We start from the raw sequence: 48,523 nt of genomic DNA, 5'->3' as shown, positions 1-48,523 counted from the left end.
CGCAGCGCTAGAACAACAAGGTTCCGGCATGGACTTGATACCTGGGCGGCGGTGCTGTACCCGTAGGGCTGCCGACGTGAGCGAGGGGAACAAACCCCCACCTCACAAACCGCCAGCGCAGGGACTAGCAGGACCCACCTATGGAGCTGGCGCCAGTTCTCCGAGGGATCAGAGGCCCTCGCCGGAGGCGCCTGCCTTACCCAGCTTTTGACTTTGCCTGGCTCTTGATGAGCCGCCGTTGACGGTTGGTGACAGTTTCCTTACTGTGTTCGACTGCGATCGTTCCCGTTTATTCATAGCGGAATTTGTTGGAGCGTGCCCATGCCACTCATCGCAAGACGACGCACCCCGCACACCCCGCACACCCCGCCCACGGCGCCCACCGCGCCCACTCCACCCACTCCACCCACCCCGCTGACCCCGCTGACCGCGCTGACCGCCATCCTCAGCCTGCTTCTCACCCTGCTTCTCAGCATCCTGACCGTCGCCGCTCCCACGGCGCACGCAGCCACGACCACCTCCATCAGCGTTGACGGCACCAAAACCGGCCTGACCTTCGACGGCGTGGGGGCGATCAGCGGCGGCGGAGGCAACTCGCGGCTGCTGATCGACTATCCCGAACCCCAGCGGAGCCAACTACTCGACTACCTGTTCAAGCCCGGCTACGGCGCCTCGCTCCAGATGCTGAAGATCGAGATCGGCGGCGACACCAACTCCACCGACGGCGCCGAGGCCAGCATCGAGCACAGCCGCGGCGCGGTGGACTGCAACCAGGGCTACGAATGGTGGCTCGCCGCGCAGGCCAAGGCCCGCAACCCCACCATCAAGCTCTACGGGCTGGCCTGGGGCGCCCCGGGCTGGATCAGCGGCGGCTTCTGGTCCACCGACACCGTGAACTACCTGATGGACTGGTTCGGCTGCGCGAAGCAGCACAACCTCACCATCGACTACCTCGGCGGCTGGAACGAGCGCGGCTACGACAAGGGCTGGTACGAAAGCCTGAAAAGCGCCCTGACCGCACATGGCTACGCGACCAAGGTCGTCGCCGCCGACAGCGACTGGAGCGTCGCGGACGCCATGGTCTCGGACTCGACCTTCAAGAACTCCGTCGACATCGTCGGCGTCCACTACCCGTGCGGCTACCTCGGCAGCTTCACCTCATGTCCGAGCACTGCGAACGCGCAGAGCCTCGGCAAACCGTTGTGGGCCAGCGAGAACGGCTCCGAGGACGCCAACGACGGCGCGATACCCGTGGCCCGCGCGATCAACCGGGACTACCTCGACGGAAAGATGACCTCGTACATCAACTGGCCGGTCATCGCCGCGCTGTACCCGAACCTTTACTACGGCACCGACGGCATGTCGATCGCGGCGCAGCCCTGGTCCGGCGCCTACTCCATCGGCAAGACCACCTGGGTGACCGCCCACACCACCCAGTTCACGCAGCCCGGCTGGCACTACATCGACAGCGCGAGCGGCTACCTCGGCGGCAACCGCTCCAACGGCAGCTACGTCACCCTGAAGTCGACGAACAACTCCGACTACAGCACCGTCGTGGAGACCGTCGACGCCACCGCCGCCCAGACGCTGTCGGTCCACGTCACCGGCGGACTCTCCACCGGCACCGTGCACGTGTGGCAGACGAACCTGAACTCCGGCAACTCCGCGGACTACTTCGTGCACTCCAGCGACGTCACCCCGTCCAGCGGCTCCTACACGCTGACCTTGCAGCCCGGATACGTCTACACCCTCACCACCACGACCGGCCAGGGTAAGGGCACTGCGACATCCCCGGCGTCGTCGCCCCTCGCACTGCCCTACTCGGACAACTTCGAGACCGCCGCGGCCAGCACCTCGCCGAAGTACTTCGCCGACATGAACGGCGCCTTCGAGACCGTCGCCTGCGGCGGCGGCCGCACCGGCACCTGCCTGCGCCAGATGGCGCCGACCACACCGATCCGCTGGACCGGCGAGTCGAACCCGATGCCCTACACCATCATGGGCGACCTGAGCTGGGGCAACTACACCGTCGCGGCGGACGCGCTGCTGGAGCAGTCCGGAAGCGTGGAACTGCTGGGCCGGGTCAACCAGCAGGGCCGCAACAACAACGGCCTCAACGCCTACCACTTCCGCGTCTCGGACAGCGGAGCCTGGTCGATCCAGCGCAGCGACACGTCGTGGAACTTCACGACCCTGGCCAGCGGCACGGTCTCCGGACTCGGCCTGAACACCTGGCACCGCCTCGCATTCCAGATGCAGGGCTCGACGTTGACAGCCTCGATCGACGGCAAAACCGTCGGCAGCGCCACCGACACGACGTTCACCAACGGCCAAGCCGGCCTGGCCGTGACCGGCTATCAGACCGATGAGTTCGACAACTTCGCGCTGACCGCCGGCAACGGCTCCGGCACCCACCTCGGCGCCGTCACCTCCGGCGTCGCGGGCAAATGCCTGGACGACAACGCCGGATCCACCGTCGACGGCACCCACATACAGCTCTGGGACTGCAACAACACGGCCGCGCAGACCTGGTACTGGGCCAACGGCCAGGTCCAGCTGGGCGGACCGGCGGGCAAGTGCCTGGACGTCACCGGCAACGGCACGGCCAACGGCACCCTGGTCGAGCTGTGGGAATGCAACGGCGGCACGAACCAGCAGTGGATCGCGCAGTCCGACGGGTCGTTGAAGGGCGCACAGTCCGGACGCTGCCTGGACGATCCAGCCTTCGCCACCACGAACGGCACCCAGCTGGAGATCTGGGACTGCAACGGCGGCGGCAACCAGAAGTGGACAATGCCATAATCCCCGAATGAGACGAAGGACATGGGGGATAGCAGCAGCCTGCGTCGTCGTCCTGGCCGCAGCCGGGACGACGGCGCTGCTGGTGGCGTCCGGAGACGATGGCGGGGACTACAAGGCACTGCCGACATGCGAGAAGCTCGGATCGGCGCTGCCGGGCAAGCCGACACTGACCGTCGGGGAGAACGTGACCAGCACGGAGCCGGTCCGCGGCATGCTGCCGGCGTTCACGAACATCGAATGCAAGGCCGACACCACGCAGGTCCGGGTGGACCTGTATCAGGCCAGCAACATGGACCTCAAATCCGGTCGGTCCTACCAGGACAAGGCTGTCCACGACGGCTCGTGGCGGGCCAACGAGATGTTCACTCAACAGACGCCGCAGTTCGACGAGCTGAAGCCGGGCGTGCGGTACGGCTCGATCAGCTACACCGACTCGACGTGCACAGTGATCACGGTGAAGCGCAACGCGACGGTGATGGTGACGGTGCCCAACCCGGCAGCCACCGGGAAGCATTCGCTCGAAGAATGGAAAGCCGCGTGCCGCACCATCGCGGAGAATCAGGTGCCGAAGGTAGTGGACGCGGCGCTCGGGTGAGCTGAGCCCCCCGCAGCGAATCCGCCTACTGCTATACCCGCTACCGCGAAGGCGCCACCAGCCCGGCTTCATAAGCGGTGATGACCAACTGAACCCGGTCCCGAGCCCCGAGCTTCGTGAACAGCCGCGCCACATGCGCCTTCGCGGTGGCCGCACTGATGTAGAGCTCCTCGGCGATCTCGCTGTTCGACATACCGCGGCCGACCAACGTGAGCACCTCACGCTCACGTTCGGTCACGCCGCTCAGCAGCGAGTTGTCCACGCCCCGCACCCGGGCCGGCTCCGGCCGCACCGCGAACTCGGCGATCAGCTTGCGGGTGACGCTCGGCGCGATGAGCGCGTCGCCGGAGGCCACGACCCGGACCGCGTCCATGATCGAGTCCAGCGCCATGTCCTTCACCAGGAACCCGCTGGCCCCGGCGCGCAGCGCCGAGTAGACGTACTCGTCGTCGTCGAACGTGGTGAGCATGACGACCCGCGTGGGCCCGCCCGCGTCGGTGATCAGGCGGGTGGCCTCGATCCCGTCCATCTCCGGCATCCGGATGTCCATGACCGCGACGTCCGGCCGGTGCTGGGCGACCAGCTTCACAGCCTCGGCGCCGGTGCCGGCCTCGCCGATCACCTGGATGTCGGGCGCGTCGTTGATGAGGACGCGGAGCCCGGAGCGGATCAGCGGCTGGTCGTCGGCAAGGATCACCCGGATCGGGGCCGGACCGCCCTCCGGGCCGCCTTCCGGGCCGCCTTCCGGGCCGGGACCGCTGATCGGGCTGCCGCTCTGGCCACTCTGGCCACTCTGGCCGCTCTGGCCGCCGCTCGGAGTGCTGGTCACTGGGTCACCGCCGGGTTCGGGTCGAGTGCCGTAGGCGCCGCATCCGCGCCGGGCACGGGTTCGTCGGCAGCGCCGCCGCCGCTGTCGCTCTTGCTGTCGCTCTCGCTGTCCGTGTTACTGCCGCCATCGCCATCAGTATCAGAGTTCTTGCTCGCGAGCGCCCCGCCGAACGTGGTCCCGAACCCACCGGGCACCGGCAGCTTCGCCCGAACCAGGAACCCGCCGCCGGGCCGCGGCCCGGCGCTGAACTCCCCGTGCACCAAACTGACCCGCTCACGCATCCCGACCAGCCCGAACCCGGTGCCCCCGGACCCGAGCACACCGTGCCCGTCGTCGGACACCGTGATCGTGACCGCGCCCTCACCGTAGTCCACAGCCACCCGGCAGGTGCGGGCGCCGGAGTGCCGCACCACGTTGGTCACCGACTCCTGGACGATCCGATACGCCGCCAGATCCACCTCGCCGGGCAGCGGCCGGGACAGTCCGCTGGTCTCCACGATCGCCAGCACCCCGGCGTGCTTGGTGGAGGCCACCAGCTTGCCCAGGTCGGCCAGCCCCGGCGTGGGCTCGGTGGGCGCGCCCGCGACGTCGCGCTGCCGCAGCGCGGTCAGCGTGCGCCGCAGCTGCGACAACGTGTCCCGACTGGTCTCCTCGATCGCCTGCAACGCCTTGCGCGCCTCACCGGGCTGAGTGGCGATGACCCGGTTGCCCATGCCCGCCTGGATGGCGATGATGCCGATGCTGTGCGCGATCATGTCGTGCAACTCCCGGGCGATGCGCAGCCGCTCGTCCGCCACCGCCTGCGCGGCGGCGTCGGCCCGCTGCCGCGCGGCGCCGGCCCGGCGCTCCCGGATCGAGTTGCCGACCAGCCAGGCGACGGTCGTCAGCAGCGAGATGACCACCGCGTGCGTGGGAAGCAGCGACGTGGCGCCCCACGGGAAGCCCGCGACCCCGCTGAGCGCGCCCGCCAGAACCACCGCCGCGGCCGTCAACGAAGTGCGGCGCGGCCAGTGCAGGGCGATGTTCAGCACGACCGCGTCGGCCATGATGAACAGGGCGTACCGCGCGTCGCCGGCGGCGTCCACCGCGCTCAGCGACAGCTCCGACAACCCCAGGCAGACGGCGACGGCCAGCGGCCGACGGCGCAGCATCGGCAGCAGGAGGATGGTCAGCAGCGTCGGGACCAGCCGCTCCCAGTTGTCGGCATGGTAGGTGCGCACGTACTCGCCGGCGCCCGGCGGGAACGCCAACCGGCCGGTTCCCTCATTCATCAGGCCCACCGGAAAGACCTGGTAGTCGGTGAACGGCCGCTGTCTCGGCAGGTTCACCGCGACCAGTACCGCGTACATGGCCACGAGGAAGCCGTCCACCCACCAGCGGCTGCGAGGTGCTTTCTCCACGGCATGATCGTAGACACCGCCCGGCGGCCCCGGCATCGGCTCGGAGGCTTACATCCCCGGGCCAACCTCGGCGTTCGCCATTGCGGCTCGCCGGCCGATGCTTGACTACGCCCCGCGTCGGCAGTGTGGTCCCCGTGATCGAGCTGACTGAACTGACGAAACGCTACGGCGACAAAACAGCCGTGGACCACCTGACTGTCACTGTGCGTTCCGGCACGGTCACGGGCTTCCTGGGTCCCAACGGCTCGGGGAAGTCCACCACACTGCGGATGATCCTGGGCCTGAACGCCCCGGCCTCCGGCGCCGTCACCATCGACGGCCGCCCGTTCGCCGCCCTGCCGCGCGGCCTGCGCCACGTCGGCGCGCTGCTGGACGCCCAGGACATCCACGGCGGCCGCTCGGCCGTCGCCCACTTGAAGTCGCTCGCTGTGTCGAACCGGATCCCGCTGCGCCGGGTCGGCGAGGTGTTGGAGGAGGTCGGCCTCGCCGAGGCCGGCCGCAAGCGGATCGGCGGCTACTCGCTGGGCATGAAACAGCGGCTGGGCATCGCCGGCGCCCTGCTCGGCGATCCGCCGGTGCTGCTGTTCGACGAGCCGCTGAACGGGCTGGACCCGGAAGGCGTGCGCTGGGTCCGGGAGATGCTACAGCGGCTGGCCCGGGAGGGCCGGACGGTCTTCGTCTCCAGCCACCTGATGTCGGAGATGGAGCACACCGCCGAACGCCTGGTGGTGATCGGCCGCGGCAAGCTGATCGCGGACGAGACGGTGGTCGACTTCGCCCGCCGCGGTTCACAGGCCACGGTCCTGGTCCGCGCCCCGGAGGCGGACGCCCTGACCGCGGTCCTGACCGCCGACGGGGCGTCGGTGGGCCCGGCCGCCGACGGCGGACTCAGCGTCGTGGGCCTGACCGCGGCCCGGATCGGCGAGCTGGCCTGGCACAACAACATCATGCTGGCCGAGCTGGCCACGCAGAACGCCTCCCTGGAGAAGGCGTTCATGGAACTGACCGCCGACGCCGTCGAGTACGCCGCAGGAGAGACCCGATGAGTGCCCTGACATCCACGACCTCGACGAACCCGGTCTATGCCCGGGTCCCGAGCGAGCCCCGTCCGCGGTTCCGCGACCTGTGCCGGATGGAATGGATCAAGGTGGCGTCGCTGCGCTCCACCTGGCTGGTGCTGCTCGCCGCAGCGCTGGCCACCGTGTTCATCAACCTCAACGGCGTGCACTCGGACTTGCAGTACCTCGACCGCGACCTGGCGCATCCGGTGCAGACCATGCCGGACGGGCACGTCTGGCACTTCGTCTACGACCCGCTGCGGCGTGCGCTCAGCGAGATCGCGGTGCAGCTGATGATGCTGGGCGGCGCGGCGATCGGCGCGCTGACGATGTTCGGCGAGTTCTCCACCGGCCAGATCCGCACGACCTTCGCCGCCGTTCCGCGCCGCGACGGCGTCGTCGCGGCGAAGATCACGGTGCTGTGCGCGATCACCACCACGCTGGCGCTGGTCGTGACGCTGATCTCGTTCCTGGGCGGGCAGGCGATGGTGGCCGACCGGCACGTGGGGCTGTCGATCACCGACCCCGACGCGCAGATCGCGATCGCGGCGTACACGCTGGTGGTGCCGGTGAGCGCGCTGATCGGGATGCTGTTCGGCGCGCTGATCCGCAACGCCACGGCCTCGATCGTCGGCGTGGTCGCGTTCCTGTTCCTGATCCCGGCGTTCTTCGGCGGCGACAAGTACCGGTGGGTTGCCGAGATCCGGCACCTGTTCCCGGGCAATGCGGAGTCGAACCTGGCGGAGTGGCCGCACAATCCGTACATGGACCCCGGCAAATGGCCGACCAGCCACCTGCATTCGTGGTTGGTGCTGGCGGGGTGGGTTGTGGTGTCGATCGGCGCGGCGTTGTTCGTGGTGAAGAAGCGGGACGCGTGAGGGAGAGGTTGTCGAATCAGTAGTCTGCGGCGGTGTAGAGCTGTGCGGGTGAGCCGAGGTCGGGCTCGTCGCGCAGCTCTATTTCTATGTTCTGCGATGGGTCTCGGCCGTCTTTGTCGTGATCGTGCGCCGGTTCTACGTCCAGGACGACGAGGTCGTTCTCGCCTTCGTGCCACAGGGGTGCGGGCGCATAGAGCGTGACTTGGGGCCCGCGGCTCCAGAGTCGGCCGAGCAGGAATCCGTTGAGCCAGACCAGGCAGCGGGCCGCGGAGGGGACGGCGAGGAAGGCGTCGGCGGGTTCGGGGAGGGTGACGGTGGCGCGGTGGAAGGCTGGACCTGCATCTGTTTCGGAGGTTCGCACCGCTCCGGGATTCGTCTCGCCGTCCAGCCCCGACAAGTCGTCCAGGGGCAGCACCCGGTGTTCCCATCCGAACTGGAACTGGTGGTCGAGCCGCACGCCCCCGATCAGGCCCTTGCGATCGGCAAGGTGCGGGCCGTAGTTGACCCGTCCGAGCGGCTCGACCAGGATCTCCAGGTCCAGTCCCGCGTCCGGGACCCGGAGTTCGAGGGACTGCTGCGGCTGGTCGCGCTCCAGCACGCCGAGCAGCCGTCCGCCGGCGAAGACCTGCGCGAGGTCGCGGACGCCTTCGATCCGCAGCGTGTGGGTCCGCGCGGGACCGTCGACGCGGCGGCGGTAGTGGACCAGCCCGAAGTTGTGGCCGAGGCGCTCGATCGATTCCGGCGCGGGATGGCGGACCGGGGGCGTGGCCAGGACATCGAGGCGGTCGCGCAGGGCCGCGATCCGCGTGGCCGTCACGGTCTGCGGGGCGACGCGCGGCAGCGGCGCGGGCAATTCGACGTCGGGCAGCTCCACGTATTTAGCCAGCACCTCGCGGAACGCGTGGAACTTGGGCCGCAGCTCACCGGCCTCGCCGACCGGGGCGTCGTAGTCGTAGCTGGTAATCGTGGGCTGATACCCCGGGTCGCCGCTCAGGACGCCTGTATGGTTCGCGCCGGCCCAGAACCCGAAGTTGGTCCCGCCATGGCCCATGTAGAAGTTGACCGACCCGCCGTCGGCGAGGATCTCGTCCAGCGACGCGGCGGCATCCTCGGTACCGCGCACATGATGCGGCTCCCCGAAGTGGTCGAACCAGCCGTTCCAGAACTCCATGCACATCACGGGATCGCCCGGCCGCCTCCGCCGCAGCTTCGCGAAGCCCTCCGCCGCCCGCGCCCCGAAGTTCACCGTCGCGAGCACCCCCGGCACCGTGCCCCCGGCGAGCATCAGATCCTCGGGCCCGTCGGACGTGAACAGCAACGAATCAATGCCCCGGTTGATCAGACCCTTGCGAAGGTGTTCGAGATACCCCGCGTCATCACCGAAGCTCCCGTACTCGTTCTCGATCTGCACCGCCACAACCGGCCCACCCCGCGAAGCCTGCAACTCGGCCACCACCGGAATCAGCTGATCGAACCACTGATCCACCGCCGCCAAATACCCACTGTCGACAGTCCGCAGCCGCACCTCCCCGTCCGCCAACAACCACGCCGGCAACCCCCCGAAGTCCCACTCCGCGCAGATATAAGGCCCCGGCCGCACGATGACGTCCAACCCCACCTCATCCGCCAACCGCACAAACCCCCCGACATCCCGCCACCCGTCAAACCGCGCCACCCCAGGCACCACCTGATGAAAATTCCAAGCGACATACACCTCCACCGCATTGCACCCCATAGCCCGCACCCGCACCAACCGGTCCCGCCACAACCCCGGATGCACCCGAAAGTAATGAACCGCCGCCGAAACAACCCGATGCTCCCGACCGCCCCGCAGAAACCTGCCGCCGTCGACCGTCAGTACCCGCTGGTCTGCCACCTTGCGATGATCGGGGCGGGGGAGGGGGCGGGGCCATGGATCTTGGTGAGGGGTTCTTGGATATTTGTGAGGCTCAGCCTGTGTTCACCGCGGTGTGGATGCCGTAGCGCCACGCTTCCTTGTAGCGGAACATCATGCGCGCGCTCATCGCGTTGACGACCTTGTATTCGAGCCCTGTGACCCGCCCCACCCAGAACGGGAACTTGCCGATCAGGTAGAACGCCGAGGCCATCGGCATCATGTTCGCGGTGATGTCGACCGACTGCCGGTTCGTGAACCCGGCGTCGCCGAGCATCTCGTCCAGGACACCGTGGTAGAGCATCAGCCATGCCGGCATGGCGGCCTCGTCACAGACCCGCTGCATCGCCGCGTTCGCCTCGGCGGAGACCTGATCGTCGGGCGTCCGCGAGTACTCGAACATCACCAGCTTGCCGCCGGGCTTGAGCACCCGCCCGAACTCCGCGAGCGCCGCCTTCGGATCGGCCGAGTGCACGAACGTCTCCATGGTGTAGAGACCGTCGAACGAGTCGTCGGGAAACGGCAGGTGATGGTAGTCGCCGACGCGAAAGTGCGTACGCCCCGACAACCGGGCCTTCCCCGACCGCCGAGCAGCCTCCGCGATGTTGAAGTCGAGAATGTCGACGCCCGTGACGTCCAACCCGTGCCGAACAGCCATGGCCCGCGCGACATTGCCGACACCGCACCCGGCATCCAGAACCCTCGCCCCGGCCCCCAACCCGAGCTCCCGCCCGAGCCGGTCCTCCATCTGCCGCATCGCCGCGGCGAAAGCCCACCGCGTCTGACCCGGCTCGTAGTACCCGAAGTGCTTGGTCCCGCCAAGGATGTAGCGGTAACCGATCCGCGATTCACCACGGTCGTAGTAGCGCCAGATCTTCTGCAGATTGACGTCTTCGGGTGCCAGAGACAACGCGCCTGCTCCATTCGAGGTCTGATTTCACTGTAACAAGAACCCGACGACGGATCCGACAACGGCCGCGACGTACTGGACGACGAGCGCGGTGCCGTAGGGCAGCCCTGGTGCCGCCGCCAGGATGTTCAAGATGGCCGTTCGACGGTGGCGGACAATTGCATATACCGTGAACTGCGTTCCGGCGCCGACCAGCAAGCCCAACGCCAACAGGCGTGGATACATGTGTGGCGGGGACGTTCTGAGTCGCGGGTGATCCGGCAATCTCGGAGGAGTGATCGCGAACGCGGCGAGAGTTGGGAAGGCATAACCCTCGGAAAGCATGCGGATTTCGATGATGCGTGCCGGATCGTTCCAGCGCAGCCTCAGCTCGCGTGACGAACGCAGCCGGAGGATGAGGATCGGTGGCACCGCCAACCGGCAGGAGGCGTTGGTCGACAGTATCAGGGCTCAGATGCAGACCAGCGGAAACCATCCTGGTCAGCGCGGCCGCGGCGGCCACCATCGGCGGCGGCGCCTGCCAGCGGTGCCGGATCGCCGCGGCGATCACCGCTACCAGGTGGTCGCGGTTGTGGCAGGGCTCCAGCAGGTCGTCGAGGGTGTCGGCCTTCAGGAGTGCGAACTTCCACGACAGGACCGCGGCGGCGAACATTCCGCCGTTGATGGTGCCGATCAGCAGGAGCAGCCAGGCGTGGTCGGGGTGGTAGGACGTGGTGCCCGACGCGGTCAGCAGCAGGATCGAGACGATCGCCGGGCCGTAGGACGGGCCGAGCCAGCGGAGCCAGGTCTGCCAGTGCCGGATGGCTATGTCGTGCACCGGGGATCGGCCGCGGGGCAGCCAGACCGTGTAGACCTCGCGGAATCCCCGCTGCCAGGCGGTGGTGAAACCGTGCCATGGCGGGGCCGGGTTCGGCGCCGCGACGCGGGCTCCCGGGACTTGGCTGGTCACGCGTCCCCCTGGAACAAGCCGGCGGGTGGGGCGGCGTCGAGCACGGGGCGCAGGTGTATCAGGGTTCGTAGTGTGCCGTGAAGCAGAGTCCTGATCACGCTAGCTGCGGAGTCGCGACGCGTCAACGCGGCTCAAATCCGCAGCTCGGCCCAGCTGTTGACCCGGCTCTCGGTCCGGCTCTCGACCCCACTCCTCACCCCGCCAAAGAACCCCGCCGGAACATCGTCGGCGACAACCCCACCCGCTGCGTGAACAGCCGCGTGAAGTACGCCGGGTCGTCGTACCCGACCGCTCTCGCGATCTGTACGACGCTCTGGTCCGTCGCCGCCAGTAGGTCCTTCGCCTTCGACAGGCGTACTCGCAGGATGTACTCCTTCGGTGTCGATCCCGTCGCCAGGCGGACTTCCTCGCGTAGTTGTGCCACTGTCAGGCCCAGGCGTGTTGCGTGGTCTTGGAGGGCTACTGGGTCCATCGCGTGTTCTGTCAGGGTTCGTACTGCGCGGGATTCGCGCAGGCCCGGGCCGTTGTCGCGGACGGCGGTGATGAGGCGGTGGATCTGAATGCCGGCGGAGACTTCGTGGTGGGGGCCGGCGGTGCGGACGATGGTGAGGAGTTCGCGGAAGAGTTCGCGGACGGGGCGGGCGTCGCTGAGGGGGACGACGGGGGAGGTGCGGGAGAGGAAGTCGAGGCTTTCGTAGCCGGGGGCGGCGGGGCCGTCGAACAGGGCCCAGGTGATGGTCCAGCCGCCGGCGTCGGGTTGGTAGGAGTGGACCAGGCCGGGGAACAGCCAGAAGGCTGCCGGGGCGCGGATCGGCAGGCGGGTGCGGGGGCGGTCGCCCCATTCGATCCAGCCGGAGCCGCGGGTCACGAGGTGCAGGGCGTAGCAGTTCAGGACGCGGGCGTCCCAGCGGATGCCGTGTTCGGCGATGGTGTGCCAGCCCGCGCCGTAGATGGCCAGGCCCAGGCGGCGGTGCTCCTCGGCCGGGGTCATGTAGACCGCGTACTCCGACAGCGGCGGCTGCCAGGGTTCCTCCCCGGCGGTCGCCGCCTCGTCGTCCCGGGGCGCGGTCACGCGCCCTATGCTCGTCGGGCGCGCAACCTGCCGTCAATCCATGATTAACCAGCGGATTCCCGCGCCGCGTCGGCTGCGCCGGCCGCGCCGGCAGCATCGGCCGCGCCGCCGCCACCCGCGCCAACGCCACCACCCCCGCCCGCGCCACCACCCGCCAGCAGCTCCGCCACCACAGCCGGCACCGCCTCCCCGATCGGCGTCCGGATCACCTCGGACGCGAGGTGGTCGTACGGCGTCTCCTCGTTGTTGACGATCACCAGGTCCGCCCCGTGATCCACGGCCACCGCGCACATCGACGCGGCCGGTTCCACGCGCAGCGAGGAGCCGATGGCCAGGAACACCGCGCTGTTCTCGGCGACCTGCACCGCCTGCCACACCGTGCGCTGGTCCAGCTGCTGCCCGAACATGATCGTCGCGGCCTTCAGGATCCCGCCGCAGACCGGGCAGGCCGGGTCCGGCTCGCCGTTCGCGACCCGCTCCAGCGCCACCTCCATCGTGGTGTGGTACGTGCACTGCACGCACACCACGTCGAACATGTTCCCGTGGATCTCGATCACCTTCCGCGGCGACGATCCGCCCCGCTGGTGCAGCCGGTCGATGTTCTGCGTGATGATCCGCACCGCGCGGCCGCCGTGCTCCAGCGCGGCCAGCGCCTTGTGCGCGGCGTTCGGCTCGGCCTGCCACGCCGGGTTGTCCCGCCGCGCCAGCCACGACTTCTGCCGCAGCTCCGGATCGGCCAGGTAGTTCGGGTACGTGAACAGCAGCTCGGCCATCGGGTCGTTGGTCCACACGCCCTTCGCCCCGCGGAAGTCGGGGATCCCGGAGTCGGTCGAGTAGGTGTCGTAGTAACGGTGTAGAGTTGATCTCGAACATAGGTTCGAGATGCATCGGGAGGCGACGCTATAAACACGCAGGTGAAGAGTCCAGCGGCTTACGTCCGAATCTCGCAGGACTCCGAAGGGAAGCGGCTTGGCGTTCAGCGCCAACGTCAGGACCTTAAGGAGTTGGCGAAGTCGCTTGGGTGGGGTGAGCCTGAGTTCTACGAAGACAACGACCGCAGTGCGAGCAAGGTCAACGGCAAGCGGCCGGAGTATGACCGCATGCTTGTAGACGTTGAGGCTGGTAGGCGTGACGGCATCTTGGTCTACACCGTGGACCGTCTGACGCGCCGCGCTATGCAGCTTGAGACGTTTATCGGCTGGCTTGAGGCAGGACACGAGCAGATCCGTGTTCCTGTCGAGACGATCGAGCACGACGACTTCCGGACCTCTAACGGGCGCATGGTGCTTCGCATCAAGGGCGCCCTTGCCCAGCAAGAGGCGGAACGCATGTCGGAACGCATCCGGCGTTCGCAGCAACAGCGTGTTGAGAGCGGTCAGCGCATCACCGGTAGTCGCTTCAGGCCGTTCGGATTCACGCATCCAGTAGCGATGGAGCCAATCCCCGAGGAACAGGACGAGATCCGAGGATGGTACCGGGCCATCCTCCGTGGTGAGTCTATTCGCTCTATCGTGCGTGGCCTCAAGGCGCGCCGGGTGCCTACTGTCTCCGGAGCGGCTTGGACTCAGCGTGTGGTCAAAGACTGCCTCATGAACTATCGGAACGTCGGAAAACAGGAGTACACCTACACCGATCCGACTACGAAAGCTGAGATCACTGAGCTATTCGCGGCGGAGTGGGAACCGATAGTGGATGAGGCGACGTTCGACGCAGTGCGAGCCACGCTGTCCGGCAATCCGGGAACGGGGGAGAGCCGTCCGCGCTGCTACCTCTTGGTTGGGCTCATGATCTGCGGGATGTGCGGCACGCGGCTCTATGTGACCAGTACGGGCAAGAGAAAGCCTGACGGCACGCTCGCGCATGAGGCGCGATGCTTCGTGGAAAAGGGTGGATGCGGGAAGCTTGCGCGACGGTACGAACCACTTGAACAGTACGTGGTCGCGGAGCACCTGAGGATTGCTGAGGCTGGACGACAGCTCGTGCTGACCACGCCCGGCCTCAAGGAAGCAATGGAAGCAAAGCACCGTGCAGCGCTGGCGGCGGCTAACCCTGCACAGGACCGTGCGGAAAAGCTTCAGGTAAAGATGGACGAGGCGAAAGCCGAGTACGAAAACGGTGGCATGGAGGCAGAGGACTTCTATCCGATGCTCCGAGACCTGCGGGCCAGACTGAACGATGCCCGAAAAGAGGCTGCTGAGATCGCGGAGTCTGTCGCATCCATGCCTAGCCCAGATACCTTGCTGGTCCAGCCGTCTGTGATCTGGGACCAAGCAACGTTCGACCAGCGTCTAGCAGGACTGGCAACGTCGTTCGAAACGATTGCCGTTCACCGGTCGAACACTATGGGCGCCAAGTTCGACACTACGTCGGTCGTGCCTGTGCGTCGCAAGGCACAAGAGCCCAAAGTGATCGCCACCATGCTTGGCTTGTAGGGCTTAGCTAGATACCGCTGCAACAAGGAAGCCCCCGCCTTCGGGCGGGGGCTTCTAGGTGTCTGCGGGGCCGTTCTAGGCGGTCCTGCGTGCCCGCTGCGACTTAGCTATAGCGGCCTTCCGGAGGCGTCATAGTCAGTGAGAGCCGCCTCGACCTCTTCCTGAAACTGAGCATTAGGCTCCACGTCAAGGTGCCGGTAAAGAGTGGCGCGGGAGAGCCCAAGCGTCTTGGCGATGGCGGTGACAGACTCGCCCTTGGCGCGCCGGGCGCGCGCAATCGTCAGCTTGTCCTCATCAATGACGGTAGGCCGTCCGCCGGTCCGGCCCTGTGCCTTGGCGGCGGCAAGACCCGCCTGCGTACGATCCACAATCATGTCTCGCTCAAGCTCAGCGAAGGCAACCATCATCGTGAAGAAGAACTTGCCCTCACCTCGGGGGGAGTATGAGCCGGCCAGGGTGCCGGTGAGGATCCGCAGGCTGATCCCGCGTTCGTGAAGCGCCTCAGCAATGGTGAGAACGTCCTTGGTGGACCGTCCAAGACGGTCCAGCTTCCACACCACCAGAGTGTCACCCTCGCGCATGTACTCAAGGGCGGCTGTCAGGCCCTCCCGGTCCGCGTTCTTGCCGGACGCCTTGTCCTCGAACGTCTTGGAGCAACCAGCTTCGCTCAGCGCGTCGCGCTGCAACTGCGCGTCCTGGTTGCTGGTGGAGACGCGGGCATAGCCGATGAGGTGTCCGGGGTTCTTCGTCATGACCCAATCGTCTCATAACCCGTCTCAAAACATCAAGGGGTTCGGGCACCTTCTGAGACGGCTTTTGCGACAGAGTGAATCGGACATGGCGGGGCATCGGCCCCGCGTCGAGGGTCGTCTCACAAACCTTCGTTTGTTGGACGGTCCGCGACCTGACGAAACCCCCTCGTGGCCCGTCGGTCGCGGTCGCTAGACTTCCTCGCTCACGCGTTCGAGATCATCGCGAGGAGGTACAGGGGTGGGGATCGCATCGGCTGATGTGCTGGCGCTGGCGCGCGCTGTGACTCGTAAGGGCGGTGAAGCCCGGTACCTGTCGGGGGACAACTCCGTTACCTACGAATGGGCCACGGTCGAGGATGCGGCCATGTCTGGCCGGGCGTTCCTGGTGGATCCGAAAGACACCCTGTTGGCAGTGGACGTTGACCTAGACGCGGTGTCGTTCACTGCGGAGTACGTCACGGAGTGGCTTGAGGCTCACGGGTTCGGCAGCTCTATCGTCCGCGTCGCGTCTGGCCGCGTAACCAAAGATGGCGAACCTCATGAACACGTGTGGGTATCCGTGCCCAAGGGGCAGCGGGAGCAACTGAGAGACGGGCTGATTGACCATGCAGGTATCCCGAAAAGCCAAGTCCGGGTCAATCAGAAGATGCGTCCGCCGCTGTCTCCTCACCGGTCGGGTCTTGAGCCCTATCTGATTGCCCCTGGAAGCGTTGCTGAGGCACTGGAACTTCTTGGGCCACCTGATGTGGCCGGGGAGTTGTCAGACTACGTGTGGGGCCTTGTGGTCCACGGGGACACCGCCGGTAAGCGGCGGGGTCGCAGCGGAACCCTGTTCTCGATCGCTCTCGGGTTCCAGCGCAAGCGCCGTGACTTTGCCGAGTTCCGGCAGATGATGCTGAACCCGGCGCACAAGGGTGCCGCCAAGCTGCACGAAGACCTCATACCGAATCGAGGGATGGCGGCAGCCGAAACTGAGCTGCGGAACACGTGGGGGAACGCGGGCAGGGAAACCGACAAGACACCTGACTTCACTAAGGAGACGGCACGGGAGCGCATCGCGGAGATGATGCGGGACGCGGCGCTATTAACGCCGTGGCGTGGCCACACCGGCTTTGACCTTCAGGTGCTCATCGGGCTCTGTGCGTTCGCCTATGAACGCGGCCACTCCGTTCAGGCGCCGTCCCTGCGAACGCTGGCACAGTGGGCAAATGCCGGGAAGCCTGCGGCCGTGTCGAAGGCTCTGAAGCGGCTTGAGACCGCTGGATGGATAAGGGAGCTTTCCCCGGACGGAAAGACGAAGAGGTATCGACTGTTGTTGGACACGTATCCCCGTGACAACGGGGCTACATCTATAGACTGTCCCCCAGTAAGGTCTATGGATGTGGCTCTAATGTCACACCCGGCCTTCAGGGCCGTGTCTGGTCTTGGTTTCACGGCCGGTAGGTCGTGGATGATGCTTCAGGTCTTTGGCCCGCTGTCACGGGCCGGACTGGCTTCTCATCTTGGGTGTTCCGAGCGCACGGCCCGCCGCGCCCTTGAGGTTTTGGAGACTGAGAGTCTTGCCGTTCAACTCTCGGACGGCTGGGTGCCGTCCGGAGACATTGAAGATCTAGACCGTATAGCCGCTGAGCGCGGCGTATTCAAGATCCTTGACCGACAGGAAGAGGTCATAGCCGCTGAGCGGCGTAGGCAAGCCGACTGGGAAACTACGCTGGCCAAGCATGAATACACCCCTGCCGTCGATGCGGCAGGGGACCACTAGAACTCTCCGGCTCCACTTGTAGACCCCGCGCCTTTTGGCGCACCCGCGTGCCTGCGAAATTCGGCTCTGTTTTTCATCATGGGTAACCGGCCAGTGGCCGGCTGGGTCTGGGTCTGTGGTTGAGGAGGGTCCGTAAAGCGTGGGCTCTAGAGCGGGCTGACACTTCGTGCACCCCGCCTCAACACCTGCATGCATCGCTGTCATCCGGCGCAGTCGCCGTAATCGGTAACTAGGCGAGACGCCAACTTGGCCAATCGGGCCGCTAACGCATGACGTTCCGCCCTAGCAGATGACTGTTAAGAGCCCTGGGGGTATAGGGGGGGTAAAAGTCTAATGTCCGTTTTGCTCAAGACCCGCGCAGGCTCATGAATACGGCCGCAGGTTAGGCCGGTTTTTGGCACAAGCGTAGTGTTGTGCTCGTATTACCCTGTGTGGTCGCACGTTCGACTCAATAATGAGTAGCGCTGTCGGTAACTTCCACTATGATGGTTTACGTAGGCAGTGAAGTCGCATCGTCGACTGTCACACTCCGGCGAAGTGGCCCGCCATCCCCGTATTTGCGCCCCTCTCGGCAGGGGCTTCTTTGTGTTGGGACGGTGCCTTACCTTGACTTCTGTCTGCCCTGTTGCTCTCACTGATGCATCCCGAGTCACTATCGGTGCGGGCGGTTCACAATGGCCGTTGATAAGTCTTCCCGATAGTGGCGGCACCCCTGCCGACAAGATCGTCGAGATTCTTGCCTGCATTGGAGATGCTGACCGCGCTGCACTCGCGGTCTACTGCAACGCCCTGTCTGGTTACACGGACGCGCTCGCCGTACTGTCTTGCCCGCCCACCGCATTGGGACTCGCGGTCTGAGGCGGGAGTCAACGAGAAAGCCCCCACCGAGGTTGGTGGGGGCCGTGGTGTCTTCACTGGCGGCGCTTGCCATCAGTTGCTTGTGAGTCGCTTAGCAGCGTCCTCTGCCTCAAGCTGAAGCACGCGTGTGGCGAACTTGACTTCGCTGTGCCACGTGATAGCGCGAGCGGCTGTGACGTCCGCTGTGACTGGCCCGGGAGGAGTATCGCCTTCAATCTCCCGCAACTTGTGCTGTACATCCTGCATCTGGCGTCGTAGGAGCGACAACACGCTGTTGTGGTACCAAGTCGGGGCACTCATAGGCTCATCCTTGCATCTCTCGATGACAGGCAGCCGTCAGGCTGTGTTCAGCTTGGCAAGGTAATTCCTGCCGGTCCGATCAGTGGTTCCCAGCATCCCCGCGAGGGATGCCCCGGTGATGGGCTTTCCTTCGGCCTTCAGTCGCTCCGTAGCGGCCTTTACCCGGTTCAGCTTGTCGCCTTCAGGGAGGGTGTTCCAAGGGCTCTTAGCGGCCGTCTCCGGGCTGTTCGGGGTGTCATCTACAGCGGCTGTCTCCACAGCCTCAGTCGGTAGGGTTATTGCCTCGCCAGTCTCGGCGAGGAACCGCACGGCAAGGTGAACGGAAAGAGCCATCACGACAGGTGGAATCGCGGAAACCGCGATCACCACGGGCCACCCCACCGTGAGGACATGGAACGCGTCTAGGTGCTCGATGCCGTTGCCGACCACAGAGAGGGACACGGCCACGGAAGCGTTGATGCCGGAGCGCTTCCGGTCCTCCGCCCCTTCTGCCAGCACCAGCCATGACACGGTTGAGATCAACGCGTAGACGTCGATGGAGACAGGCAGCAAAGCGGCAAGTTCAGGGTTCCAACCTGCGGAGATGCCGAGCCGGCGGAGCGCCGAGAACGAGAGAACACCGGCCGCCAGGATGACGACTCCGATACCGGAAAGCACCAGGGCACGAGCGATACGCTTGGGGGACACTGCGGACTCCTAGCCGAGTCTGAGGTGTAGGCCCCTGGCGAGAGTTGGCGCTCTTTCCGGGGGCCGTTGGTGTTTCCGGCAAGGTAGCGGAAACACAGGGCTCTGCGCTATCGGCGCGCGCCGTACAAGTGTCTAGCAGGCGAGTCTAGAAGCCTTGGTCTTCGGCATGGTCGCTCATATCGATGCCGTAGCCGAACACTCGTAGCTCTCCGAACGATGTGAAGAACCCGAACCATGCGGACCGTGCCCGCCACTCCAGCACTGCCTGATGGACTCGCGGCGGTTTCCGGATGATGAGTTGCGTACCAATGCGTGCGTGTGCGGCGAACGTGCGGAAGGCGGTCTGTAGATCGTCGCGCGAATACAGTGTTGCCATGGCCGGACCGACACACAGGATGACGTCGTAGACGTCCCCGAGCCGGACCGTAATCAGGTCGATGTCGTCCGCATCTAGGTCAAGAAAGGACGTCGCGTCCGGGCACCGGGCAGAGAGAATCTGTTCGATCAGTTCTTGGTCGGAAGGTTCCAACTCGATCACGTTAGGTCCCGCAGGATGCTGCGTGCCACGGTGGCGGCCCGCTCCCATGCAAGGAATGACGGCAGCCCTTTGCGGCGATACCAGAGGTGATAGAGGATTGACCACTTCCCTGAAGGGCTGTTTAGCAGGCCCGGGAACTCTTGCAACAGACGATCAGAGACGTCGGGTACACCAAGCGAGGTGCAGTACAGACCCGCGACAGTAAAGCCCCGGGGCTGGCGACCCCAAAAGTCCCAGTCGAGAATGTGTAGGTCAGGGCCGGTAATGTTGGCCCAGTGTGGATCTTCGTGCTCAGTGGCCCAGTCAGTTGGCTCTGGAATCTCCCTGCCATAGAACCTGCGAAGGAACGGAACGTCATCGAGTACGTGAGCCGTGTCCCGTAGCGTCGGCGTGTCCGCCAGGTTCTTTACAGCATCGCTCAGTGCAGACCACCAGGTGTCCGAGAGTGCGGGCACAGTCTTGAGGTGAAGGGACGGACTGATCACAGTTGCCGGGACGAACGACAGTACTTCGGCACGAACGATATTCGGGGCGTCGAACCATTGTGTGGAGTCGATTACGACCGGTTTTGGAACACCATGGACAGCAGTGGATTCCACATACCCCAGTCGGCGGGGCGTCCAAGTCAGCAGATGCGCGCGGCGCACCCGCAGCCAGTAATTGTCTTCGTCTCGGCGGGCTTTGGATCCTACCGAGAAGAACGACCGAACGGGTGGTCCGGTGAGGACAAGTCCAAGGCGCTGTGCAGCCTCGTGAAGGTCTGACTCTGATGCCTCGGCCATGTCCTCATCCAGCATCCGGGGTTCCTAACGTGGTAGATCAGGCTTCTGGCTGGCACGGATAGGCGTCGGGCTTGCACTCGGCACCGGGTTCGCACGGATCGGCGGCTACGCGCTTCGGAATGATGGCCCTGGCCTGCTCCATCGCTGTTCCTGCCACGATATCGGCGAGAGGCTGGGTCCTGGCGTTTCCGACACCCATCCATGACGACATGATGCATGGGGTGACCGTGCCGTCTGGGCCAATGGCGGCTCGTCCGTTGCCACAGTGGCCGCACAGCTCGTTCACGTCGCATGCGGCGTGGTCGCCCTGGCCGCGTCCGAAGGCGCGTACCTTGTCGAGGCCGATGCGGTCAGACCGGACCCCGAGCGCTTCCAACTCGGCGCGTGCCTCCCGAACTCGCTGTGTCGGGTACTTCTGCACGATGCCCACTCGCAGGGGAATCCTGAGGGCAATGGCCTGGATGATGTTGGCGCGGGTCTTGCGGTGGCTGTCACGTTCGGTGATTCGGTTGTGTTCCTCAGGGTCGTCCGAGTAGTAGGACGTCGCCAGCGACACGTGCGGATGCTTGAACAGGTCCCACCACTGGGCACGGATGTTGACCATGTTGGTGTAGATCTCGACTTTCAGGCCGATCATCACGGCGTGCGCGAGCACCTGCGGGAATCCGGCGTACATGGTGGGTTCGCCGCCGATGAGCTGAACCACGGTGACACCGGACTCTTTTGCCTGGTCCAACACGCTCATCCAGTTGGCCGGCTGCATCAGCCCAGACGACGAGCCCAGCAGCGTCAGCAGTTCCCTGTCCCCACCGGGGCCGGACTCGTTGTAGCAGTGGCCGCATTTGAGCTGGCAGTCTCGTGTCAGGTCAAGCCACAGGAAATGAATGTCTGCCTGAACCCCGGCCGTCACCTGCCCTTTTTTCGGCGCGCATGTGAACGGCTGGCATGACCAGATCTCGCCCGGGTCGCAGTTCATCTGCGGAATGCATGGGTTCTCTGCCTGATGGCCCGTAGCGGCGGCGGGGCTGCCGGGCGAACACTCGATGTCCGGCACGCAGTTCTTTCCCGGTATGCACTCATCCGGGCCGCACGGATCCACGAGCATGCCCGCACTGCCGGTTACCGGCCCCGAGGTGGTGTATGGCGAGCAAGCCCATGGGTGACATGCCGCTGGCGCGCAGTCGGAGTGTGGGGAGCACGGGTCTGAACCTCGGACCGTGGTCGAGCTGGCCTCAGCCTCAATGGTCACTTGGGTTCCCCTCTTCTTTAGTTTTGGTGCATGGCTGGGTGCCCCGCGACCAGCGGGGTTGGCGGTTTTGGGGGACACGTCCCTACTGGTCGCGGGGGTCTTTACGGCCCGTCGATGCCCGGCACGGGAGGAACCGAAGGGCCAACCTGCGTCCGGGAGTCTCAGAGCCGGACACAGGGGCTTAAGCGGCCTGCGGCTTAGCAGGCCAGACAACAAGCACGGGTTCTTCCTGGTACCTGGTGGGAACGTTGATCCCCTGCCAGTAGATGAGCCAATGAGACCCGTCCACGGGTCGCTCGCAGCGGTCAAACCTGCGGATGGTGCCGCCCATCAACACTTCAGTACCAGGAGTGACCCGCCAGTGCGGGACGCGCTCACTGCCCGGGGGCCAGAGCTTCGACATTGGGCAACTCCTTCCGCGCGAGGTGGACCAGGCTGGCCTCATGAGCCGTGATCTTCGGTCCGGGTGTTTGGACAGTCACCCACCGGTTCATGGACGTGCAGCGGAGCACGTCCCACCACCGGCCATCGATTGCGATCATGTCGCCACTGATCAAGTTCTTCAGCCGAATGCCGTCACCGAGAGGCTGAGCTTTTGGCGGTGGGTATGAGGGCAGAACCGCGAGACGGGAAAGGACTCTCAAGGGAGTGGGGCTACCGGGTGTTGCTGACCCCGGAGAGCCCTCCTGGGAAACCCCTGCGGCCTGCTGACTCTTCATGATTCATTTCTAGCTGTGTCGATTCGAGTACACAGGGGGCATGCCGGGGGGCATCCTTGTTCTGTGACGGTAGGGAGCCAAATCCGCACTCTGCGGCTAGCCCACGGATGGTCAGAGCGCGAGCTAGCGGACCAGCTATGTCGTGTCAGCGGCCACGACACGATCTCTAAGAGGGAAGTTCGGCGATGGGAGTTGGGTAACGTCACCCCTGGCCCCTTCTGGCTGGCACACCTGGCATGCGTCCTGCAAGTGCCCGAGGGTGTGCTGAACGCAAGGCGTGGCGACCTCTTGGCTGTTGCTGGTGCGATCACCCTGGTGCCTGCCGTTGCGTCAGACCTCATTGGCGCGGGGTTTGCGACCGCGCTATGGGACCGTCCTACGCCCGACTATTGGGAGGCGAGAGCCGACGAGTACGGGCATCTCTATATGTCCTTGGGGACTGCTGACGTACAGCGCCAACTAGCCTGCGACCTGATCGCGGTCCAGAGTCAGTTGGCCAACCCGAACGTGTGGGCAACCGCATCAAGGCTCGTCACGCTCTACGGGAAGACGTTCGCTGACGTACCCAGCAAGGCGGCTGACTGGTACCGGACAGCGGTCGCGTCCGCTGACGAGTCTGGAGACCTTCCCGCCCGAGTATGGGCACGTGCTCACTCTGCCCTTACGTTGGCGTATTGGGGAACGTCGCTTGATGAAGCCGACGCCATGGCAGACCAGGCGCTTGAACTGTCGGACCGTTCGACCCTTGGCAGGCTCAATGCGTGTCTGGCTAAGGCGCACATTGCGGCGCTCCGAGACGACAAGACAGCCGCACTCAACTGGCTTGGCCAGGGAACGAACATCTTTGATGTGGTGTCATCGGATGATCCCCTGTCCGACTATGCAATGCCGGAATGGCGCATGGCGACGATCTCCAGCCTGGTTCTGTCTCGCATCGGCGACGAGCGCAGAGCCGCAGAGGTCCAGGACGTCGCCTCTCGTGTCCTGCCGGAGTCGCTTCCTAGGTTCGCCACGCACCTTGAATTGCACCGTGGCCTCTTGCTAGCGAAGACAGGCGACAAGCAGGGAGGCGTGGCCTACGCCCGCGCTGCACTCGACAAGCTTCCTGCTGGACGGCACTCCGCGACGCTGCGCGCCATGATGGGTGAGATCAAGCACGCAACGGTGTAAGGTCCCTGTTCGGAAGACCGTTACTCAGTGCCTCACTCGGTGCTGATGCCCGCGCCGGTCAGGACGCCGATCGGGCCGGTGCGGGTGCGCCAGTCGCTGCTCATGCCACCGAGGGTAGCCAGTGGGCGTCGCAGGAAGCGAAGAAGTTTCGCTGCTTAAGGCGAGCCTTATACGCGCCCTATCCGTCCCCGCTTCTATCCCCTCTGTGATGCCGAGTTCTACCGCCTCAATGATGCCAAGGCAGAGCGACCACCTCGCTCGGCAGCCCCTCCCGCAGAATCGACGCCAGCAGCGGCGCCAGCCCCCACGGCACCACGCTCCCGTCCGCGGCCGCCACCTCCTCGACCGACCACCACCGGTGATCGGAGATCGCCTTCCGCTCAAGTTCGGTGAACCCGCTCATGTCGATGTCGAGGCTGTCGACCCGATGGAAGAAGTAGTCCTCCCGGAACACCCCCTTCTTCCACCCCAGATCGGCATAGCCGCCCGTGGCCGCGACCAGCCCGCCGAGCGCCTCCGGCGCCACCACCAGCCCCGTCTCCTCGCGCAGCTCGCGAGCCGCCGCCGCGTTCAGCTCCTCGCCCTCGTCGATCCCGCCGCCGGGCGTCAGCCACACGAAGCCGCCGGCCTGCCTGCTGCTGTGGAACTTGAACAGCAGCAGGCGGTCCTCCCGGTTCATCAGCAGGATGCGGGCGGTGTGGCGCGCGTAAGGACCCTCAGGCAGCGTCAGCATGACCTCAGGGTAGTCAGCCGCGGTCGGCGCCCGGAGCCCGGAGCCCGGCGCCCTACCCCAGCGCCGCGATCTGCACGGTCAGCGTCCCCACCGGCTGGTACGTCAGCCCCAGCCGCGCCACGTGCTTCCACCGCAGCACGCCGTCGGCGTCGATGAGGAACACCGAGCGCTTCAATCCCAGCCCCGGCAGCGAGATCCCGTACTCCCGGATGACGCGCTTCTCCGGATCGGCCAGCAGCGGCAGCTGCAATCCGTGCCGCCGCGCGAACTTCTCGTGGCTGTCCAACCCCTGCGGGCTGATGCCCCACACCTCCGCGCCGACCCCGGTGAACTTCTCCAGCTCGTTGGAGTACGCGCACATCTGCTTGGTGCACACCGGCGTGTCGTCGCCGGGGTAGAACGCCAGCACGATCGGCTTGCCGCGGTGCTCGGACAGCGTGAACCGGCGCTGCTGCACATCGGCGCCGGACAGCACGACCGCCGGCAGGGTGAAATCGGGAGCCGCCGTGCCGAGCTCGGGGGTGGAGGCCATGATCGGTGCCCTTCGAGTGAGGCCGCAGTTACCTGTCGGTAGACAGGCCGTTGGACAGCATGGCGCATGAGGCTCAAGGCCTAATAGCCTCCAACGCCAGCAACGCCACATGCAAAGCCAAGCACGACTCGACAGAGTCCAGATCCACCGACAGGATCCGCTCGATCCGGTGCAGCCGCTCATAGAACGACGGCCGCGACAGATGCGCCGCGTCGGCCGCCGCCGACTTGTTCCGCCCCGACTCCACATACACCGTCAGCATCCGCACCAGGTCGGTCCCGCGCTCGGCGTCGTACGCCAGCAGCGGCCCGAGCTCCCGCTCCACGAACGTCTGCAACCGCGCGTCGTCCCGCAGCAGGTGCAGCAGCCCGCGCAGCCGGACGTCCACCAGCCGGTGGTACGGCGCCGAACCCGCCGGCTGCCGGACCGCCGCGTCCGCGACCTGCACCGCCTCCAGCAGCGACCGCCGCGCGTCGCGCACCGCGCCGACCGACGTGCCGACCGCGATCACGTACCCGTCGGCCACCGACGGCGACGTCGGCCGCTCCACCAGCCGCCGCACCCGCTCGGCGAAGCCGTCCAGCGCCGCGTCCTCGCGGTCCTGCGGCCCCAGCGCCAGCAGCAGCCCGACGCTGTGCTCGTCGAGCGTGCCGATCAGCGCCGACAGCCGCCGGTCGCGGATCGCCGCGGCCGCCTGGTCGGTCAGCTCGCGCAGCCGGGCCTGGGTCTCCAGCGCCGTCGGGTGCGCCGCGGTGCGCAGCCGCAGCACCAGGCCGACCAGCCGCCGGCCGTCCAGGGTGACGCCGAGCGCCCGGGCCCGCAGCGCCACCTCCGAGGCCGGCTGCCCGTGCGACAGGATCGCGGTCAGCAGCGTCCGGTGGGTCTGCCGCTCCAGCGAGTCGCGGTCCCGCTCCACCAGCCGGTTCAGCGCCAGGGTGGAGGCGGCGCGCTCCAGCAGCATGGACAGCCGCGCCACCGGGGCCGGGTCGTTGCAGATCAGGACCAGCCGGCCCCAGTCGTGGCCGCGGGCGCCGACCACGGTGGTGAGCCAGCCGGAGCGCTCGTCGTGGGAGGTGCGGCCCAGGGTGCGCACCGAGCGGGAGCGGCCCTCCCAGCCGTCGAGCAGGACCGCGGGGTCGGCGCCGGCCTGGGAGTAGGTGAGGACCTGGTGGGCCAGGTTCTCCAGCACCACCGGGCAGCCGGACATCCGGCCGATCTGCTGCACCACCTCGTCCGGGGAGGCGCCCTCCACGGCCAGCTCGGTGAAGGTCTGGTGCACCTCGTCGGAGGCCCGCAGCTCGGCCAGCTGGGCGTCGATGATCAGACCGTGCACCGCCTCGGTGATGGTGACGAAGCGGGTGTCCAGGGCCAGCGTGATCACCGGCAGGCTGTGCTTCTCGGCGGCGGCCAGCAGCGCCTTGGGCAGGCTGCTGTCGGTGTACCGGCGGCCCAGCTCCAGCACCAGGCCGGCGGCGCCGAGCTTGGCCAGGTCGGCGACGAAGTCGGCGAGCCGGTCGCGGTCCTCGGGCCAGGCGATGCCGGTGGACAGCACCAGCTCGCCGCCGCGCAGGATGGTCGCGACGTCCACCAGCTCGGTGACGTGCACCCAGCGCACCACCCGGTCCAGCCCGGCGGCCCCGGCCACCACCCGCGGCCCGCCCTGTTTGACCGGGCCGAGCTGGAGCACGTCGCCGACCGTCGGGTACTGCGTGGCGTACACCGAGGGCGCGGGGGCGGACGCGGCCGGCAACGCCGTGGTAACCGGCGCGGGGCCCGGCGCCGAGGCCGGGGCCGAGGGGTCCGTCGCGTCGTCGTCGGGCCGGTCGGTGCTGCTCACGGTGGCTCCTGGGGCGTACGGGGTCGGGGGTGCGGATCGGGAGATGCGGATCGCGTATGCGGTTCGGACATGCGGTCCGGGCCCCGGATCGGCGTCCGGACCGGCCGCGGCGTGCAAAGTTCTTCACCCATTGTTCTTTGCACAGTGTTCAGAAGGATCGCACTGCCGACGCACCTTGCCAGGTGCGCCCTGACCGGCGCAAGGGATTCGGTGATATCGGTCCGATCCCGCACCGACGAGGGATCGGTCTGTGCAGGTCGGAAGTAGGTCGCGATTTCGTTGCGAGGTTCATTTCCTTCGACGGAATCCCTTGTTTCTCGGCCCAATGTCTGTAACGATCCTCACTCGGACGCGGGTAGCCGTGTGCCGAACCGGAAGTGGCCGGACGATGCGCCGGTGTACCTGGCAGCGGGTCGAGGTTTGCAAGCCGTCAAGGGAGAACGTGGTGCACCAGTACATCGGTGGAGGGCTGAGGACCGGATCGTCAGGAGTCGTGCATCAGGTCACGAATCCGGCGGACGGCAGCGTCGTCACCGATCTCGTGCTCGGTGACGGACACGACGCCGACCAGGCGGTCGCCGCGGCCCGGGCGGCCTACCCCGAATGGAGTAGGGCGGCTCCTGTCGAGCGCTCGGCCGCGCTGCACAAGCTCGCGCAGCTGCTCGACGAGCGCTCCCAGGAGTTCGCCGAGACCGAGTCCCGCCAGACCGGCAAGCCGATCCGCCTGACCACCGGCTTCGACGTGCCGGGCACCGTGGACAACACAGTGTTCTTCGCCGGGGCGGCCCGGCACCTGGAGGGCAAGGCCTCGGCCGAGTACTCCGGCGACCACACCAGCGCGATCCGCCGGGAGCCGATCGGCGTCGTGGCCTCCATCGCGCCGTGGAACTACCCGCTGCAGATGGCCGCCTGGAAGATCCTGCCGGCCGTCGCCGCCGGCAACACGATCGTGCTCAAGCCCGCCGAGATCACGCCGCTGACCGCGCTGATGTTCGCCCGGGCCTGTACCGACGCCGGCCTGCCGGACGGTGTCGTGAACGTCGTCGTCGGCCACGGCCAGGTGGCCGGCGAGGCGCTGATGGCGCATCCGGACGTGCGCATGGTGTCCTTCACCGGCTCCACCCCGGTCGGCAAGCGCGTCATGGAGGTCGCCTCCCGCACCGTGAAGCGCGTGCACCTGGAGCTCGGCGGCAAGGCGCCGTTCGTGGTCTTCGACGACGCCGACCTGGAGGCCGCGATCCACGGCGCCGTGGCCGGCTCGCTGATCAACACCGGCCAGGACTGCACCGCGGCCACCCGCGCCTACGTGCACCGCAGCCGGTTCGAGGAGTTCGTGGCCGGGGTCGCCGACCTGTACGCGAAGGTCAAGCTCGGCGACCCGATGGACCCGGCGACCGACCTGGGCCCGCTGGTCTCCTTCAAGCAGCGCGACAGCGTCGCCGGCTTCGTCGACCGGGCCCGGGCCGGGGGCGCGAAGATCGTGGTCGGCGGCGAGGCCCCCGGCGGCGCGCTGGCGGCCGGCGCCTACTACCGCCCGACCCTGGTCACCGGCGTGGCGCAGGACTCGGAGATCGTGCAGGACGAGGTCTTCGGCCCGGTGCTGACCGCCCTGCCCTTCGACACCGACGACGAGGCGTTCGCCCTCGCCAACGACACCCCCTACGGCCTGGCCGCCTCGGCGTGGACCCGGGACCACTACCGCGCCCTGCGCGCCGTGCGCGAGATCGCCGCCGGCTGCGTCTGGGTCAACGACCACATCCCGATCATCTCCGAGATGCCGCACGGCGGATACAAGGCCTCCGGCTTCGGCAAGGACATGTCCTCGTACTCCTTCGAGGAGTACACGCAGGTCAAGCACACCATGCACGACATCACCGGAGTGGCGCGCAAGCCCTGGCACCGCACGATCTTCGATCTCTGACCCGCAGTACCGCCCCAACCCCCAACCCCACAGGTGATAGGACGGACCCCTCGCATGAACGACATATCCCGCGCTCGCGACGAGTTCCTCGAATCCGCCGACCGGTACCCGGAGGCCTTCCGGCGCCAGCTGGGCGCCGCCTCCCGCCGGGGATTCCTGGCCGCCGGCCTCGGGGTGGGCGCGGCCGGCCTGCTCGGCGCCTGTGCGACCAAGACCAAGAAGGCCTCCGGCTCCACCGACACCGGCAGCGCGGGCAGTGCCGGCAGCTCGGGCTCGGCCGGCGGTTCGGCCACCGGGTCGCCGTCCCCCGCGGCGCCGTCGGAGGGCAAGGCCGGGACCGACAAGTCCGACACCGAGAAGATCGTCAACTTCTCCAACTGGGTGTCGTACATCGACGTCGACGAGAACGACAAGAACAAGCGGCCGACGCTGGACAACTTCAAGACCGAGACCGGCATCGAGGTCAAGTACACCGAGGACGTCAACTCCAACGACGACTTCTTCGCCAAGATCCACCAGCAGCTGGCCGGCGGCCAGGACACCGGCCGGGACCTGATGGTGCTGTCCGACTGGATGATCGGCAAGCTGCGCCAGATGGGCTACCTGCAGCCGCTGAACCTGGACAACATCCCGAACTTCAAGAACCTGCTGCCCGAGGCGCAGAACCCGGCGTACGACCCGAACCGCAAGCACACCGTGCCGTGGGCGATGGGCTTCACCCTGCTCGGCGTCAACCTGAAGTCCGCGGGCCTGACCAAGGACCAGGCGCAGCAGCTGTCGATCAAGGAGATGCTGACCAACACCAAGTACAAGGGCAAGGTCGGCTACTTCGCCGAGATGGAGGACGGCGTCGGGTTCTCGATGCTGGCCAACGGCATCAACCCGGAGAAGTTCAGCGACGACGAGTTCAGCAAGGCCGTGGACTTCATCCAGAAGGCCCGCGACAACAACCAGATCCGGCAGTTCACCGGCAACGACTACATCAATGACCTGACCAACGGGAACTACGCCATGTGCATGGCGTACTCCGGCGACGTGGCGCAGCTCGACGACGACAACATCGTCTGGGTGGTCCCGCAGGAGGGCATGCTCTGGTTCGCCGACAACATGTGCGTCCCGTCGCTGGCCTCGCACAAGACCAACGCCGAGAAGTTCATGAACTACATGCTGGAGCCCAAGGTCGCCGCGACGCTGGACGACTACATCAGCTACATCCCGTCGATGGTCGGCGCCGACGCCGCGATGAAGGACGTCGACGCCGACGCGCTGAAGAACCAGCTGATCTTCCCGGACGCCGCCACCAAGGCCAAGGCGCACGAGTTCATGGAGCTGGACCTGAAGACGCTGGACAAGTACGTCGCCCAGTTCAAGGAAGTCACCGGCTGACCGGGGGCGCCCCCGCGCCGTATCCCCGCGTCCCCCCGCCCCGACCGCCCGCCCCGCCCCCGTGCCGCGGGCGGTCCGGCCCCTCCCCACTCCCGACCGCGAGACAGGCAGGCAGCGGTACATGAGCAAGAACACTGACACCACATCGGAGCCCGCGGCCGGCGACCTCCGGCTGGTGAACGTCACCAAGCGCTTCGGCGACTTCACCGCCGTGAACGACCTGACGCTGACCATCCCGCAGGGCTCGTTCTTCGCGCTGCTCGGCGCTTCCGGCTGCGGCAAGACCACCACCCTGCGCATGGTGTCCGGCCTGGAGGAGCCGACCGGCGGCCGGGTCCTGATCGGCGAGGACGACATCACCCGCCTGCGGCCCCACAAGCGTCCGGTGAACACCGTCTTCCAGAACTACGCCCTGTTCCCGCACCTGACGATCGCCGACAACATCGCCTTCGGCCTCAAGCGGCGCGGCATCAAGGACGTCGCCAAGCCGGTCCAGGAGATGCTGAACCTGATCGAGCTCTCGCACATCGGCAGCCGCAAGCCCAACCAGCTCTCCGGCGGCCAGCAGCAGCGGGTGGCGCTGGGCCGGGCGCTGATCAACCGGCCGCAGGTGCTGCTGCTGGACGAGCCGCTGGGCGCGCTGGACCTGAAGCTGCGCCGGCAGATGCAGATCGAGCTCAAGCGGATCCAGACCGAGGTCGGCCTCACCTTCGTGCACGTCACCCACGACCAGGAGGAGGCCATGACCATGGCCGACACCATCGCGGTGATGAACCACGGCCGGATCGAGCAGCTCGGCTCGCCCACCGACCTGTACGAGAACCCGAGGACCACCTTCGTGGCGAACTTCCTCGGCCAGTCGAACCTGCTGCCCGGCCGGGCCGGCGGCGTGGTCGGCGAGCACCTCCAGGTGGTGCTGGAGGACGGCACCCGGGTGCTGATCCCGGCCGAGCGCAACCGGGCCTCCGGCGAGGACGTCATCGTCGGCGTCCGCCCGGAGAAGATGTCGATCCACGCCTCGGCCGAGGAGGTCCCGTCCGGGCGCAACGTGCTGACCGGCGGCATCGTCACCGACACCAGCTTCGTCGGGGTGTCCACGCAGTACGTCGTCAAGGCGGCCGTCTGCGACGAGCTGGGCGTGTTCGTGCAGAACGACGGCGCGCAGATCTTCCGGCCCGGCACCCCGGTCGTGGTGTCCTGGGACCCGTCGCAGGGCTTCGGCCTGGACGGCCGCCAGGACATCGACGCCGGCGCGGAGGCGGACCTGGAGGCCGCCTCGTGAGCACGCCGGTCGCGACCACTGACCCGGCCGGGGCGGACGCGGCGGCCGGGGCCACGGACGCCGAGCTGCGCGCCGACCGGCGGGCGCGCCGCCGGCGCGCCCGCCTGCCGTACCTGCTGCTGGCGCCGGGCATCGTCTGGCTGATCGCCTTCTTCGTCGTGCCGATGTGGTCGATCATCTCGACCTCGGTCGAGGAGGGCGACATGGACGCCGGGTTCGTGCTCACCTGGCGGTGGGCGAACTTCGGCGACGTGTGGAGCCGCTGGAACGAGCAGATCGTGCGTTCGCTCGAATACTCGCTGATGTGCACGCTGTTCTGCCTGCTGCTGGCGCTGCCGCTGGCGTACTTCATCGCCTTCAAGGCCGGGCGCTGGAAGAACCTGCTGATGGCGCTGGTCGTCGCGCCGTTCTTCACCAGCTACCTGATCCGCACGCTGGCCTGGAAGACGATCCTGGCCGACGACGGCTGGGTGATGCACGTGCTCACCACGCTGCACATCACGCCGCTGCTGTCCGGCATGGGCTGGACCTACTCCGACAACAGCATCCTGCAGACGCCGTTCTCCGTGGTCTGCGGCATGGTCTACAACTTCCTGCCGTTCACGGTGCTGCCGATCTACACCGCGATGGAGAAGATCGACCCGCGGCTGCACGAGGCCGGGCAGGACCTGTACGCCTCGGCCTGGGCCACGTTCCGCAAGGTGACGTTCCCGCTGGCGCTGCCCGGCATCGTCGGCGGCACGCTGCTGACGTTCATCCCCGCGGTCGGGGACTACACCAACGCCGTGATGCTCGGCGGCCCGAAGACGAAGGTCATCGGCACCGTGATCGAGCAGCAGATGATCGGCACCGGCGGCAACCTGCCGTACGGCGCGGCCCTGTCCGTGATGCTGATGCTGGGCACCCTGGTGATCACCCTCGCCTACATCAAGAAGGCCGGGACGGAGGAGATCGTCTGATGCCTGTCGTGAACTGGTTCCGCAAGCATGTCATCGCGATTGTCGCGATCCTGATATTCGGCTTCCTCCTGGTGCCGAACGCCGTCGTGGTGTGGATGTCCTTCAACAAGCCTTCGGGCAAGTACAACGTGAAGTGGGAGAAGTTCTCCCTCGACGCGTGGAAGAACCCGCTCGACGACGGCATCCTGCACGACCCGCTGATGCTGTCGCTGGAGATCGCGCTGCTGGCGACGCTGGTCGCCACGATCCTCGGCACGATGATCGCCTTCGCGATCGTGCGCCACAGCTTCAAGGGCCGCGGGTTCGTCAACAGCATGCTGTTCCTGCCGATGGCGGCGCCCGAGATCGTCATGGGCACCACGCTGCTGGCGCTGTTCCTGAACACGTTCGGCGTGGACTTCCTCGGCTTCAAGTCGATCCTGATCGCGCACATCATGTTCTGCGTCAGCTATGTGGTGATCACGGTGAAGTCCCGCCTCAACGGCATGGACCCGATGCTGGAGAAGGCCGCGCAGGACCTCTACGCCACGCCGTGGCAGACGTTCTGGCGGGTGACCTTCCCACTGGTGGCCCCGGGTATCGGCGCCGCGGCGCTGCTGTCCTTCGCGTTGTCCTTCGACGACTTCATCATCACCGAGATGACCGCCGGCTCCTCGCTCACGTTCCCGTACTGGATCTGGAACGCGGTGCAGAAGGGCATCCCGCCGCAGGTCAACGTCATCGGTTCGTTGATGCTGATCATCACCTTGGCGGGTATCGCGGTGGCCGAGGTGCCGAAGTGGCTGAAGGATTCCAAGAGCCGCTAAATGTTTTTCAATAGCTAGAATCGGTATAAACCTGGCGGGGGCGTCGTAGGTCGGCGCCCCCGCACTCTTTTCGAGAGGGTGCCGCTGCACCATGAAATACGACCATCTGCTGGCCGACGCTTCCACGACCCCGTTCTGGCTCGACACGAAGGACCGTCCCGGAGCTCTGGAGGCGTTGGCCGGCCGCACTACCGCCGACCTGGTCGTGGTCGGCGGCGGATACTCGGGCCTGTGGACCGCGCTGATGGCGAAGGAGCGTGATCCGGGCCGGGACGTGGTGGTGCTGGAGGCGAACCGCATCGGCTGGGCGGCCTCCGGCCGCAACGGCGGGTTCTGCTCCTCCTCGCTGACCCACGGGTACGACAACGGCCTGTCGCGGTGGCCCGACGAGATGGAGACCCTGGACCGGCTCGGGCAGGAGAACCTCGACGAGATCGAGGCCACGCTGGAGCGGTACGGCATCGACTGCGACTGGCGCCGCACCGGTGAGCTGGCCGCGGCGACCACGGAGTGGCAGGCCGAGGAGCTGGCCGCGGTTCCGACGTCCGAGCACGTGGTGTTCCTGGACCGCGAGGCGATGCGGGCCGAGGTCGCCTCGCCGACCTACCACGCCGGCCTGTGGGACAAGAACGGCTGCGCGATCGTCGATCCGGCGCGGCTGGCGTTCGGGCTGCGCGAGGCGTGCCTGCGGCTGGGCGTGCGGATCCATGAGAAGTCGCCGGTGTCGCTGCTGGAGCGCGAGGGCCCGCTCATGCGGGTCGGCACCGACCACGGCCTCGTCGTGGCGCCGAAGGTCGCGCTGGCCACCAACGCGTTCCCCAATCTGCTCAAGCGGGTCCGGCCGTACCTCGTCCCGGTGTACGACTACGTGTTGATGACCGAGCCGTTGTCGGACACGCAGCTGAAGGCCGTCGGCTGGGCCAACCGCCAGGGCATCGGCGATTCGGCGAACCACTTCCACTACTACCGCCTGTCCGCCGACAACCGGATCCTGTGGGGCGGCTACGACGCGGTGTACCACTTCGGTTCGAGGATCTCGTCGAAGCTGGACCAGCGCCCCGAGACGTTCGACAAGCTCGCCGGGCACTTCTTCGAGACGTTCCCGCAGTTGGAGGGCCTGACCTTCACCCACAAGTGGGGCGGTGTCATCGACACCTGCTCCCGGTTCTGCGCCTTCTTCGGCACCGCCCACGACGGCGCCGTGGCCTACGCCGTCGGCTACACCGGCCTCGGTGTCGGCGCCACCCGCTTCGGCGCCGACGTCATGCTCGACCTGCTGGCCGGCGAGCCGACCGAGCGCACCGAGCTGGAGATGGTGCGCACCAAGCCGCTGCCGTTCCCGCCGGAGCCGTTCAAGTGGTTCGGCATCACGATGACCGACGCCGCGCTGGCCCGCGCCGACCGCAACGGCGGCAAGCGGAACCTGTGGCTGCGCACGCTGGACCGGTTCGGAATGGGCTTCGACTCCTGACGGCCCGCCAGGCTGTCAGGGGAATGCGCAGAACGCCTGACACCCTGCTCGTTGTCGCATCCGGCCGCCGGTCGCAGACTCATCAGTAACGTCAGACTCCATCCCCGCCACCCGGTAAGGAACGCCATGACCAAGCACGTCACCCACTGGATCGACGGCCGCGCGTGGGAGGGCGCCGCCGAGCGCCACGGGGACATCCACGACCCGGCCACCGGCGCGGTCACCGGCACGGTGGACTTCGCCTCCGTCAAGGAGGTCGACGACGCGGTGGCCGCCGCCGCGGCGGCGTTCCCGGGGTGGCGCGCGGCGTCCGTCGCCAAGCGGACCACGGTGCTGTTCGCCTTCCGCGAGCTGCTGAACCAGCACAAGGACGAGCTGGCCGCGCTGATCGTCTCCGAGCACGGCAAGGTGCACTCCGACGCCCTCGGCGAGGTCGCCCGCGGCCTGGAGGTCGTGGAGTTCGCCTGCGGGATCGGCGCCATCCTCAAGGGCGGTTTCAGCGAGTCCGCCTCCACCGGCGTCGAGGTGTACTCGCTGCACCAGCCGCTGGGGCCGGTGGCGATCATCTCGCCGTTCAACTTCCCGGCGATGGTGCCGATGTGGTTCTTCCCGATCGCGATCGCGGCCGGGAACACCGTGGTGCTCAAGCCGTCGGAGAAGGACCCGTCGCCCGCGCTGTTCCTGGCCGACCTGTGGCGGCGGGCCGGGCTGCCGGACGGCGTGTTCAATGTCGTGCACGGCGACAAGGTCGCGGTGGACCGGCTGCTGGAGCACCCGGACGTGCAGGCCGTGTCGTTCGTCGGCTCCACCCCGATCGCGCGCTACGTCTACGAGAACGGCACCCGCTACGGCAAGCGCGTACAGGCCCTCGGCGGCGCCAAGAACCACATGGTGGTGCTGCCCGACGCCGACTTGGACCTGGCCGCCGACGCCGCGGTCTCGGCCGGCTTCGGCGCCGCCGGCGAGCGCTGCATGGCGATCTCGGTGCTGGTCGCGGTGGACCCGATCGGCGACGACCTGGTCGCCCGGATCACCGAGCGGATGGCCGGCCTGAAGGTGGGCCCGGGCTGCCTGCCGGACTCCGAGATGGGGCCGCTGGTCACCGGCGTGCACCGGGACAAGGTCACCTCCTACCTCGACGCTGGCGTGACCGCCGGCGCCGAACTGGTGGTCGACGGCCGCAAGCACGCGATCGGCGGCGCCGAGGCGGGCATCGACACCGCCAACGGGTTCTGGCTCGGCCCGACGCTGTTCGACAAGGTCACCTCCTCGATGAGCGTCTACACCGACGAGATCTTCGGCCCGGTGCTCTCCGTGGTCCGCGCGGCCTCCTACGACGACGCCCTGGCGCTGGTGAACAGCAACCCCTACGGCAACGGCGTGGCGGTGTTCACCAACGACGGCGGCGCGGCGGCGAAGTTCCGCGACCAGGTCGAGGTGGGCATGGTCGGCGTGAACGTGCCGATCCCGGTCCCGGTGGCCTACCACTCCTTCGGCGGCTGGAAGGCCTCGCTGTTCGGCGACACCCACGCCTACGGCCCGCACGGCGTGCACTTCTACACCCGCACCAAGGCCGTGACCCAGCGCTGGCTGGACCCGAGCCACGGCGGCGTGAATCTCGGGTTCCCGACGAACGCGTGAGGCCCGGCGGCCCGGTCGCGGGCGGGCCGTAGCAGTACCCGGAGAACCTCGGCACCATGCCGGGGTTCTCTGCGTTTTTACCGATAAGCTACCTGAATTGGTGGATCCATCCCTTTGGCCGCTTATGGCCGGGTTCGGTGCGAGAGAAACGCAGTGCGGGCCCAAACCGGAGCCGCGCACACCTAGGGGAGGACAGACATGTCTCTCGTGATCAAGTCTCTGGCGACCGCCGCGACGGTCACCGCGTTGATCCTCGGCGGCGCCGCGGCCGCCAGCGCCGACACCGCCAGCGGCACCAACCTCGGCATCACCGCCGGGAGCACCGAGGGCAACAGCGGCATCGGCACCGGCAACGTCGTGCAGGGCAACAGCGGCTCGGTGGCGCAGGGCGTTGGCAACGTCGTCGGCAACGGCGACGTCGTGATCAGCTACGGCAGCCTGTGGGGCGGCGGCTGGAGCGGCTGGGGCGGCTGGGGCAGCGCCTGGCACCACCACCGCTGCGGCATCCTGTAAGGCGCGCGAGCCCGGCTCGGGGGACTTAATCCTCAGGATCCTGAGGTAAGAGCACTGCCACACCTACGGTCCCGGCGCCCGCCGGGACCGTAGGTGTTTTCACTTTCTTGAGCACGTGACGTCGGCGGATACCGCGTTCGGCGGCGTCACGGTGACATCCATGACAGCGCACTGCGGAGCCCTTCGGGGCATCACCGTGACGGCCTGGGCACCCATTGCGACGGTCCGCGCCACCCCGTCCGCCACGTGCCACACACCTGTTCGCCCCGAAGCTATCGTCCCTTCTCAGTGGCACAGCCGGAACCTCTTGCCCTACGTTCGACAGGTGACGCAGACGACGACGTACCTCCGTTACCCGCACCTGTCCGGCAACTCCCTGGTCTTCGTCGCGGACGACGACGTCTGGCTCGCCGACCTCCCGGGGATCGGGGCCACGGCCCGGGCCTGGCGGGTCACCGCGGACCGGGTCCCCGTGCGGCGCCCGCGGCTGTCGCCGGACGGCACGCGGCTGGCGTGGACGTCGGCCCGCGAAGGCGTCCGCGAGGCGTTCACGCTGCCGGTCGACGGCGGGGCCACGACCCGCCTGACCTACTGGGGCCACGCCCGGACCGAGACCATCGGCTGGGCCTCGCCCGACGAGGTGCTGGTCAGCGGCTGGGGCGGCCACGGCCACCGGTTCTTCACCTTCGCCCACGCGATCCCCGCCGACGGCGGCCGGCCGCGGGTGCTGCCCTACGGCAACCTCAAGGACCTGGCGATCGCCGAGCCCGGTGCCGAGCGCTCCGCCGCTGTGCTCAGCCGCTTCTACGCCGGCCAGGCCCACCTGTGGAAGCAGTACCGCGGCGGCGCCGCCGGCCAGCTGTGGGTCGACCAGCAGGGCGACGGCCAGTTCGAGCGCTTCCTGCCGGATCTCGACGGCAACCTCGGCGACCCGATGTGGTACGACGGCCGCGTCGTGTTCGTCTCCGACCACGAAGACGTCGCCGACCTCTACTCGGCGCTCCCGGACGGCACCGACCTGCGCCGCCACACCACCGGCGAGGGCGGGTACTACCTGCGGCACGCCGCCACTGACGGCGTCCGCCTGGTCTTCCAGCGCGCCGGCCGGCTGTGGGTGATGGAAGACCTCGAAGACGACCCGCGTCCGCTCGACATCCGGCTGCCCGGCGCGCGGACGGCGGCCGTCCGGGTCCCGGTCGACGCCTCCGAGCACCTGGGGGGCTTCACGCCGGACCGCACCGGCCGCGCCAGCGCCGTCGAGGTGCGCGGCACGGTGCACTGGCTCACGCACAAGGACGGCCCGGCGCGCGGCCTGCTGGTGCGGGACGGCGTGCGCGGCCGGCTGCCGGTGGTGCTCGGCGACACCGGCCAGGCGGCGTGGATCAGCGACGACGGGGAGCAGTACTCGATCGAGATCGGGTCCGTGCACGGGGACGGCGCGGTTGGCGGCGGGCAGGGTGCCGGGCCGGACTCGGCTCAGGGCTCTGTGTTGGAAGCCGCGTCGGAAGCCGTGTCGGGCTCCGCGTCGGACGCCGCGCCCGATACCCCGATCGACAACCCCCTCGACCACCCGCCGGGCTCTGCGCCGGGTTCCGTGTTGGCGCCGGGCGTCCGCCGGATCCTGACCGGCGAGTTCGGCCGCGTCCTGGAACTCGTCGCCTCCCCGGACGGCCGCCACCTCGCGGCCACCACCCGCGACAACAAGCTGCTGCTGATCGGAGTCGAGGCCGGAACGCTCCGGGTCGTGGCCGACGGCGACGGCACCTACAGCGGACTGACCCGCTGGGGCATCCCGTTCGCCTCTGACCCGGCGTTCTCCCCGGACTCCCGGTGGCTGGCCTGGAGCCAGCGCTCCGGCGTCGCCGACGCCTGGCAGATCCGAGCCGCCGACGTCGCGACGCTGACCGGCGTCGACATCACCGAGCCCCGGTTCCGCGACTGGAACCCGGTGTTCACCACCGACGGCAAGCACCTGGCGTTCCTGTCGGCGCGGACCTTCGACACGTATCCCGAGGAGTTGGTCTACGACTTCTCGTTCCTGCCGGCGGTGCGCCCCTACCTGGTGCCGCTGGCCGAGAGCGAGCCGTCGCCGTTCGACCCCGAACTCGGGGGGCGGCCGGTCGACGCGGACGACGCCGGGTCCGGTTCGGGCAGCTCGGGCGGGTCCGGCGGCTCCGGCGGCTCCGACGCCGAGAAGAAGGACTCCGACATCCCGGAGACCGTCATCGACAGCTTCGGCATCACCACCCGCGCCGTGCCGTTCCCGGTCGCCTCCGGCAGCTACTCCGCCCTCGCGGCCGTCAAGGGCGGCGTGACCTGGCTGGTGAAGCCGGTCGTCGGCGCCCTCGGCGACACCCTGGCCGGCTCCGGGCAGGACCAGCCGCGCTCCTCGCTGACCCGCTACGACCTGGCCAAGCGCGAGCACAGCACCCTGATCGACGAGCTCGACGGCTACGCGGTCAGCGGCGACGGCGCGCGCCTGGTGGCCGAGGACCGCGGCACGCTGGCGGTCTGGTCGGCCGACAAGTCCGGCGACGACGCCAAGCCCGAGTCCGTCGACCTGTCCCGGATCCGGATCACCGTGCTGCCCCGGGCCGAGCGGGCCCAGGCCTACGCCGAGGCCTGGCGGCTCCAGGTCGAGAACTACTTCCAGCCCGGCATGGGCGATCTCGACTGGGACGCGGCCGGGGCCCGATACGCGCCGCTGGTCGCGGCCACCGCGACCGACGACGACTTCGCCGACCTGCTCTGGGAGCTCCAGGGCGAGCTGCACAGCTCGCACGCCTACGTCAACCCGCCCTCGCGCGGCCGGGACGAGGCGCGCCGGCAGGGTCTGCTGGGCGCCGACCTCGTGCCGGACGAGGACGGGCTGTGGCGGATCGTCAGGATCCTGCCGGGCGACAGCTCGGTGCCGGCGGCCCGCTCGCCGCTGCTGGCGCCGGGCGTGGCGGCGCGGACCGGCGACGCGATCGTCGGGGTCGACGGCGTCCCGGTCCCGGCGCTGGTCGGCCCGGCCGCGCTGCTGGCCGGCAAGGCCGGGCAGCCGACCGAGCTGACGCTGCTGGGCGCGGCCACCGGGGCCCGGCGCGCGGTGGTGGTGGTCCCGATCGCCGACGAGGTCCCGCTGCGCTACCAGGCCTGGGTCGCCGACCGGCGGGCCCACGTGCTGGAGCGCTCCGGCGGCCGCCTGGGCTACCTGCACCTGCCGGACCAGTCCGAGCCGGGCTGGGCCGAGTTCCACCGGGACCTGCGCGCGCAGGTCGCCAAGGACGGTCTGGTGGTCGACACCCGCGGCAACCGCGGCGGCGAGACCTCCGGCCTGATCCTGGGCCGGCTCATGCAGAAGACCCTGGCCTGGGAGCACAACCGGGGCGAGATCCCCGAGCCGTATCCCGCCTTCGCGCCGCGCGGGCCGCTGGTGTCGGTGTGCGACGAGGAGGCCGGCAGCGACGGCGACATCATCAACCAGGGGTTCAAGGACCTCGGGGTGACCGTGGTCGGGACCCGGACCTGGGGCGGGGTGGTCGGCATCGACGACGGCTTCACCCTGGTCGACGGGACCTGGGTGACGCAGCCGAGGTTCGCGTTCGTGTTCGACTCGGTCGGGCTGTACGGGCTGGAGAATCACGGCTGCGAGCCGACGGTCGTCGTCGAGTTCCGGCCGCAGGACTTCGTGGCCGGTACCGATCCGCAGCTGGACAAGGCGATCGAGATCGCGCTGGACGCGCTGGCCAAGGAGCCGGCGGCGACGCCGCGGCCCGTGCCCGGGTTGACCGAGAGCTGATGGCGCCGACCTCGTACCTGCGGTTCCCGCACCTGGCCGGGAACCTGCTGACGTTCGTCGCCGAGGACGACGTCTGGCTCGCGGAGCTGCCGGCCGGGTCCGCCGACGGCGGGTCCGGGGCTTCCGGGGATTCGGGTGCTGCTGGTGGTGCTAGTGGTGCCGGTGCCGGTGCCGCTAGTGCTGTCGGCGCTGCTGGTACGCCGAGCGGTCCGGTGCGGGCCACCCGGTTCACCTCCGACTGGCAGCCGGCCCGCAACCCGCGGCTGTCCCCGGACGGCGCCTACCTGGCCTGGGCGCGGCGGCGCGACGGCGCGCCCGAGGCGTACGTCGCGCCGGTCGAGGGCGGCGACGCGAAACGGCTGACCTACTGGGCCGACGAGCGGACCGACATCCTGGACTGGCTGTCGCCGCACGAGGTGATCGTGGCCGGCGGCCGGCTGCCGATGCGCGGGGACGTGCGGGCGCACGCCGTCCCGGTCGAGGGCGGGATCCCGCTGGTGCTGCCGTACGGGACGGTGCACGGACTGGCCGTGCACGGCCCCGACGGCGCCGTCATGACCCGGCGCGGCATCGCGCACGACGCCTCGTGGTGGAAGCGTTATCGGGGCGGCCGGGCCGGCAAGCTGTGGGTGGACGCACAGGGCTCCGGCGACTTCCGGCGGATCCTGCGCGAGCACGAGGGCAACATCGACCGGCCGATGTGGGTCGGCGGCCGCGCCGCGTTCCTGTCGGACGCCTCCGGCGTGTCGGAGCTGTACTCCTGCCTGCCGGACGGCACGGACCTGCGTCAGCACACCGACGAACCGGACGGCTTCTACGCCCGGCACGCTAGCAGCGACGGCACCCGCGTGGTGTTCATGCGCGGCGGGCGGCTGTGGCTGCTGGACTCGCTGGACGACGAGGCGCGGCCGCTGGACGTGCGGCTGCTCGGGATCCGAATAGGCCGCGCCGAGTTCCCGGCGGGCGCCGCGAAGAACCTCGGCGGGTTCGCCGCCGACCGCACCGGCCGCGCCGCCGCTGTGGAGGTGCGCGGCACGCTGCACTGGCTGGCCACCAAGGACGGGCCGGCGCGCGCGCTCGCGGTGACGCCGGGAGTCCGGGCGCGGATGCCGGTGGTGCTGGGGGAGACCGGGTACGCCGCCTGGGTGACCGACGCCGGGGGCGAGTGGTCGCTGGAGATCGGGCCGGTCGACGGGGACGCGGATCTCGACCGTGACTTCGGCGCCGTCGAGGTCGGGTTGACCATCGAGTCGGTGGAGGTGGAGGTGGAGGTGGTGGAGTCGGCTGATTCGGTCGATTCCGCTGATTCGGTCGAGTCCACCGAGTCCGCTGAACCCGCCGATTCCGTAGGGTCCGCCGTTCTCGCCGGGTCCGCCGAGTCCGGCGACGGCTCGGACGACTCCGTGTCCCTGGTCCGCCGGATCCTGACCGGCGAGGTCACCCGCGTCGCCGACCTCGTCGCCTCCCCGGACGGCGCCTACCTGGCGGTCTCCACCGAGGACAACCGGCTGCTGCTGGTCGACGTCGAGAGCGGCACCGCGCGGTGCGTGGTGTCCGGGCCGCACTACGCCTGGGGCACGCTCGCCGAGGACCCGGCGTTCTCCCCGGACTCGAAATGGCTGGCCTGGGCCGAGGGCACCGAGGTCGACGGGCCGCGCAAGATCCGGATCGCGGACGTGGCCACGATCACCCCGCTCGACATCACCGACGGCCGGTTTCTGGACTGGAGCCCGACCTTCACGCTGGACGGCCGGCATCTGGCGTTCCTGTCCAACCGGACCTTCGACCCGTATTACGCCGACGAGGTGTTCGACCTCTACTTCGTGCCGGGGACGCGGCCCTATCTGGTGCCGTTGTCCGTCGACGAGCCGTCGCCGTTCGCGCCGACCCTGAAGGGGCGGCCGGTCGGGGGCGGCGAGGAGAGCAAGGCCGGGGCGAGCATCGGTGGGGGGCCGAGCACTGCTTCCAGCTCCGCGGATTCCGGCGACAGCGACCACGGCGACCACAGCCATCCCGACGGCCACGGCGCGCGGCACCCCTTTGAGAGCCACGTCGACGCCGAGGGCATCAGCGGCCGGATAGTGCCGTTCCCGGTGCCGGCCGGGCACTACTCGGCGCTGACCGCCGCGAAGGGCGGCGTGCTGTGGCTGGAGAGCTTCCGCCACGGCTCGCTCGGCGACAGCATGGCCGACACCTCCCACGAGACCGAGAAGCCGCGCCTGCGCCGCTACGACTTCGCCAAGCGCGAGGCGCTGACGCTGGCCGACGAGGCGCACGCGTTCGACGTCACCGGCGACGGCGCCCGCGTCCTGGTGCGCGACGGCGGGACGCTCCGCCTGCAGCCCGCGGACGCCCGGCCCGACAACGGCGAGCGCGAGCCGCTGGACCTGGACCGGATCCGGGTGAGCGTGGACCCGGTCGCCGAACGGCGGCAGGGCCTGCGGGAGGCGTGGCTGCTCCAGCGCGACTGCTACTGGCGCGACGACCTCGGCGGCCTCGACTGGCCGGCGGTGCACGGCAAGTACGCGCCGCTGGCCGAGGCGGTCGCGACCGCGGACGACTTCGTCGACCTCCTGTGGGAGATGCAGGGCGAGCTCGGCACCTCCCACGCCTACGCCTTCGAGGAGATCTACGGCGGCGACCCGGCCCGCCGCCACGGCCGCCTCGGCGCGGACCTGGAACGCGACATCGAGGGCCAGTGGCGCATCGCCCGGATCCTGCCCGGCGACGCGTCGGTGCCGCACGCCCGCTCGCCGTTCGAGGCCCCCGGGGTGGGGGCGCGGGTCGGCGACGTGCTGCTCGCGGTCGACGGCCGGCCGGTCGACGTCGAGCTCGGCCCGGGGCCGCTGCTGGCGGGCAAGGCCGGGAAGCCGACCGAGGTGCTGCTGTGGCGGGACGCCGAGGTCGGGGCCGAGGCGGTGGCGCGGCTGGCCGCGGAGGACGGGACCGGCGGGGGCGGCGGAAGCGTCGGCACTGTCGGGAGTGACGGGAGCGGCGGAACCGGCGGGAACGGCGGAGAGGCCGGCACTGTGCGGCGCGTCGTCATCGTCCCGCTGGACGACGAGCGCCTGCTCCGCTACCAGGCCTGGGTCTCCGACCGCCGCGCCTACGTCCACGAGCGCTCCGGCGGCCGGCTGGGCTACGTGCACCTGCCGGACCAGGCGGCGCGCGGCTGGGCCGCCTTCCACCGCGACCTGGCCACCCAGACCGCGCGCGAAGGCCTGATCTGCGACACCCGCGACAACCGCGGCGGCAACACCTCGGCGCTCGTCGTCGAGCAGCTGATGCGGCGCGTCATGGGCTGGAAGCTGGTGCGGGGCAAGGTCCCGCGCACCTATCCGCCGCAGGCCGTCCGCGGCCCGCTGGTGGCGGTGTGCGACGAGTACTCCGCCTCCGACGGCGACATGATCAATCAGCACCTCAAGGATCTTGGGGTCCCGGTGGTGGGGGTCCGCACCTGGGGCGGCGTGGTCGGCGTCGACTCGCGGTTCCGGCTGCTGGACGGCGTCCAAGTGATGCAGCCCAAGTTCATGAACTGGTTCGACTCCGTCGGCTACGGCCTGGAGAACCACGGCTGCGACCCGACCGTCGAGGTCGAATACACCCCGGCCGACGCCAACGCCGGACGCGATCCGCAGCTCGACGCCGCCGTCGACCTGGCGCTCGCCGAACTGGCCGAGCATCCGGCCGCGGCTCCGCCGGACCGCGAGTGGTTTTTGTAGCACATCCGCGGCGGCCGTGGGAGCGGCCGCCGCGGACGTCCGCGCTTCGTAACATCTGCATGGCGCTGTCCGTCACCTCGCCGCGCTATGGTGTGGCCTTGACGGTCCGAGCGGTCTAGTCCACCGAACGATCGTTCTGGTGTCCGCGGTACGACACTGCCGCGGGCCTTCAGGGGGCCACGTTCAGAGGTGGGATCGGTCAGTGGTGGTGCAGTTCGGGCTGCTCGGCCCGGTCCGCGCGCTCCGGGTGAGCGACGCGGGGCTGCCGGCGGAGGAGCTCAAAGTAGGGTCCCCGCAGCAGCAGGCGGTTTTGGCTCTGTTGGCGTCGCGCGCCGGCAGGGTGGCGACCGCCGATGAACTTATAGAAGGGTTGTGGGGCGGCGAGCCGCCGGAGGGAGCTCTAGGCACCGTCCGGACGTATGCGTTCCGCCTGCGAAAGGTCTTCGGCGCGGAAGCCATCGTTTCTATAGCGGGCGGCTACGCGCTTCAGGCGGAACGTTCGCAGGTGGACCTCTTCACGTTCGACGACCTTGTAGCGTCCGCGGAGCGGCGACGCCTGGCCGGGGACTTCGTGCGCGCGCGCGACGATCTCGCTGCCGCGCTGGCTCTCTGGCGTGGCACCCCGCTCGCCGGTATCCCCGGCCCTAATGCGGAGTCTCTGCGTTCGACACTGCTGGAGCGGCGAATCGCTGTTCAGGAAAGCCGTATAGCGCTGGACCTCATGCTGGGGCGCGGCGGAGAAGCAGTCTCTGAACTGACAGTGCTCACCGCCGAGTATCCACTGCGTGAAGGGCTGCGCGCCCAGCTCATGTTGGCGCTCTACCAGACCGGCCGTCAGGCAGAGGCGCTCGGCGTATACGCGGACACCCGGCGGCTGCTGCGCAGCGAGCTCGGCGTCGAACCCGGCAGCGATCTCAGCGACCTGCATCAACGGATCTTGCGCGCCGATCCGTCATTGGCCCGACCGGTCCCGGACACCGCTGAGCTTGTGCCGATAGCCACGGAGACTGTCGCGGGGGGCACTGGCACTGGCACTGACAAGGCGACCGGCAATGCCGCCGCCGCGCCGACCGCTATAGCGTCGCCCCAGCCCGAGCCGACTCCCAAGGCGCCAGCTCAGCTCCCCGCCGACACAGCGGACTTCACCGGCCGCGAGAACCTCACCCAGGTCCTCGCCGCCCGGATCGCCGCCACGGTCGGTCAGTCGGTCGCCGTCTGCGCGCTGTCCGGACTCGGCGGCGTCGGCAAGACGGCACTGGCCATCCACCTCGGGCATCAAGTGCGCGCGGAGTTCCCCGACGGACAGCTCTATGTGGATCTGCGCGGCGGCGACCCAGAGCCCGCAGACCCGGCGTCGATACTCGCCGCGTTCCTGCGTGGACTGGGCATGCCGGAGGGGGAGACCGCCCCCGGTCTGGAAGAACGCGCTGCCGCCTATCGGTCGGCGCTGGCCGGACGCCGGGTGCTGATCGTCCTGGACAACGCGCGCGACGCGTCACAGGTGCGTCCGCTATTGCCCGGCTCGGCGGGCTGCGCAGTGATCGTCACCAGCCGACCCAAGTTGACCAGCCTGGCCGGCGCGACCTTCGCCGATCTCGACGTGCTGGATCCCGGCGAGGCGATGAACATGTTTACGCGCATCATCGGAGATGAACGCCTCGGCGCCGAACACACAGCCGCTATAGACGTAGTCGCGCTATGTGGATATCTGCCGCTCGCTGTGCGCGTCGCCGCGTCCCGCCTGGCGTCCCGGCCACACTGGCGCATCGCCTCACTGGCCGCGCGCCTGTCGGACGAGCGGCGGCGCCTTGGCGAGCTCGCCGTCGGCGACCTGGCCGTCCGCACAGCGTTCGAACTTGGTTACCACCAGCTCACACCGGTACAAGCCGACGTCTTCCGCCGCCTGTCAGTGCTGGACAGTTCCGACGTGTCCGCCGCCGCGGCCGCCGCGATGATCGCCCAGGACGAAGCCGACACCGAAGAAGTGCTGGAATCGCTCGTCGACGCCGCCATGCTGGAGTCGGCCTCACCAGGACGTTACCGGTATCACGATCTACTGCGTCTCTATGCGCGCGAACGTTTCGAAGAAGAAGGCGGCGACAGCCTCACCGGGTACGTGAACCTGCTCGACTACTACCTGGCGGCCGTACGCCGACTCCGGCACGTCGCGCCGGAAGAACACGGACTCCCCGCCACGCGCTCCCTCGGACGGGACTTCCTGTCGCTGGAGGAAGGCGTGAAATGGATCGCCGCGGAAGGCGGCACCGTGGAATCGGTGTTCGACCGCCACGTACTGGTCCAGCCAGCCTCCGGATGGAGCCCGGCCCCGCTGGCGCTCGCCGTCGAGCTGCTCGACCACCTCGTGGCGCTGCCGGGCATCGAGCGATACGCCGAGGAGCTGGCGCAGGCGGGGCGTAACGCCGCAGCGGCTGCTTTTCAGACAGGTGACGTCCGTAGCGAGGCCCGCGCGCGGCACTCTTTGGCGCGCATCCTCTATGCGACGTACCAGGTCGACTCCGCAGCGCGGGAAGCCGAGCGCTCGATCCAGGCGGCCGAGCGCATCGGCGGCGACTACACCCAGGCCGACGCCATCAACTTGCTGGCGATGACCCGCGCCGATCTTGGGATGGATGAGGAGGCGATCGCGCTATACGAACGCGCGGTCGCCGTCAGCCAAGATTTCAAGGATGTCGCGGAGGAGGCGGCCGCGCGGCAGAACATGGCGCGCTCGCTCTTGGTGCTCGGACGGGTGGAGGACGCCGTGAGCAGCACTATGGCCGGACTTGAGTTGTGCCGGGCTTTGGGGGACGACGTGTCGACCGGATACGCGCTCTTTCAGGCCGGTTCCATCTACCTGGAGACGCGTGCCTATCAGGAGTCGCTGACCTACTTCATCGACGCGGCCCGGTACTTCTCCGGAGACCATCCGTCGATGGAGGGCGCCGCGCACGCTTCCACCGCGCGGGCCCTGCTCGCGATCGGAGAGGCCGGACGCGCGCTGGAGTACGCCGAACGCGCGGTGAGCGTGCTGCGCGGCACCGCCGACACCTGGCAGCACGCCACCGCGCTGGCGGCGCTGGCCGACGTCCTGGACGTCGCCGGCCAGCCGGAAAGGGCCCGCGGCTGCCGCGAGGAGGCGCTGGCCATGTTCATCGTGATAGGCGCGCCGGAAGCGGAACATATCAGGGATATGCTCTACATCCCGGGGCCGGCGTCAGCAGCCGGTTGACATCCGGGTCCCGGTATCAGTGGAGATCCACGGGAGGAAAGCAGGGAAGATGGGGGATACGGCAGCGCGTGCGTCCCAGGCTCCGGCCGCGGCGCACCGGCCGGGCGGACCGGCGGTCCCGACCGCCCCCGCCGCGCCCCGTGACGGCGGACGCAAGACCGACGCGGTTCGCGTCCTGGTCCGCCAGCCCGCGCACCGGGTGCGCGGGTGGCTCACGGCGGCGCCCCGCTAGCACTTCCGGACCCCACCGGAAGGACAGCGGGCGGTGACAGGAGCCGATCCGGCAGTGGACACAGGTGCCCCACCGTTGTGGCGTCCCTCACGGGGACTCCACCGCGTGCACCGCCGGATCGGTCCCGTCCGTCCCTCCGGTCGTCCTGCGTCACACGGCCGTTCACAACCCCCGTACCGCACTGGTGTTCGATTTTGTCCGGAAGGCGGCCATCACCCGACGCTTGTCGGTCCTGCGGGATACGGTGGTCGTACTGGAGCCTTCGAGGCCCATCGGGGCGTGAAGGCAACCTTTCGGAATGGAAACCCCGTCGTGACCGTTGAGAAGCATTGAACGGGGAATAACAACAAGCAAAGCAGGAGAGTAATCCGGCAACAGCCGGGGTACGGTGGCTCCACAGGCTCATGATTCTCACAGGAAAACCAGCAGGCCAGCGGAAACGATGAGGGAGGGGAAGCCGAGATGATCTTGGTTCGCCGCCTACTCGGCGACGTGCTGCGCGGCCGGAGGCAGCGCAGCGGACGGACGCTCCGTCAGCTCGCCGCGACGGCGCGGGTGTCCCCCGGCTACCTCTCGGAGGTGGAACGGGGGCAGAAGGAGCCGTCGAGCGAATTGTTGGCCGCCATCTGCGACGCGCTCGAGGTGAAGCTGTCCGACGTGCTCCTGGAGCTGTCGACCGAACTGGCCGCCGCGGAGCTCGCGGCGGAGATCGAGGCCGCCGAGCTCGGCCGGCTGGTGCCGGCCGACGGCGGCGGCGCGCAGCGCGTCCCGATGCCCCCGGCCCGGACCGGCCAGGCCGACGGCGGCGCCGGCAAGGGCCGCACGCCCGCCGGCGCGGA

General features: G+C 68.3%; 35 protein-coding genes. 20 read left to right on the top strand and 15 right to left on the bottom strand.

Features of this window, described 5'->3' with window-relative positions:
• Nucleotides 1-321: 321 nt before the first annotated feature.
• Together ABD481_RS41685 and ABD481_RS41680 are read left to right on the top strand one after the other, a co-directional pair.
• Nucleotides 322-2,802 carry a ricin-type beta-trefoil lectin domain protein gene (locus ABD481_RS41685; protein WP_344671439.1) on the top strand — a complete coding sequence of 827 codons (2,481 nt, stop codon included), beginning with the start codon at nt 322-324 and terminating at the stop codon, nt 2,800-2,802.
• A 7-nt stretch (nt 2,803-2,809) separates the two neighbouring features.
• Nucleotides 2,810-3,397 carry a hypothetical protein gene (locus tag ABD481_RS41680; protein WP_344671438.1) on the top strand — a complete coding sequence of 196 codons (588 nt, stop codon included), beginning with the start codon at nt 2,810-2,812 and terminating at the stop codon, nt 3,395-3,397.
• 40 nt (nt 3,398-3,437) lie between these two features.
• Here ABD481_RS41680 and ABD481_RS41675 read toward each other — a convergent pair whose 3' ends face one another.
• Both ABD481_RS41675 and ABD481_RS41670 read right to left on the bottom strand, forming a co-directional pair.
• Nucleotides 3,438-4,160, bottom strand: coding sequence for a response regulator (locus ABD481_RS41675; protein ID WP_425559402.1), 723 nt, complete (start codon nt 4,158-4,160; stop codon nt 3,438-3,440).
• A 62-nt stretch (nt 4,161-4,222) separates the two neighbouring features.
• Nucleotides 4,223-5,626 carry a sensor histidine kinase gene (locus tag ABD481_RS41670; protein ID WP_344671437.1) on the bottom strand — a complete coding sequence of 468 codons (1,404 nt, stop codon included), beginning with the start codon at nt 5,624-5,626 and terminating at the stop codon, nt 4,223-4,225.
• A 134-nt stretch (nt 5,627-5,760) separates the two neighbouring features.
• Here ABD481_RS41670 and ABD481_RS41665 point away from each other — a divergent pair, with 134 nt between their 5' ends.
• Together ABD481_RS41665 and ABD481_RS41660 are read left to right on the top strand one after the other, a co-directional pair.
• Nucleotides 5,761-6,672, top strand: coding sequence for an ATP-binding cassette domain-containing protein (locus ABD481_RS41665; RefSeq protein WP_344671436.1), 912 nt, complete (start codon nt 5,761-5,763; stop codon nt 6,670-6,672).
• Entirely contained in the window at nt 6,669-7,562 is an 894-nt protein-coding gene (locus ABD481_RS41660) for an ABC transporter permease (protein WP_344671435.1), read from the top strand. Before ABD481_RS41665 ends, ABD481_RS41660 begins: the two co-directional genes overlap by 4 nt.
• Before the next feature lie 16 nt (nt 7,563-7,578).
• On the opposite strand, the gene ABD481_RS41655 is transcribed toward ABD481_RS41660, so the two are convergent.
• From ABD481_RS41655 to ABD481_RS41635, 5 genes are all read right to left on the bottom strand, one after another.
• A complete protein-coding gene (locus ABD481_RS41655; protein ID WP_344671434.1) occupies nt 7,579-9,438 on the bottom strand; it encodes a glycoside hydrolase family 35 protein in 1,860 nt (619 codons plus the stop codon).
• A gap of 73 nt (nt 9,439-9,511) precedes the next feature.
• Nucleotides 9,512-10,366, bottom strand: a complete 855-nt coding sequence (locus tag ABD481_RS41650; protein ID WP_344671433.1) for a class I SAM-dependent methyltransferase — start codon at nt 10,364-10,366, stop codon at nt 9,512-9,514.
• A complete protein-coding gene (locus tag ABD481_RS41645) occupies nt 10,305-11,315 on the bottom strand; it encodes a hypothetical protein (protein ID WP_344671432.1) in 1,011 nt (336 codons plus the stop codon). The genes ABD481_RS41650 and ABD481_RS41645 overlap by 62 nt, the downstream gene beginning before the upstream one ends.
• A gap of 193 nt (nt 11,316-11,508) precedes the next feature.
• Nucleotides 11,509-12,387, bottom strand: a complete 879-nt coding sequence (locus tag ABD481_RS41640) for a helix-turn-helix domain-containing protein (RefSeq protein WP_344671431.1) — start codon at nt 12,385-12,387, stop codon at nt 11,509-11,511.
• 44 nt (nt 12,388-12,431) lie between these two features.
• A complete protein-coding gene (locus ABD481_RS41635; protein ID WP_344671441.1) occupies nt 12,432-13,271 on the bottom strand; it encodes an SIR2 family NAD-dependent protein deacylase in 840 nt (279 codons plus the stop codon).
• Between the two features lie 30 nt (nt 13,272-13,301).
• Between ABD481_RS41635 and ABD481_RS41630 the strand changes: the two genes are divergently transcribed.
• The gene (locus ABD481_RS41630) at nt 13,302-14,819 is read left to right on the top strand and encodes a recombinase family protein (RefSeq protein ID WP_344671430.1); all 1,518 of its coding nucleotides are present in this window, start codon (nt 13,302-13,304) and stop codon (nt 14,817-14,819) included.
• A 107-nt stretch (nt 14,820-14,926) separates the two neighbouring features.
• On the opposite strand, the gene ABD481_RS41625 is transcribed toward ABD481_RS41630, so the two are convergent.
• Nucleotides 14,927-15,571: a recombinase family protein gene (locus ABD481_RS41625; protein ID WP_344671429.1), complete on the bottom strand. Its 645-nt coding sequence runs from the start codon at nt 15,569-15,571 to the stop codon at nt 14,927-14,929.
• A gap of 238 nt (nt 15,572-15,809) precedes the next feature.
• On the opposite strand from ABD481_RS41625, the gene ABD481_RS41620 reads away from it, so the two are divergent.
• On the top strand, nt 15,810-17,333 hold the full coding sequence (locus tag ABD481_RS41620; RefSeq protein WP_344671428.1) for a hypothetical protein: 1,524 nt from the start codon (nt 15,810-15,812) through the stop codon (nt 17,331-17,333).
• A gap of 1,194 nt (nt 17,334-18,527) precedes the next feature.
• Here the strand turns inward: ABD481_RS41620 and ABD481_RS41615 are convergent.
• From ABD481_RS41615 to ABD481_RS41600, 4 genes are all read right to left on the bottom strand, one after another.
• Entirely contained in the window at nt 18,528-19,178 is a 651-nt protein-coding gene (locus ABD481_RS41615; protein WP_344671427.1) for a DUF2637 domain-containing protein, read from the bottom strand.
• A gap of 145 nt (nt 19,179-19,323) precedes the next feature.
• Nucleotides 19,324-19,716 (bottom strand): hypothetical protein, encoded by a 393-nt coding sequence (locus ABD481_RS41610; protein WP_344671426.1) that lies wholly within the window; start codon nt 19,714-19,716, stop codon nt 19,324-19,326.
• Nucleotides 19,713-20,513 (bottom strand): hypothetical protein, encoded by an 801-nt coding sequence (locus ABD481_RS41605; RefSeq protein ID WP_344671425.1) that lies wholly within the window; start codon nt 20,511-20,513, stop codon nt 19,713-19,715. The genes ABD481_RS41610 and ABD481_RS41605 overlap by 4 nt, the downstream gene beginning before the upstream one ends.
• 22 nt (nt 20,514-20,535) lie before the next feature.
• Entirely contained in the window at nt 20,536-21,552 is a 1,017-nt protein-coding gene (locus tag ABD481_RS41600; RefSeq protein ID WP_344671424.1) for a radical SAM/SPASM domain-containing protein, read from the bottom strand.
• Between the two features lie 1,619 nt (nt 21,553-23,171).
• Between ABD481_RS41600 and ABD481_RS41595 the strand changes: the two genes are divergently transcribed.
• Complete coding sequence (locus tag ABD481_RS41595) at nt 23,172-23,636, top strand: DNA-binding protein (protein WP_344671423.1); 465 nt, start codon at nt 23,172-23,174, stop codon at nt 23,634-23,636.
• A gap of 226 nt (nt 23,637-23,862) precedes the next feature.
• Here ABD481_RS41595 and ABD481_RS41590 read toward each other — a convergent pair whose 3' ends face one another.
• The 3 genes from ABD481_RS41590 to ABD481_RS41580 form a co-directional block, all read right to left on the bottom strand.
• Nucleotides 23,863-24,369 carry an NUDIX hydrolase gene (locus ABD481_RS41590; protein WP_344671422.1) on the bottom strand — a complete coding sequence of 169 codons (507 nt, stop codon included), beginning with the start codon at nt 24,367-24,369 and terminating at the stop codon, nt 23,863-23,865.
• A gap of 52 nt (nt 24,370-24,421) precedes the next feature.
• Entirely contained in the window at nt 24,422-24,901 is a 480-nt protein-coding gene (locus ABD481_RS41585) for a peroxiredoxin (protein WP_344671421.1), read from the bottom strand.
• 73 nt (nt 24,902-24,974) lie between these two features.
• On the bottom strand, nt 24,975-26,621 hold the full coding sequence (locus tag ABD481_RS41580; protein WP_344671440.1) for a PucR family transcriptional regulator: 1,647 nt from the start codon (nt 26,619-26,621) through the stop codon (nt 24,975-24,977).
• A gap of 505 nt (nt 26,622-27,126) precedes the next feature.
• On the opposite strand from ABD481_RS41580, the gene ABD481_RS41575 reads away from it, so the two are divergent.
• The 13 genes from ABD481_RS41575 to ABD481_RS41515 form a co-directional block, all read left to right on the top strand.
• On the top strand, nt 27,127-28,659 hold the full coding sequence (locus tag ABD481_RS41575; protein WP_344671420.1) for a gamma-aminobutyraldehyde dehydrogenase: 1,533 nt from the start codon (nt 27,127-27,129) through the stop codon (nt 28,657-28,659).
• A gap of 54 nt (nt 28,660-28,713) precedes the next feature.
• Nucleotides 28,714-30,045, top strand: a complete 1,332-nt coding sequence (locus ABD481_RS41570) for a polyamine ABC transporter substrate-binding protein (RefSeq protein ID WP_344671419.1) — start codon at nt 28,714-28,716, stop codon at nt 30,043-30,045.
• A gap of 121 nt (nt 30,046-30,166) precedes the next feature.
• Nucleotides 30,167-31,327, top strand: coding sequence for an ABC transporter ATP-binding protein (locus tag ABD481_RS41565; protein ID WP_344671418.1), 1,161 nt, complete (start codon nt 30,167-30,169; stop codon nt 31,325-31,327).
• Nucleotides 31,324-32,286 (top strand): ABC transporter permease, encoded by a 963-nt coding sequence (locus ABD481_RS41560; RefSeq protein ID WP_344671417.1) that lies wholly within the window; start codon nt 31,324-31,326, stop codon nt 32,284-32,286. Before ABD481_RS41565 ends, ABD481_RS41560 begins: the two co-directional genes overlap by 4 nt.
• Nucleotides 32,286-33,092 carry an ABC transporter permease gene (locus ABD481_RS41555; protein WP_344671416.1) on the top strand — a complete coding sequence of 269 codons (807 nt, stop codon included), beginning with the start codon at nt 32,286-32,288 and terminating at the stop codon, nt 33,090-33,092. Before ABD481_RS41560 ends, ABD481_RS41555 begins: the two co-directional genes overlap by 1 nt.
• Before the next feature lie 91 nt (nt 33,093-33,183).
• A complete protein-coding gene (locus tag ABD481_RS41550) occupies nt 33,184-34,563 on the top strand; it encodes an NAD(P)/FAD-dependent oxidoreductase (protein ID WP_344671415.1) in 1,380 nt (459 codons plus the stop codon).
• A 126-nt stretch (nt 34,564-34,689) separates the two neighbouring features.
• Nucleotides 34,690-36,204, top strand: coding sequence for a CoA-acylating methylmalonate-semialdehyde dehydrogenase (locus tag ABD481_RS41545; RefSeq protein WP_344671414.1), 1,515 nt, complete (start codon nt 34,690-34,692; stop codon nt 36,202-36,204).
• Between the two features lie 198 nt (nt 36,205-36,402).
• Nucleotides 36,403-36,717, top strand: a complete 315-nt coding sequence (locus ABD481_RS41540; protein WP_344671413.1) for a hypothetical protein — start codon at nt 36,403-36,405, stop codon at nt 36,715-36,717.
• 325 nt (nt 36,718-37,042) lie between these two features.
• Nucleotides 37,043-40,501: a S41 family peptidase gene (locus tag ABD481_RS41535; protein WP_344671412.1), complete on the top strand. Its 3,459-nt coding sequence runs from the start codon at nt 37,043-37,045 to the stop codon at nt 40,499-40,501.
• Nucleotides 40,501-44,223, top strand: coding sequence for a S41 family peptidase (locus ABD481_RS41530; protein WP_344671411.1), 3,723 nt, complete (start codon nt 40,501-40,503; stop codon nt 44,221-44,223). The genes ABD481_RS41535 and ABD481_RS41530 overlap by 1 nt, the downstream gene beginning before the upstream one ends.
• A gap of 202 nt (nt 44,224-44,425) precedes the next feature.
• A complete protein-coding gene (locus ABD481_RS41525) occupies nt 44,426-47,452 on the top strand; it encodes an AfsR/SARP family transcriptional regulator (protein ID WP_344671410.1) in 3,027 nt (1,008 codons plus the stop codon).
• Nucleotides 47,453-47,501: 49 nt separating this feature from the next.
• A complete protein-coding gene (locus ABD481_RS41520; protein WP_344671409.1) occupies nt 47,502-47,684 on the top strand; it encodes a hypothetical protein in 183 nt (60 codons plus the stop codon).
• 462 nt (nt 47,685-48,146) lie between these two features.
• Nucleotides 48,147-48,523: helix-turn-helix domain-containing protein (locus tag ABD481_RS41515; protein WP_344671408.1), on the top strand; the 377-nt coding region annotated here is incomplete at its 3' end.

Origin of the sequence: Catenulispora yoronensis, from assembly GCF_039531695.1 — a bacterium.
Taxonomy (GTDB): domain Bacteria; phylum Actinomycetota; class Actinomycetes; order Streptomycetales; family Catenulisporaceae; genus Catenulispora; species Catenulispora yoronensis.
The sequence above is the reverse complement of the archived record's forward strand: the minus strand, read 5'-3'. Positions and strand labels throughout refer to the sequence as shown.

Bases quoted from the DNA above. Each gene is read 5' to 3' on its own strand.
- ABD481_RS41660 (WP_344671435.1), top strand. From the start codon at position 6,669: ATGAGTGCCCTGACATCCACGACCTCGACGAACCCGGTCTATGCCCGG.
- ABD481_RS41595 (WP_344671423.1), top strand. From the start codon at position 23,172: ATGGCAGACCAGGCGCTTGAACTGTCGGACCGTTCGACCCTTGGCAGG.
- ABD481_RS41685 (WP_344671439.1), top strand. From the start codon at position 322: ATGCCACTCATCGCAAGACGACGCACCCCGCACACCCCGCACACCCCG.
- ABD481_RS41605 (WP_344671425.1), bottom strand. From the start codon at position 20,513: ATGCTGGATGAGGACATGGCCGAGGCATCAGAGTCAGACCTTCACGAG.
- ABD481_RS41545 (WP_344671414.1), top strand. From the start codon at position 34,690: ATGACCAAGCACGTCACCCACTGGATCGACGGCCGCGCGTGGGAGGGC.
- ABD481_RS41555 (WP_344671416.1), top strand. From the start codon at position 32,286: ATGCCTGTCGTGAACTGGTTCCGCAAGCATGTCATCGCGATTGTCGCG.
- ABD481_RS41520 (WP_344671409.1), top strand. From the start codon at position 47,502: ATGGGGGATACGGCAGCGCGTGCGTCCCAGGCTCCGGCCGCGGCGCAC.
- ABD481_RS41590 (WP_344671422.1), bottom strand. From the start codon at position 24,369: ATGCTGACGCTGCCTGAGGGTCCTTACGCGCGCCACACCGCCCGCATC.
- ABD481_RS41550 (WP_344671415.1), top strand. From the start codon at position 33,184: ATGAAATACGACCATCTGCTGGCCGACGCTTCCACGACCCCGTTCTGG.
- ABD481_RS41585 (WP_344671421.1), bottom strand. From the start codon at position 24,901: ATGGCCTCCACCCCCGAGCTCGGCACGGCGGCTCCCGATTTCACCCTG.
- ABD481_RS41565 (WP_344671418.1), top strand. From the start codon at position 30,167: ATGAGCAAGAACACTGACACCACATCGGAGCCCGCGGCCGGCGACCTC.
- ABD481_RS41575 (WP_344671420.1), top strand. From the start codon at position 27,127: ATGCGCCGGTGTACCTGGCAGCGGGTCGAGGTTTGCAAGCCGTCAAGG.
- ABD481_RS41570 (WP_344671419.1), top strand. From the start codon at position 28,714: ATGAACGACATATCCCGCGCTCGCGACGAGTTCCTCGAATCCGCCGAC.
- ABD481_RS41625 (WP_344671429.1), bottom strand. From the start codon at position 15,571: ATGACGAAGAACCCCGGACACCTCATCGGCTATGCCCGCGTCTCCACC.
- ABD481_RS41680 (WP_344671438.1), top strand. From the start codon at position 2,810: ATGAGACGAAGGACATGGGGGATAGCAGCAGCCTGCGTCGTCGTCCTG.
- ABD481_RS41540 (WP_344671413.1), top strand. From the start codon at position 36,403: ATGTCTCTCGTGATCAAGTCTCTGGCGACCGCCGCGACGGTCACCGCG.
- ABD481_RS41530 (WP_344671411.1), top strand. From the start codon at position 40,501: ATGGCGCCGACCTCGTACCTGCGGTTCCCGCACCTGGCCGGGAACCTG.